The 57,671-nt window shown below is 46.3% G+C and carries 53 protein-coding genes (2 of these 53 only partly in view); 30 read left to right on the forward strand and 23 right to left on the reverse strand.

What is annotated here, in order from left to right; all coding sequences use genetic code 11:
- Nucleotides 1-181 carry the 3' portion of a YgaP family membrane protein gene (locus QMF28_RS03910; protein WP_216214490.1) on the forward strand. The gene continues 5 nt to the left of window position 1, outside the view, so the window shows 181 of its 186 coding nt (coding positions 6-186); its start codon lies beyond the left edge, outside the window; its stop codon occupies nt 179-181.
- Nucleotides 182-208: 27 nt separating this feature from the next.
- Here QMF28_RS03910 and tal read toward each other — a convergent pair whose 3' ends face one another.
- Complete coding sequence (gene tal, locus QMF28_RS03915) at nt 209-1,186, reverse strand: transaldolase (protein ID WP_281743355.1); 978 nt, start codon at nt 1,184-1,186, stop codon at nt 209-211.
- 93 nt (nt 1,187-1,279) lie between these two features.
- On the opposite strand from tal, the gene rpiA reads away from it, so the two are divergent.
- On the forward strand, nt 1,280-1,990 hold the full coding sequence (gene rpiA, locus QMF28_RS03920) for a ribose-5-phosphate isomerase RpiA (protein WP_281743356.1): 711 nt from the start codon (nt 1,280-1,282) through the stop codon (nt 1,988-1,990).
- Nucleotides 1,991-2,225: 235 nt separating this feature from the next.
- Here the strand turns inward: rpiA and QMF28_RS03925 are convergent, their stop codons facing one another.
- Nucleotides 2,226-2,498 carry an oxidative damage protection protein gene (locus QMF28_RS03925; protein WP_068321192.1) on the reverse strand — a complete coding sequence of 91 codons (273 nt, stop codon included), beginning with the start codon at nt 2,496-2,498 and terminating at the stop codon, nt 2,226-2,228.
- A 41-nt stretch (nt 2,499-2,539) separates the two neighbouring features.
- The gene (gene argA, locus QMF28_RS03930) at nt 2,540-3,904 is read right to left on the reverse strand and encodes an amino-acid N-acetyltransferase (RefSeq protein ID WP_281743357.1); all 1,365 of its coding nucleotides are present in this window, start codon (nt 3,902-3,904) and stop codon (nt 2,540-2,542) included.
- 65 nt (nt 3,905-3,969) lie between these two features.
- Here argA and hrpA point away from each other — a divergent pair, with 65 nt between their 5' ends.
- The 11 genes from hrpA to QMF28_RS03985 all read left to right on the forward strand — a co-directional run bounded on the left by hrpA (nt 3,970) and on the right by QMF28_RS03985 (nt 19,080).
- On the forward strand, nt 3,970-8,004 hold the full coding sequence (gene hrpA / locus QMF28_RS03935; RefSeq protein ID WP_345739974.1) for an ATP-dependent RNA helicase HrpA: 4,035 nt from the start codon (nt 3,970-3,972) through the stop codon (nt 8,002-8,004).
- A 59-nt stretch (nt 8,005-8,063) separates the two neighbouring features.
- Nucleotides 8,064-9,098, forward strand: coding sequence for a YVTN family beta-propeller repeat protein (locus tag QMF28_RS03940; protein ID WP_281743359.1), 1,035 nt, complete (start codon nt 8,064-8,066; stop codon nt 9,096-9,098).
- Nucleotides 9,099-9,115: 17 nt separating this feature from the next.
- Nucleotides 9,116-9,895: a polysaccharide deacetylase family protein gene (locus tag QMF28_RS03945; protein WP_281743360.1), complete on the forward strand. Its 780-nt coding sequence runs from the start codon at nt 9,116-9,118 to the stop codon at nt 9,893-9,895.
- A gap of 3 nt (nt 9,896-9,898) precedes the next feature.
- Nucleotides 9,899-10,870: a sterol desaturase family protein gene (locus QMF28_RS03950; protein WP_281743361.1), complete on the forward strand. Its 972-nt coding sequence runs from the start codon at nt 9,899-9,901 to the stop codon at nt 10,868-10,870.
- 29 nt (nt 10,871-10,899) lie between these two features.
- Nucleotides 10,900-11,769, forward strand: coding sequence for an EI24 domain-containing protein (locus tag QMF28_RS03955; protein WP_281743362.1), 870 nt, complete (start codon nt 10,900-10,902; stop codon nt 11,767-11,769).
- A 28-nt stretch (nt 11,770-11,797) separates the two neighbouring features.
- Nucleotides 11,798-12,652, forward strand: a complete 855-nt coding sequence (locus tag QMF28_RS03960; RefSeq protein WP_281743363.1) for a competence/damage-inducible protein A — start codon at nt 11,798-11,800, stop codon at nt 12,650-12,652.
- A 205-nt stretch (nt 12,653-12,857) separates the two neighbouring features.
- Entirely contained in the window at nt 12,858-14,273 is a 1,416-nt protein-coding gene (gene glnA, locus QMF28_RS03965; protein ID WP_068321215.1) for a type I glutamate--ammonia ligase, read from the forward strand.
- 26 nt (nt 14,274-14,299) lie between these two features.
- Entirely contained in the window at nt 14,300-15,421 is a 1,122-nt protein-coding gene (gene glnL, locus QMF28_RS03970; RefSeq protein ID WP_425594910.1) for a nitrogen regulation protein NR(II), read from the forward strand.
- Nucleotides 15,418-16,869, forward strand: coding sequence for a nitrogen regulation protein NR(I) (gene ntrC / locus QMF28_RS03975; protein WP_068321223.1), 1,452 nt, complete (start codon nt 15,418-15,420; stop codon nt 16,867-16,869). Before glnL ends, ntrC begins: the two co-directional genes overlap by 4 nt.
- Nucleotides 16,862-17,710: an exodeoxyribonuclease III gene (xth, locus tag QMF28_RS03980; protein ID WP_281743365.1), complete on the forward strand. Its 849-nt coding sequence runs from the start codon at nt 16,862-16,864 to the stop codon at nt 17,708-17,710. The genes ntrC and xth overlap by 8 nt, the downstream gene beginning before the upstream one ends.
- Nucleotides 17,711-17,775: 65 nt before the next feature.
- Complete coding sequence (locus QMF28_RS03985; protein ID WP_281743366.1) at nt 17,776-19,080, forward strand: lipase family protein; 1,305 nt, start codon at nt 17,776-17,778, stop codon at nt 19,078-19,080.
- A 113-nt stretch (nt 19,081-19,193) separates the two neighbouring features.
- On the opposite strand, the gene QMF28_RS03990 is transcribed toward QMF28_RS03985, so the two are convergent.
- Genes QMF28_RS03990 through QMF28_RS04005 form a run of 4 tightly spaced genes read right to left on the reverse strand, consistent with a single transcriptional unit; the run spans nt 19,194 to nt 25,452 of the window.
- Nucleotides 19,194-21,320: a M3 family metallopeptidase gene (locus QMF28_RS03990; RefSeq protein ID WP_281743367.1), complete on the reverse strand. Its 2,127-nt coding sequence runs from the start codon at nt 21,318-21,320 to the stop codon at nt 19,194-19,196.
- Between the two features lie 53 nt (nt 21,321-21,373).
- Complete coding sequence (gene folD / locus QMF28_RS03995; RefSeq protein WP_216214530.1) at nt 21,374-22,228, reverse strand: bifunctional methylenetetrahydrofolate dehydrogenase/methenyltetrahydrofolate cyclohydrolase FolD; 855 nt, start codon at nt 22,226-22,228, stop codon at nt 21,374-21,376.
- Between the two features lie 15 nt (nt 22,229-22,243).
- Nucleotides 22,244-22,891 carry a response regulator transcription factor gene (locus QMF28_RS04000; RefSeq protein ID WP_068321237.1) on the reverse strand — a complete coding sequence of 216 codons (648 nt, stop codon included), beginning with the start codon at nt 22,889-22,891 and terminating at the stop codon, nt 22,244-22,246.
- A gap of 35 nt (nt 22,892-22,926) precedes the next feature.
- Nucleotides 22,927-25,452 carry a PAS domain-containing sensor histidine kinase gene (locus QMF28_RS04005; RefSeq protein WP_281743369.1) on the reverse strand — a complete coding sequence of 842 codons (2,526 nt, stop codon included), beginning with the start codon at nt 25,450-25,452 and terminating at the stop codon, nt 22,927-22,929.
- A gap of 205 nt (nt 25,453-25,657) precedes the next feature.
- On the opposite strand from QMF28_RS04005, the gene aceE reads away from it, so the two are divergent.
- From aceE to lpdA, 3 genes are read left to right on the forward strand one after another with little or no spacing between them, the layout of a single operon-like run.
- The gene (aceE, locus tag QMF28_RS04010; protein WP_281743370.1) at nt 25,658-28,354 is read left to right on the forward strand and encodes a pyruvate dehydrogenase (acetyl-transferring), homodimeric type; all 2,697 of its coding nucleotides are present in this window, start codon (nt 25,658-25,660) and stop codon (nt 28,352-28,354) included.
- A gap of 15 nt (nt 28,355-28,369) precedes the next feature.
- Complete coding sequence (aceF, locus tag QMF28_RS04015; protein WP_281743372.1) at nt 28,370-29,977, forward strand: dihydrolipoyllysine-residue acetyltransferase; 1,608 nt, start codon at nt 28,370-28,372, stop codon at nt 29,975-29,977.
- Nucleotides 29,978-29,986: 9 nt separating this feature from the next.
- Complete coding sequence (gene lpdA / locus QMF28_RS04020) at nt 29,987-31,771, forward strand: dihydrolipoyl dehydrogenase (RefSeq protein ID WP_281743373.1); 1,785 nt, start codon at nt 29,987-29,989, stop codon at nt 31,769-31,771.
- 75 nt (nt 31,772-31,846) lie between these two features.
- On the opposite strand, the gene QMF28_RS04025 is transcribed toward lpdA, so the two are convergent.
- Nucleotides 31,847-32,401: a phasin family protein gene (locus tag QMF28_RS04025; protein WP_281743374.1), complete on the reverse strand. Its 555-nt coding sequence runs from the start codon at nt 32,399-32,401 to the stop codon at nt 31,847-31,849.
- 201 nt (nt 32,402-32,602) lie between these two features.
- Between QMF28_RS04025 and QMF28_RS04030 the strand changes: the two genes are divergently transcribed.
- Together QMF28_RS04030 and QMF28_RS04035 are read left to right on the forward strand one after the other, a co-directional pair.
- Entirely contained in the window at nt 32,603-33,490 is an 888-nt protein-coding gene (locus QMF28_RS04030; RefSeq protein ID WP_281743375.1) for a DMT family transporter, read from the forward strand.
- A 121-nt stretch (nt 33,491-33,611) separates the two neighbouring features.
- Nucleotides 33,612-34,628, forward strand: coding sequence for a serine hydrolase (locus tag QMF28_RS04035; RefSeq protein WP_068321295.1), 1,017 nt, complete (start codon nt 33,612-33,614; stop codon nt 34,626-34,628).
- Between the two features lie 2 nt (nt 34,629-34,630).
- Here QMF28_RS04035 and QMF28_RS04040 read toward each other — a convergent pair whose 3' ends face one another.
- The 13 genes from QMF28_RS04040 to QMF28_RS04100 all read right to left on the reverse strand — a co-directional run bounded on the left by QMF28_RS04040 (nt 34,631) and on the right by QMF28_RS04100 (nt 46,424).
- Nucleotides 34,631-35,455, reverse strand: coding sequence for an IclR family transcriptional regulator (locus QMF28_RS04040; protein WP_281743376.1), 825 nt, complete (start codon nt 35,453-35,455; stop codon nt 34,631-34,633).
- A gap of 104 nt (nt 35,456-35,559) precedes the next feature.
- Nucleotides 35,560-36,594: a quinone-dependent dihydroorotate dehydrogenase gene (locus QMF28_RS04045; protein ID WP_281743377.1), complete on the reverse strand. Its 1,035-nt coding sequence runs from the start codon at nt 36,592-36,594 to the stop codon at nt 35,560-35,562.
- 9 nt (nt 36,595-36,603) lie between these two features.
- Nucleotides 36,604-37,350: an arginyltransferase gene (locus QMF28_RS04050; RefSeq protein WP_281743378.1), complete on the reverse strand. Its 747-nt coding sequence runs from the start codon at nt 37,348-37,350 to the stop codon at nt 36,604-36,606.
- Nucleotides 37,347-38,084, reverse strand: a complete 738-nt coding sequence (aat, locus tag QMF28_RS04055) for a leucyl/phenylalanyl-tRNA--protein transferase (RefSeq protein ID WP_281743379.1) — start codon at nt 38,082-38,084, stop codon at nt 37,347-37,349. Before aat ends, QMF28_RS04050 begins: the two co-directional genes overlap by 4 nt.
- 8 nt (nt 38,085-38,092) lie before the next feature.
- Nucleotides 38,093-38,653 carry an NUDIX hydrolase gene (locus QMF28_RS04060; protein ID WP_281743380.1) on the reverse strand — a complete coding sequence of 187 codons (561 nt, stop codon included), beginning with the start codon at nt 38,651-38,653 and terminating at the stop codon, nt 38,093-38,095.
- A 9-nt stretch (nt 38,654-38,662) separates the two neighbouring features.
- Nucleotides 38,663-40,489 carry a chorismate-binding protein gene (locus QMF28_RS04065; RefSeq protein ID WP_281743381.1) on the reverse strand — a complete coding sequence of 609 codons (1,827 nt, stop codon included), beginning with the start codon at nt 40,487-40,489 and terminating at the stop codon, nt 38,663-38,665.
- 24 nt (nt 40,490-40,513) lie between these two features.
- Complete coding sequence (locus QMF28_RS04070; protein WP_281743382.1) at nt 40,514-41,089, reverse strand: peptidylprolyl isomerase; 576 nt, start codon at nt 41,087-41,089, stop codon at nt 40,514-40,516.
- Between the two features lie 82 nt (nt 41,090-41,171).
- Nucleotides 41,172-41,798 (reverse strand): 2-hydroxychromene-2-carboxylate isomerase, encoded by a 627-nt coding sequence (locus tag QMF28_RS04075; RefSeq protein ID WP_281743383.1) that lies wholly within the window; start codon nt 41,796-41,798, stop codon nt 41,172-41,174.
- Between the two features lie 6 nt (nt 41,799-41,804).
- A complete protein-coding gene (locus QMF28_RS04080) occupies nt 41,805-43,118 on the reverse strand; it encodes a replication-associated recombination protein A (RefSeq protein WP_281743384.1) in 1,314 nt (437 codons plus the stop codon).
- Between the two features lie 4 nt (nt 43,119-43,122).
- Nucleotides 43,123-43,602, reverse strand: coding sequence for a DUF3429 domain-containing protein (locus QMF28_RS04085; protein WP_082786372.1), 480 nt, complete (start codon nt 43,600-43,602; stop codon nt 43,123-43,125).
- 32 nt (nt 43,603-43,634) lie between these two features.
- Nucleotides 43,635-44,489 carry a 3-hydroxybutyryl-CoA dehydrogenase gene (locus tag QMF28_RS04090; protein ID WP_281743385.1) on the reverse strand — a complete coding sequence of 285 codons (855 nt, stop codon included), beginning with the start codon at nt 44,487-44,489 and terminating at the stop codon, nt 43,635-43,637.
- A 1-nt stretch (nt 44,490) separates the two neighbouring features.
- On the reverse strand, nt 44,491-45,219 hold the full coding sequence (locus QMF28_RS04095) for a glutathione binding-like protein (protein WP_281743386.1): 729 nt from the start codon (nt 45,217-45,219) through the stop codon (nt 44,491-44,493).
- Nucleotides 45,220-45,227: 8 nt separating this feature from the next.
- Nucleotides 45,228-46,424 carry a pyridoxal phosphate-dependent aminotransferase gene (locus tag QMF28_RS04100; protein WP_281743388.1) on the reverse strand — a complete coding sequence of 399 codons (1,197 nt, stop codon included), beginning with the start codon at nt 46,422-46,424 and terminating at the stop codon, nt 45,228-45,230.
- Between the two features lie 85 nt (nt 46,425-46,509).
- Here QMF28_RS04100 and yaaA point away from each other — a divergent pair, with 85 nt between their 5' ends.
- Together yaaA and QMF28_RS04110 are read left to right on the forward strand one after the other, a co-directional pair.
- Complete coding sequence (gene yaaA / locus QMF28_RS04105) at nt 46,510-47,286, forward strand: peroxide stress protein YaaA (RefSeq protein WP_068321334.1); 777 nt, start codon at nt 46,510-46,512, stop codon at nt 47,284-47,286.
- Nucleotides 47,286-48,497, forward strand: a complete 1,212-nt coding sequence (locus tag QMF28_RS04110; RefSeq protein WP_281743389.1) for a DUF2863 family protein — start codon at nt 47,286-47,288, stop codon at nt 48,495-48,497. Before yaaA ends, QMF28_RS04110 begins: the two co-directional genes overlap by 1 nt.
- A 96-nt stretch (nt 48,498-48,593) precedes the next feature.
- Here QMF28_RS04110 and QMF28_RS04115 read toward each other — a convergent pair whose 3' ends face one another.
- Nucleotides 48,594-48,968, reverse strand: a complete 375-nt coding sequence (locus QMF28_RS04115; RefSeq protein ID WP_281743390.1) for a hypothetical protein — start codon at nt 48,966-48,968, stop codon at nt 48,594-48,596.
- A 13-nt stretch (nt 48,969-48,981) separates the two neighbouring features.
- Complete coding sequence (locus QMF28_RS04120) at nt 48,982-49,971, reverse strand: malate dehydrogenase (RefSeq protein ID WP_215349315.1); 990 nt, start codon at nt 49,969-49,971, stop codon at nt 48,982-48,984.
- 167 nt (nt 49,972-50,138) lie between these two features.
- Between QMF28_RS04120 and QMF28_RS04125 the strand changes: the two genes are divergently transcribed.
- The 10 genes from QMF28_RS04125 to leuD form a co-directional block, all read left to right on the forward strand.
- Nucleotides 50,139-50,867 (forward strand): GntR family transcriptional regulator, encoded by a 729-nt coding sequence (locus QMF28_RS04125; protein ID WP_281743620.1) that lies wholly within the window; start codon nt 50,139-50,141, stop codon nt 50,865-50,867.
- Nucleotides 50,868-50,999: 132 nt separating this feature from the next.
- Nucleotides 51,000-51,419 (forward strand): succinate dehydrogenase, cytochrome b556 subunit, encoded by a 420-nt coding sequence (gene sdhC, locus QMF28_RS04130; protein WP_068321346.1) that lies wholly within the window; start codon nt 51,000-51,002, stop codon nt 51,417-51,419.
- Nucleotides 51,420-51,443: 24 nt separating this feature from the next.
- Nucleotides 51,444-51,809, forward strand: coding sequence for a succinate dehydrogenase, hydrophobic membrane anchor protein (gene sdhD, locus QMF28_RS04135; protein WP_068321349.1), 366 nt, complete (start codon nt 51,444-51,446; stop codon nt 51,807-51,809).
- A 4-nt stretch (nt 51,810-51,813) separates the two neighbouring features.
- On the forward strand, nt 51,814-53,592 hold the full coding sequence (gene sdhA / locus QMF28_RS04140) for a succinate dehydrogenase flavoprotein subunit (protein WP_068321352.1): 1,779 nt from the start codon (nt 51,814-51,816) through the stop codon (nt 53,590-53,592).
- A 17-nt stretch (nt 53,593-53,609) separates the two neighbouring features.
- Nucleotides 53,610-54,314, forward strand: a complete 705-nt coding sequence (locus tag QMF28_RS04145) for a succinate dehydrogenase iron-sulfur subunit (RefSeq protein WP_068321355.1) — start codon at nt 53,610-53,612, stop codon at nt 54,312-54,314.
- The gene (locus QMF28_RS04150; protein WP_281743394.1) at nt 54,311-54,580 is read left to right on the forward strand and encodes a succinate dehydrogenase assembly factor 2; all 270 of its coding nucleotides are present in this window, start codon (nt 54,311-54,313) and stop codon (nt 54,578-54,580) included. The genes QMF28_RS04145 and QMF28_RS04150 overlap by 4 nt, the downstream gene beginning before the upstream one ends.
- An 82-nt stretch (nt 54,581-54,662) precedes the next feature.
- Nucleotides 54,663-55,976 carry a citrate synthase gene (gene gltA / locus QMF28_RS04155; RefSeq protein ID WP_068321361.1) on the forward strand — a complete coding sequence of 438 codons (1,314 nt, stop codon included), beginning with the start codon at nt 54,663-54,665 and terminating at the stop codon, nt 55,974-55,976.
- 17 nt (nt 55,977-55,993) lie between these two features.
- Complete coding sequence (leuC, locus tag QMF28_RS04160) at nt 55,994-57,403, forward strand: 3-isopropylmalate dehydratase large subunit (RefSeq protein ID WP_068321364.1); 1,410 nt, start codon at nt 55,994-55,996, stop codon at nt 57,401-57,403.
- A gap of 12 nt (nt 57,404-57,415) precedes the next feature.
- Nucleotides 57,416-57,622 (forward strand): hypothetical protein, encoded by a 207-nt coding sequence (locus tag QMF28_RS04165; RefSeq protein ID WP_068321367.1) that lies wholly within the window; start codon nt 57,416-57,418, stop codon nt 57,620-57,622.
- A gap of 32 nt (nt 57,623-57,654) precedes the next feature.
- Nucleotides 57,655-57,671 carry the start of a 3-isopropylmalate dehydratase small subunit gene (gene leuD, locus QMF28_RS04170; protein WP_068321370.1) on the forward strand. Its footprint extends 631 nt past the window's final position, so the window shows 17 of its 648 coding nt (coding positions 1-17); the start codon lies at nt 57,655-57,657; its stop codon lies beyond the right edge, outside the window.

The following is a 57,671-nucleotide window of genomic DNA, read 5'->3' on the forward strand; positions in this document are numbered from 1 at the left end:
ATGCAATATGGGACATACAGATCGCGTTCTGCGAATGACTGTTGGCGTAACTCTGATGGGTTTAGCTGGTTTTGGTATTACCGGCCCCTGGGCCTGGATAGGGATCGTTCCATTGTTAACGGGAATGATTGGTAATTGCCCCGCTTACTCAATACTGGGTATTAATACCGGCAAGAAGTAAGCGGTATTAAAAATTACTACTGGTCAATCAACTAGCCAGTAGCGCCTCTAGCTTCTCAGTATCCACGCAGAAGTTCCGAATGCCTTCAGCTAATTTCTCGGTTGCCATGGCATCATTATTGAGTTGCAGGCGGAAATTGGACTCATCGAGCTTAAGGGGCTTAATGCCTTCAGCCTGTAATGCCGCTTGAGCATTAACGGGATTAAGTTTTTTCTCAACAGACGCATTACTACTTTTAAGTTCCGCCAATAGTTCAGGGCTAATGGTTAGTAGGTCGACGCCTGCCAACTCCAGTATCTGGCTAGTGTTTCTGAAACTTGCACCCATGATTTCGGTTGGGATGCCAAAGTGCTTGTAGTAATGAAAAATTCTCTTCACTGAAATCACGCCTGGATCATTTGCTCCGCCATTGGCGGTATCGCTCCAGTTGGCACCAAGCTTAGCTTTATTCCAATCAGTAATGCGACCCACAAATGGAGAGATCAATTTGGCATTGGCTGCGCCACAGGCTGCTGCTTGAACTAAAGAGAAGAGTAAGGTCATATTGCAATGAATGCCTTGGGCTTCTAATTCTTTTGCGGCAGCAATGCCCTCCCATGTGCCGGCTAATTTAATCAGAATGCGATTGCGATCAATTCCGTGAGATTCGTATAGGGCAATTAAATGCTTGGCTTTGGCAACAGTTCCTTTAGTATCAAAAGAAAGTCTGGCATCCACTTCGGTAGAAACACGACCAGGGACAATCTTCAAAATCTCCAAGCCAAATGCAACCAAGATGTAATCCACGAGGTCGGTTGGGTTCATGCCTGGATGGGCTGCTTTTACAGACTTCACTAAATCCTGGTAATTGCTTTGCTGAGCAGCTTTTAGAATCAGCGAGGGGTTGGTAGTCGCATCCTGCGGTTGGAAGGCCTGCATACGCTCAAAATCGCCTGTATCGGCTACAACCGTAGTGAGTTTCTTGAGTTGTTCTAACTGGCTTAATGCTGAGGCGGTGCTGTTCATGGGCTTGCTCAATGCTCTAAAGTGGTTTGCTTGTGAATATCATATGATAGATGGATTAATTAATCAGTTCCAGTAAAGGCGTTTGATAGCTATATGAATCAAGATCAACTCAAGCAAATGGTAGGTGAGGCGGCCAGAGATGAAGTTCTCAAGTTGCCCGCTGGACAGGTTTTGGGAGTGGGCACAGGCTCTACTGCCAATTGCTTTATTGATGCGCTAGCTCCGCATAAGGATCATTTTGCAGGCACGGTATCTAGCTCTAATGCGACTACGGAGCGCTTGCTAAAGCACGGTTTTAAAGTGCTTGATCCCAACGATGTCCAAGGCTTGCCTGCTTATGTAGATGGTGCAGATGAAATCGATCCAACTGGACATATGATTAAAGGTGGCGGTGGGGCACTTACTAGAGAAAAAATCATTGCCTCTATGGCAAAGCAATTCATTTGCATTTGTGACTCATCAAAGCAGGTGCCGGTTCTAGGTAACTTTGCGCTGCCAGTAGAAATCATTCCTCTTGCTCAGGGTGTCGTGAGTCGCGAATTGGAGAGGTTTGGCGGCAAGGTAACTCTCCGCTTGGCGAAAAATACTCGCGCTGATCTCAATCAAACACCAGCTGAGCCGTTTGTTACGGATAACGGTGGATGGATCTTGGACGTCGCAGGTTTAAAGATTGCCAACCCAGTTCAGATGGAAGCGCAAATCAATCAAATTGCTGGCGTAATCACCGTTGGCCTGTTTGCCAAAGAAAAAGCCAATATTTTGCTAGTGAGTAATGCTGCAGGCGTTGAGCGTATCGTTCTTTAGGAAATAAAAAACCCGACGGGGTATCCCCATCGGGTTGTTTTGCCATGGTTTGCATGGCGCAGGCGCTCGGAAGGTATTTAGTTCCTTAGCCTATAAGCACATAGATGTACTTATTGAGATTGGCTTTCGCCAATGTGGCAGGGCACTATAACTGCCTCACCACGACTTCATCCTACGCTTATCTTTGGCGGTGTCAACACCCCAAATCAATATTTAATTAAAAGGTAATGAATATTTATTCTGCTGGAGGGACGTAACCTTGCGCCATATCCGCACCACCCTCAAAGAAATACTTTTCTACCTGCTTTAAGAGGTATTGGCGCGCGCGTGGATCTGCCATATTGAGGCGATTTTCGTTAATTAACATGGTTTGCTGCTTTAACCAACCAGCCCAAGCTTCTTTCGAAACTTGATTCCAAATCTTTTTACCCAGCTCTCCAGGAAGAGGGGCGAAATCCATACCTTCAGCTTCTTTATTGAGTTTGATACATTGAACCATGCGTGCCATCTGTAATGCCTTTCTAGTGATTCTTAAGATGCTTAGATTTCTTATAAATCTTTAGTTAAAACCATGGACTTGCGGTCCCAGTTATAAATTTGTTTTCTTTCTTCAGGCAAGTCATCCACTGACGCCCGTTTAAAGCCGCGCTTTAAGAACCAGTGCTCAGTTCTTGTCGTAAGAACAAATAATTTTTTGATGCCTTCTTGTTTGGCGCGCATCTCAACACGCTTAAGCAGACGCTCACCGTCACCTGATCCTTGAACATCAGGATCAACAGCAAGGCATGCTAGCTCACCAACGCCATTTGGGAAAGGGAAGAGTGCTGCGCAACCAAAGAGAACGCGATCATGCTCAATCACGGAGAAGCGCTGAATATCGCGCTCAATCACATCTTGACCGCGTGCAGCTAAGATGCCCTCATCTTCTAGAGGCATAGTTAATTGCAAAATGCCGCCAACGTCATCTTGGTTGGCTTCACGTAAGTTCTCAATATCGGATGAAGCTAGCATCATGCCAATACCATCATGGGTAAAGAGTTCTTCCAGGAGGGCGCCATCTTGATTGCATGGGAGGAAGTGGACGCGGCTAACGCCCGCCCGAATTGCTCTACCAGCAGTATTCAACAGACCCTTCATACCAAAGTCCATATCTTTGTTCTGCGCGACATATTCTTGTAGTTGTGGCATTGACAGTTCAGTAATGAAGTCACCCTCAGCATCCTTAAGACCAGCATATGGACTTAAGAAAATCAGCTTATCTGCTTTGAGCGCTGCAGCAGTGGATGCCGCTACATCTTCATACGCCAAGTTGAATGCTTGGCCTGTTGGTGAAAAACCTAAAGGTGAAAGCAAAACAATTTTGTTGCTATCCAGAGACTGTCTAATCGAACCAGAGTCCACTTTACGAACCAGTCCTGTATGAATGTAGTCAGTACCCTCAACAACACCTACCGGCATAGCAGTAATAAAGTTGCCAGAGATCACTGAAATGCGTGAACCAGCCATTGGAGTATTTGGAAGACCACGACTAAATGCCGCCTCAATATCCAGACGTAATTCACCGGCAGCTTCTTTGACACACTCTAGTGCGGCAGCATCGGTAATCCGGTAGCTGTGCATTGCACTCTTACCGAACTTACTTTTAATGTTGCGGAGCATGAGCTGCTCTTCAATTTGCGGGCGAATGCCATGAACCAAAACAATACGCATGCCCATGGCGTGCAACATGGCGATATCTTCAATCAGGTTCTCAAGACCGATTTCTTGTACGAGCTCACCCGCAAAAGCAATCACAAAGGTCTTTTCGCGGAAGCTATGAATATAGGGCGCAACATCACGCAGCCACCCTACAAAAGGGAAGTTGGAGGTCGTTTCTTCGGCCAATGTGGCCTGATTTGGTGCATTTGTCGGCATAGTGAGAAAATTATAGGGTGCAAGAGCCTATAAACCAACAAAAACCCAAAGCATTCCCAAAGCCTGTGCCTGCTTCCAACACCTTGCGGAAGCTAGATATTCGCTTTCCGGAGGATTTGCCGGTCTCTGGTCAGCGTCAGCTGATCAAGGATGCCCTGCAGAGCCACCAGGTGGTCATTGTGTGCGGAGAGACGGGCTCAGGTAAGACCACGCAGCTACCAAAGATCTGTTTGGATCTAGGTCGAGGCACCATTAATGGTGGCAAGCTCATTGGCCACACCCAGCCGCGCAGGATCGCAGCGACTGCCACAGCCAAGCGCATTGCTCAAGAGTTAGGTTCACCCATTGGCCAGGATGTTGGCTACCAAGTGCGTTTTGCCGACAAGACTAGCAATACAGCCTCTATCAAACTGATGACAGATGGCATCCTGCTAGCCGAGACGCAGCGTGACTCACACTTACGCGCTTATGACACGCTCATCATCGATGAGGCGCATGAGCGCAGCCTCAATATTGATTTCTTATTGGGTTATTTGCGTCAGCTCCTACCGAAGCGACCCGATCTTAAGTTGATCATCACTTCAGCAACGATTGATGCCCAGCGATTTGCAGAGCACTTTGCAATGAATGGCAAGGTAGCACCAGTAATCGAGGTCAGTGGTCGACTGTTTCCGGTGGAGCAGCGCTACGCACCGCTAGAGCCAGATGCCAAGCCTGACGGCAAAAAGGAATCCAAGACATCCAAAGAAATTCCGGATGCCGTTACCGAAGAGATTGCTAGCTTATGGCGTGAAGGCGCCGCTGGCGCTGGAGACGTATTGGTCTTCTTACCGGGCGAGCGTGAGATCCGTGATTGCGCAGAGGCTTTACGTAAAGATCATGTCCTGCAGCAGCGCTTTCATCCGGAGGTTCTGAGTTTGTTTGCGCGTCAGTCCGTTGCCGAGCAAGAAAGAGTATTTAGTCCGGGTAATGGTCGCAGAATCATTCTGACAACCAACGTGGCAGAGACTTCATTAACGGTTCCCAATATTCGGTATGTGATCGATAGCGGCCTAGCGAGAGTAAAGCGCTACTCATATCGTAATAAGGTCGAGCAGCTCCAAATAGAGCCGATCTCGCAAGCAGCTGCCAATCAAAGGGCGGGGCGTTGCGGTCGTGTATCGGATGGCATCTGCGTGCGCTTGTATAGCGAGCAAGATTATCAAGGCCGCCCTAAATTTACTGACCCTGAAATATTGCGAAGTTCATTAGCGGCAGTGTTGTTGCGCATGAGCTCCTTACGCTTGCCAAAGATTCAGCACTTTCCATTTATTGATAAGCCACTAGGCAGAGCAATTGCAGATGGCGTACAACTTTTAGATGAGTTAGGCGCAATTGAATTTGATGAAGCAGAACCAGCTGATGGCAAGGACATCAACAACAGCTTCAAACTCACTGCTATTGGTAAGCAGTTGGCAGATTTGCCGTTAGATCCTCGTATTGGACGTATGTTGCTGGCTGCAAAAGAGCAGAATTCTTTAAAGGAAGTAACCATCATTGCTTCAGCGTTAGCTACCCAAGACCCAAGAGATCGGCCTATGGATCAGGCTGCCGCTGCAGATCAAGCGCATTTGCAATTTGCTGATGAGCGCTCTGAGTTTTTGAGTTTCGTAAAGCTCTGGAATTGGTATCAGGACGCTTTGCAACATAAGCACAGCAATCGTCAGCTAGAGAATCTCTGCAAGAGTAAGTTTCTGTCACCCCGTCGCTTACGCGAATGGCGCGATGTCCATGGTCAACTCCATACGATGCTCGGCGAGAAGGGCTGGAAGGAAAATAGTCTGGCCGCAACTTATGAACAAGTCCATCTTTCTTTATTGACTGGCTTGCTTGGGTATGTCGCCAAAAAAGAAGAGGATGAAAAATCTCAAGATCGCAATAGCAAGACCGGTGGTTACGTTGGTGCCCGAGGTATACGTCCATTTATCTGGCCTGGCTCTACCATTGGCAAAAAGGCGGGTGCCTGGATTTTGGCTGGTGAACTACAAGAAACCAATCGCATGTATGCCAGAACCATTGCAAAGATTGAGCCGCAATGGGTAGAGCGGGTTGCTGCTCATCGCCTGATTAAGTCTTTGAGTGATCCGTTCTGGGATAACCGTCAGGGCGAGGTCATGGCATTTGAGCGTGGCACTTTGTACGGCCTGCCTATCTACCATGGCCGCCGCGTTCGTTATGAACCTCATAACCCCAATGAAGCAAGAGAGCTATTTATTCGTCAGGCATTAGTCCAAGAAGAAATGTTTGGGCGCATGGATACGCCAGCGTTGCAACGCGAGACTGAAACTGATGCCAAGAAAAAATACCCAAATCTGTTTGGATTCTTTTGGCATAACCGTCGTCTCATAAAAGAGATTGAAGCCTTAGAGCATCGCTCACGTCGACCAGATGTTTTGGTGGATGATGAGTTGCTATTTGCGTTCTACGAGTCTCGTATTCCAAAAGGAGTGTGTAGTCGAGAAAGTCTTAAAGTGTGGTTAGCTAAAAAAAGCGGAGAAGATAAAAGCCAAGGAAGTGAGTTGGATGCTCAGCTTCGCCTAGAAAAAGCAGACCTGATGCGTCACGAGGCGGCAGGCATTACTGTGGATCGCTATCCTAAGTCGATGCTGGTGGGCGGGGCACAGCTAAGCCTGACTTATCACTTTGAACCTGGAAGCCCTAAAGATGGTGTGACACTTGTTGTTCCTTTGACGCAGTTAAACCAAGTAGATGGGCGTCGTTGTGAGTGGCTTGTGCCAGGCATGTGTGAGGAGAAAGTGCTTCTCCTACTCAAATCTTTACCTCAGAAACTTCGCCGTCATTGTGTGCCGCTACCGGATTACGCTAAATCTTTTCTGGAGCGCAAGCTTGAAGAGAAGCAATTTGGTGTTGGTGACTTCTTGGATAGTTTGATCGGAGATATTCGCAAAGAGCGCGGATTGGAAATTAAGCGCACGGATTTCAGGCCAGAGGCTTTGCCTTTGCACTCATCTATGAACTTCCGCTTGATTGACGAGCATGGGCGACAGTTGGAGGTGGAACGCAATTTAGCGCGCTTACGATCTGAGTATGGGCAGACTGCCCGAAACGCTTTCCAAGCAATTGCTCAGGAAACAGCCCAGGTCGAGTTAGGCGTAGAGCCTCCGGTAGGCGAAAAAAATAAAGCCAATTCAACTGGCGGTAAAAATACTGCAGATACGACTCGTAAGGTGGAGCAGGGCGGTTACCGTACTTGGGAGTTTGGGGAGCTGCCTGAAACATTAGAAATACAAAAAGGCAATAAAACCTTATTTGGTTATCCCGCATTAGTTGACCGCGGCGACTTCTGCGATCTTGAGGTATTTGATGATCTTGAGGAAGCTCGTAAACAACATGGTTTAGGGCTGCGACGTCTATTTGCTCTGAGTAATAAAGATACGCTCAAGGCTTTGCAAAAACAGTTGCCAGGTATTCGAGAATTAGGCTTGCTCTTTATTAATGTGGGCTCAGTAGAGGGATTAATTGATCAGATTTTGAATCTAGCTCTTGAACGTGCTTACATGACTGAGCCATTGCCAGTCAATGCTGAGCAATTTACCGAGCGTTTACAAGCAGGAAAGCCAAGATTGGCACTCATCGCCCAAGAGGTTTCTCGTCACGCATTAAATGCATTACAAGCCCATGCAGATTTACAGAAAAAGATCGCTAGTGCAAAAGCTGCATCACCGAGTGCTTATGCAGATATTCAGGCGCAGATGCAAGGCTTGATATTTCCCAAATTTGTGGCAGAGATACCATATGCCCAACTGGTACATGTGCCGCGATACTTAAAAGCTATTGCGATGCGGATTGATAAATTACGTTCCAACCCAAGTCGCGACGCTCAGTGTCAAAAAGATTGGGAATCGGTTGCGCGTCCATGGCAAAAACTGATACAGGGAAATAAGGGTGGCTCATCCTATGCAATGGCCGAAGACCAGGCCTTAATGGATTTTCGTTGGCAACTGGAAGAGCTGAGGGTGGCTTTATATGCCCAGGAGCTGAAAACACCAACTCCGATGTCCTTAAAGCGCCTCGAAAAGGTTTTAGCCAGCTTGCGCTAAGTCAAATCCATTGCAGCCTAGAGGTCATTTTGACCCTCCTAATTGCTTACAATGGGGGTATGTATACATTTATCAAGATTAGAGGTTTTCGCACAATTGCGACCTCCGCTTTATTGACCCTCCTTTTAGTCAATCAAAATGCATTTGCGCAAGCTAGTAATGCTGCAGCACCAATAGCTGCAAATCAGCCTAAGTTGGCGGTGATTCTCAATTCTGGCGAAGCTTCAGTCAGTTTGATTGATATGACTACTCGCCAGGTCATCAAAACAATTCCAGTAGGTAAAGAACCTCACCATCTGATGTTGACGCCAGATCAAAAGACTTTGCTGATCGCAAATGCGGCAGGCAATGATGTGGCTTTAATGAATCCAACAACTGGCGAATTGACTGGCAGAATTCCAAACATTATCGATCCATACCAAATTGGATACTCCCCAAATCACAAATGGTTCGTGGCAAACGGTAATCGCTTAGACCGTGTCGATATTTATGCTGCCGATGGCGCAAATCTGAAATTAGCGAAGACTGTGAAATTAGCAAAGACTCCAAGCCATATTGCATTTACAGCGGATAGCAAAATTGCATTCATTACTTTGCAAGACTCAAACGAGCTTGCTGCTATTGATCTTGAAACACAAAATGTATTGTGGGTTATGCCGACAGGTAAGGTTCCTGCGGGCTTATGGATGACGCCTGGTGATCAGTACTTATTGGTTGGCATTACTGGTGAAGATAATGTCCAGGTGATCGACTGGAAAAATCGCAAAGAAGTAAAACGCATCCCAACAGGGAAGGGCGCACATAACTTCCGCCCTCTAGGGGATAAGAAGCATGTATTTGTGAGCAACCGTATTGCCTCCACAATTAGCCTGATCAATATGCAAACCCTGGAAAAGGTTGGTGATATCACTGGGCTCCCAGCGGGACCGGATGACATGGAAATTACTCCTGACGGAAAAACGCTTTGGGTTACCTTGCGTTTCTCAAAAAAGGTTGGAGTCATCGATATCCCAACCATGAAGTTAGTTACTGTTATTCCAGTGGGTAAGTCGCCTCATGGAGTTTTCTTTACCCCAAGGGCTGGATGGGAATAAGTGTCAACATGAAATGCATGAGTTATAAGGTATTCATACGTATTGCAGCCGTGCTTTTGCTCGGCTGTTTTTCATTGGGAGTCTCTGCTCAGCCTGCAGAATGTAATAAAAAGGTTTACCTCACCTTTGACACTGGAAATATGGCGGTCGCTGAAAAGGTGGCGGAAATTCTGAAGCGACAAAATGTGAAAGCCACATTTTTCTTGGCGAATGAAAAAACTCTCCGCGGTGATTTTTCTTTAGATGATTCTTGGAAGACTTATTGGCAAGAACGCGTTAAAGAGGGGCATCACTTTGGTAGCCATACCTATGACCATACTTATTTTGTTAAAGATGGTCCTAAAGGTGAGGTATTTGAGAAGCCTCAGTTTGGTCCTAAAGCAGGTATGACAGTACTCTATAACGAGGCAGCTATGTGTAAAGAAATTCGCCGTGTAGATCAGCGTTTTCAAGAGCTCACCGATCATCCGATTCAAAAGATATGGCGTGCGCCTGGCGGCAAAACTTCTCCTGCCTTGATCCGCATGGGCAATATGTGTGGATATGAGCATATTGGCTGGGATCCCGCTGGATTTTTGGGTGATGAGCTGAACTCTGATAAACACCCCAATGGCACTCTTCTGGATAAGGCGAGCCGCAATCTTAAGGATGGCGATATCACCATGGCACATTTGGGGATTTGGTCCAGAAAAGACCCTTGGGCGCCCGCCGTATTGGAGCAGCTCATTGTTAATCTCAAGGCTCGTGGATTCTGCTTTGGACTGCTGCCCAAGAATCCCGTAAATCAGTCAAAATAAAGCATGGATCTCAATGCCATCACTTCTGCAATTTCAGCCGCGTACGCTAGCGTTCAGGAGTTTCTGTTTGCAAATATAGTGGCCCCAGTTTTATATCAATTCGATTTAATGGCTTGGGCTGAAGATGTATTTGATGGACTTGATTGGTTTTTGTTTGGCTGCATCCAAATTTTCTTAATCATTGTTGTCCTAAGAACTTGGGAGCGCCTCGCCCCAGCAGAAAAGCAAGAGCGTTTTGCGAAAGCAACTCGAGCTGATGTCTTGTACACCTTGTTTCATCGCTTGGGCATTTTTCATGGCCTAGTATTTATCGCTTTGTCTGGATTCTTCTTCGGGGTCGACTCCATCCTGCACGATTTCCGTTTCGATCGTTTAAACGTCGAGTCATGGTGGCCTGGTGTAACTTCTATTCCGGCTATTAGCTTCCTGATTTATTTGATATTGCTAGATTTCGTTGACTATCTCTACCACCGTGCGTCTCACGTATTTAACTGGTGGTGGCAGTTACATGCTTTGCATCACAGTCAAACAGTCATGACTGCTTGGTCTGACAATCGCAATCACATATTGGATGACATCATGCGGGCAGTGGTGATGTCTTTTGTTGCGTTGATGTTTGGAGTATCGCCAGGCCAATTCATTTTGCTGATTGCTTTAAGTGAATTTCTGCAAAGTTGGCAGCATGCCAATATCAAGACCCATTTAGGCCCCGCTAAATATCTATTGGTATCGCCTATGTTTCACCGCATGCACCATGCCGTTGGATATGGTCACGAAGCTAAAGGTAAGCCCGGTGTATTAGGAGGTTGTAACTTTGGTGTTTTATTCCCATGGTGGGATATGTTGTTTAGAACGGCCATCTTTCCTAAAGAGGTCTATCCTACAGGGGTAAGAAACCTAACGGTTTCGCAAAATATCCTTACACAACAGTGGCAAGGTCTTGTTCATGCCTTTAAAGAAATCATGCCTAAGTAGACTTCAAGTCTCAAGGCAATAGGAGTTGTATGGTCGGCTTGCAGCAGGTATTTAAATCATTTGGCATGGCTTTGGTTGGGACTATGCATCCACGGATGTTGTGGCTCAGCTTAAGACCATTTCTGATTGTTTCCGTGCTGTGGGGTTGTCTTATCTGGCTTACATGGACGCCTGCACTTGAAGCATTAAGTGTCTTTCTAACTACTTCTATATTTACCAGCTGGATTCAAGAAGGTCTTGTTTGGGCAGGATTTGATAACGCGCGAGCATGGATAGCGCCATTATTTTTTGTCATGCTGATCATTCCGCTGATCACAATCAGCTTGCTCGTATTCATTGCCTTTTCGACCGTCCCTGCAATTGTCAAAATTGCTTCAAGAAATTCCCAATTTCATGATCTCGAATGTAAACAAGGCGGCGGGTTCTTCGGCAGTTTGATTTACTCATTGTGGTCGGCCATGATTTGTCTGGCTCTCGTGATGTTGACTCTGCCGGTTTGGTGGGTGCCTCCACTTGTCGCTGTCTTGCCTCCCTTGCTCTGGGGATGGTTAACGATGCGACTCATGTCCTATGACGTATTAGCAAAACATGCCAGCTCGGAAGAGCGCGATCTCTTACTTGAAAAATATCGTTGGCCTTTGCTCTGCATGGGCATTGCATCCGGAATGCTAGGTGCGGTGCCTACATTCTTTTGGGCCACCTCTGCATTGGCTTTGGTGTTGTTCCCGATCGTAAGCTTCATAGCACTTTGGATTTATTCTTTGATCTTTATCTTTGCTGCTTTGTGGTTTAGTTACTTCCTATTGGATGCACTAAAGCAACTGAGAGAGGAAGAGTTGGATAAAGCGCTGACAGTGGAATCACGTGTAGTGGATATGGAACTTCCGTTTCACGGTTAATACGATGGCTAATAAGATAGTTGATGAAATGAAAAAAGTTGAAATAGACGAACCAAAAGATGTGGCAGCTGCAGCGCAACGTCGCTTCGGTTTAATCGTGATCGGTGATGAAATCTTGTCAGGTCGCCGTCAAGACAAACACATGAGCAAAATGATTGAGCTTCTCAACGAGCGTGGCCTCAGCCTTGCCTGGGCTAAATATGTTGCCGATGATCCTGCGCAAATTACTGCCACGCTAAAAGAGAGCTTTGCAAGCGGGGATGTCGTGTTTAGTACAGGCGGTATTGGCGCAACGCCAGATGACCATACTCGTCAATGCGCTGCTTTAGCCTTAGGTACAAAAATTGAATTGCACCCAACTGCAAAAGAATTGATTGCCGGCAGAATTCAGTCGATGGCAGAAGGGGATCCGATTAAGGCAGATCTCAGCACTACAGAAAATCAACATCGCTTCAAGATGGGTGAATTTCCCATTGGCAGCGAAATCATTCCTAACCCCTACAACCAAATTCCGGGCTTTCGAATTCAGGAGCATCACTTTGTGCCAGGCTTCCCGGTAATGGCAGCGCCGATGATGGCATGGTGCTTGGATACCCATTACAAGGATCTATTCCACCAAGAGAATTGGGCTGAGCAGAGTTTTATCGTCCCGAAGGGGATTGAGTCAACTTTGACTCCCTTAATGGAGCGTATAGAGGCCAACTTTCCTGGAGTAAAGGTCTTTAGCTTGCCATCAGTAGGCGATGCCACCAGGGGTGGCGTGTATGCCCAGCGCCACATTGAGTTGGGTATTAAAGGCAATGCCAACCTCCTAGAAAGCGCCTGGATTGCCCTCAGGGCAGGCACCCAAGAGCTGGGTTACGAAATCCACGATATCGTCTAAAACTATTTGCACTAAAAAGGTGCAAATAGGGGTATTTGAGCTTATCTGAGGGATATTTCAGCACTTAAACAGTGCAATAATGAGAGTTCCCATTTGTTTGCTTCAGTAAATTACATACATCCATAAGGCATGTTTGGTGCCTGGAATAAACAAGGGTGTATGCCTTAAGTTTTAATTCCGAATTTAGTTAATAGAGGAGATTTGCATGACGAAGACCGTCGCTGATGTGATGAAGTTAGTTAAAGAGAAAGAATGTACTTTCGTTGATTTCCGCTTTGTAGACACAAAGGGTAAAGAACAACACACGACAGTTCCTATCTCTGCTTTTGACGAAGACAAATTTGAGAGCGGTCATGCATTTGACGGTTCTTCTATTGCTGGTTGGAAGGGTATTGAAGCATCAGACATGTTGCTCAAACCAGATCCAACAGCTGCTTATATTGATCCATTCTATGAAGAGCCAACATTGGTTCTTACATGTGACGTAATCGAGCCAGCTGATGGCAAAGGTTATGACCGTGACCCACGTTCTATTGCTAAGCGCGCTGAAGCCTATTTGAAGAGCACTGGCTTGGGCGATACAGCTTACTTTGGTCCAGAGCCAGAATTCTTTATTTTTGACGGCGTTCGTTGGGGTGCTGACATGCAGGGTTGCTTCGTGAAGATTGATTCCGAAGAAGCTCCATGGTCTTCGGCTGCTGAAATCGAAGGCGGCAACACTGGTCACCGTCCAGGCAAAAAAGGCGGCTACTTCCCAGTTGCTCCTGTAGATACATTCCAAGACATGCGTTCTGAAATGTGTTTGATTCTCGAATCATTGGGTATTCCAGTTGAAGTTCATCACCATGAAGTTGCTGGCCAAGGTCAAAACGAATTGGGCACTAAGTTCAGCACATTGGTACAACGCGCTGACTGGACTATCTGGCAGAAGTATGTCATTCAAAACGTTGCTCATGCTTATGGCAAGACAGCAACTTTCATGCCTAAGCCAGTAGTTGGTGATAACGGTTCTGGTATGCACGTTCACCAATCTATTTGGAAGAACGGCGAGAACTTGTTTGCTGGTAACGGTTACGCAGGTTTGTCAGAATTCGCATTGTTCTACATCGGCGGCATCATCAAGCACGCTAAGGCATTGAATGCGATTACTAACCCAGGTACCAACTCATACAAGCGTTTGGTGCCAGGCTTTGAAGCGCCGGTGAAGTTAGCTTACTCAGCACGTAACCGTTCTGCTTCTATCCGTATTCCACACGTAGCAAATCCTAAGGGTCGTCGTATCGAAACTCGTTTCCCAGATCCATTGGCTAACCCATACCTCTGCTTCTCCGCATTGATGATGGCTGGTTTGGACGGCGTTCAAAACAAGATTCATCCAGGCGAAGCTGCTGACAAGAACTTGTATGACTTGCCACCAGAAGAAGATGCAAAGATCCCAACCGTTTGCGCGAGCTTGGAAGAGGCATTGGAAGCATTGAAGAAAGATCACGAGTTCTTGACTCGCGGTGGTGTATTCACTGAGTCCATGATTGATGCGTATATCAATTTGAAGATGGAAGATGTCACACGTTTCCGTATGACTACTCATCCTATCGAATTTGATATGTACTACTCCCTGTAAGCGAAGGAGAGAACTTGAGCGCAGGTCTGTTGCGCAATTCGTTCAAGGGAGCAGCTTCGGCTGCTCCTTTTTTTCCGACATTGCTTGATCAGATGCCCAATGCCATCGTGGTATTTGAGGCTGAGACCCAACAATTGGTGTACGTGAATCCGGCTGCTGAGTCAGCTTTGGACCTCTCGCGTAAATCACTTGAGGGTCAATCTGTGCACAACTTATTTGGTGACAATGAAGCATTAAGAGTCATGATTGGTGAAGTGAAGCAGGGGCATGTAATGGCGCAGCGCCAAGAAATGATCTTGCATTCCTTACCTAGCAGTATTCATCATGAGTCAATACCGGCACACGTTGTTGTGGCGGTCCTCGAGGATCCTAGTCTCATCATGATGGAGTGGTTTCCGATAGATCAGCAGTTGCGTAGTGAGCGCGATGAACGCGTAACGCAGCAGGTTGAGGCAAATAAACAGTTGATGCGCAATTTAGCGCATGAGATTAAAAATCCATTGGGTGGAATTCGTGGAGCGGCTCAGCTGCTCGAGTTCGAATTGCCAGATAAAGGTTTGCGGGAGTACACGCAAGTCATTATTAAAGAATCTGATCGCCTGCAGACTTTGGTAGACCGTCTCTTGGCGCCACATCGCAAGGCGCACGTGATGGAATCCTTCAACGTGCATGAAGCTTTGGAGCGTGTACGTAGTTTGGTTTTGGCTGAGTTTCCAAAGGGACTCAAAATTATTCGTAATTACGATACAAGTCTGCCAGATGTATTGGGAGACCGTGAGCAGTTGATTCAGGCAACACTTAATATTGTTCATAACGCAGCACAAGCTCTTTCTGAAGAGATTCAAAGTGGTGTTGCGCAAATTGAGCTGAAGACCCGAGTGGCACGTTCAGTGACGATTGCTAAGCATCGCTATAAGTTGGCGATGGATCTGCATGTGATTGATAACGGGCCAGGTATCCCAGAAGAAATTATTGAACGCATCTTCTTCCCGTTAGTTTCGGGTAGAGAGGGTGGTAGTGGCCTTGGTCTTACTTTGGCGCAAACCTTTGTTCAGCAACACCAGGGCTTTATTTCCTGTAATAGCCGTCCTGGTCGCACCGATTTTCATATTCAAATTCCATACCGTAGGCAGGAGAAAGCATCATGAAACCAATTTGGATCGTTGACGATGATCAATCCATTCGTTGGGTCTTAGAAAAAGCGTTATCGCGTGAGAATATTCCACATAAGAGTTTCTCTAATCCAAATGATGTTCTCAATGCCCTGGAGAAGGAATCTCCTCAGGTGTTGATTTCAGATATTCGCATGCCGCGCGGTAATGGTTTGGATCTATTGCAGCATGTAAAAGCTAGCCATCCGAATTTGCCTGTCATCATCATGACGGCATACTCCGATTTAGATTCAGCCGTCTCTTCTTTTCAAGGCGGTGCGTTTGAGTACCTCACCAAACCATTTGACGTCGAAAAAGCGGTGGAGTTGATTCATCGTGCAGTTGAGCAGGGTATTCGCAATGACTCTGGCTCTAAAGAATTAACCGCATGGCGCCAAGATGCTACTGAGATCATTGGTCAAGCGCCAGCCATGCAAGAAATCTTCCGTGCAATTGGTCGTTTAGCTCAGTCCAATGCAACAGTCCTCATTACTGGCGAGTCTGGTACTGGCAAAGAGATGGTGGCTCATGCATTGCACAAGCACAGCCCTTGCGCTAAAGGTCCATTTATCTCTTTGAGCACATCAGCTGTACCAAAAGATTTATTAGAGTCTGAGTTGTTTGGTCATGAGCGTGGCGCCTTTCCTGGTGCGCAAACTCTACGTCGCGGTCGCTTTGAGCAGGCCGATGGCGGCACCCTGTTTTTAGGTGAAGTAGGCGACCTTCCATTTGACCTGCAGACCCGTTTGCTGCGAGTTTTGTCTGATGGTCATTTCTATCGCATTGGCGGTCAAGATCCGATTAAGGCCAACGTACGCATCATCGCATCTACTCACCAGAACCTGGATGCAAGAGTGGCTGCAGGTCTCTTCCGTGAAGATTTATTACATCGCCTGAATGTCATTCGTTTGCGCATGCCTTCATTGCGTGAGCGTAGCGAAGACATTCCGATGTTAGCCCGTCATTTCATGCTCACTTGTGCAAAGTCATTGGGTGTTGAGCCTAAAAAGCTATCTGATGAAGTTTTAAAAGAAATCAGCGCAATGCCCTTTCCTGGTAACGTACGTCAATTAGAGAACTTATGTCATTGGTTAACGGTAATGACGCCTGCCAATGTGATTGGGGTAAGTGATCTGCCTGCCGATATCGTTGCAGAGGCTAGCGAGCAACCCGTGATTCTTCATGGTGAGTCCTCGCCAAGTAATCCTGCTGCGACTAAAGTTGCTTCAGGTGACTGGGAGAGTGGCTTAGGACGTCTTGCCGTGAAGATGCTGCAAGATGGCGATAAGGAAGTCTTTGATGCTCTTACTGCACGTTTCGAAAAGGCGGTGCTACAGGCTGCACTTGAAGTAACGCGCGGGAGAAGGGTGGAGGCTGCTCAACGTCTAGGTATTGGACGCAATACGATTACCCGTAAGTTGCAAGAGTTGGGAATCGATGACTGATTCAGTTCGCATAGCCGCATGGAATGTGAACTCATTAAAGGTTCGCCTTCCACAAGTCCTGAGTTGGTTGCATGATCAGGAAAAAAAGCAGCAGCCTATTGATGCATTATGTTTGCAGGAGCTCAAGCTCACGGATGATAAGTATCCGCATAAAGAGCTTGAGGATGCTGGCTACTTGAGTCTGGCTGCAGGCCAAAAGACCTATAACGGCGTAGCCATCATTGTGCGCAAGGCGGCGCTAGCGCCGATTGCATCTGACACGGTAACCAGCTTTCTAAAACCGATTAGAAACATTCCAAACTTCGAAGATGAGCAGCAAAGAATCTTGGCTGCCACGATTCCCTTTGCGGGAACCCAGCCAATAAGGTTGGTCTCTGCATATTTTCCAAACGGTCAATCGCCTGATAGCGATAAATTCATATATAAGCTTAGTTGGCTTAAAGCATTGCAAACTTGGTTAGGAGAAGAGCTCCAACAGAACTCGCGTTTAGCTTTGCTCGGCGACTTTAATATTGCCCCTGCAGATATAGATGTGCATGATCCCTCTAAATGGATCGGGCAGAACTTAGTTTCCCCGGATGAGCGTCAAGCTTTCCAACAATTGGTTGAATTGGGCTTAACAGACTCTTTCAGAATGTTTGAGCAGCCACCTAAAATCTTTAGCTGGTGGGATTATCGTATGATGGGTTTCAGAAGAAATGCCGGTCTGCGTATCGACCACATCCTTCTGAGTGAAGCGCTTAAAGACAAATGCACTGCGAGCATAGTCGATAAAGAGCCTAGAACCTGGGAGCAGCCTTCTGATCATGCCCCTGTAGTTGCAACGATTAAAAAAGTATAGCTAGCCTTAATTTCAGCTTTGCTTGGTGTTTAATAGAGCTTTTAGAACCCAATATTATTCTGATCATGAAAAAAATCACTCGTCTTTCAGTTTTAGCGCTCGGTACCGCTCTCGGTGTTTTGTCGCTTACTGTATTCGCTGATCCTCCGGTACAACCTTTTTATGCGTCCGTGATGAAGATGGCCCCCGAAGGTAAGCTAGGGCAAGTGATTAAGCAGGAAAAAATTGAAACTTCCGTCAAGGGTGCTCAAGCATGGAAGATTGCCTATATTTCTTCTGACATTGCTGGACGCAAAACCATCTCAACTGGCCTAGTAGTTGCTCCAGTTGGACAAGCTCCTGCAGGTGGTCGTCCAGTGATAACGTGGGCGCATGGTACAACGGGTTCAGCTCAGAACTGTGGCCCATCACAAGTATTAGATCCAGCAGTTCCTTTAAATGAGTATTTCTTGGTTGGCGGAAATTCTTGGACTGATTATGGAATTCCAGCAGTAGAAGAATTTATTAAAGAGGGTTATGTATTGGTTGCAACCGACTACCAAGGTTTGGGTGGTGGTGGCAGACATCAATATAGTGTTTCAGCAACCAATGGCATGGATACGCTTAATGCTGCTCGTGCTGCCGGCTCTATGAAGGAGACGGGTGCCAACAAGAAGACGATTGTTTATGGATGGTCGCAGGGTGGTGGAGCCACAATTGCCTTAGCTGGAATGCCTGACTATATAAAACAAACTGGCACCGCATTTGATGGTGTGGAGATTCTAGGATTTGTTGCTCTAGCGCCGCAAGATATTTCTATTCTCGCTCCAGTAGGAAAACTAGATCAAGCTGCTGCGGATAAATATTTGCAGGGCTCGCTAAAAATGTTTTCAGATAACATCTTTAACTTCACCCATGCAACTATGTTCTACTGGGGTACTCAGGCAGCCTTTCCTAATCTAAAGCTGTCCGATCTTTTTACCGATGAGGGCGTGAAAGTAGTTAACGAAATTTACAATAACAAATGTATGCATGCGGCTAGCGATACATTTAATTTTAACTATGCAACAACTTATACCAACTTATTGAAATCTACTCCAACTAACACTATGGCTTGGGCACAAGCAATGATTAAGGGCGGCGTACCCGTAGTAAGACCCGTTGCGCCAGTGCAAATCTATTTTGGCTCAAAAGATACTGCTGTTCCTCCAATGATGCATAAGCTTTATCAAGATCAAATTTGTAAATTAGGTGGTAATGTTGGAAGAATGCAATTACCCGGTGAGCAATCGCACTTTACGACCCCTGGATCATCTAAGCCATTCTACTTAGCTTGGGTTAAGGATCGAGTATCAGGCAAACCACTAGAGAATGCTTGCCCAAAAAACTAAATCAGAAACTAAGCTATTAAGTAAATCAGAAATGAAATCTTAAAATTCATCAGTCAAGAAATAGAAAAACCACCCTCGGGTGGTTTTTCTATTTGCGCAATTCATTAAATCAATTAAGCCAAGCCACCATGCCTGAGAAGGGCATCAATACTCGGCTCTCTGCCTCTGAAGGCCTTAAATGATTCGGCTGCTGGACGGCTACCACCCACTTCCAAGATCTCTTCGCGATAACGAGCACCCGTTTTTTCATCTAGGACGCTACCAGTAAGCTTGGCGGCCTCTTCAAAGGCAGAGTAGACATCTGCTGATAGAACTTCTGCCCATTTATAGCTGTAATAGCCTGCTGCATAGCCACCTGCAAAGATATGGCTGAAGGTATTAATCCAGCGAGAGATAGCGGGCTGTGGGATGACATTAAATTGATCGGCAATCGCTCTTGAGAGGTCGAGTACCGCTTGATCATTCGCATCTTTGGTATCCAAACTGGAGTGTAGGCGCCAGTCGGTTAATGACATCACAATTTGGCGCAGGGTTATATAGCCATTTTGGAAATTCTTGGCGGCTAAGATTTTTTCAAAGAGCTCACGCGGCAACGGTTTGCCAGTTTCAGCATGTGCAGTCATCTTTTCCAAGACCTCCCATTCCCAGCAGAAATTTTCCATAAACTGACTTGGTAGCTCAACCGCATCCCATTCAACCCCATTGATTCCAGAAACACCTAAAGCGCTAACTTGGGTCAAGAGGTGGTGCAGTCCGTGCCCACTCTCATGGAAGAGGGTGATCACATCATCATGGGTAATGGTAGGCTGGCGCAAGACGCCATCAACCTTCACTGGAGGTGCAAAGTTACAGACTAAATACGCTACAGGTATTTGGATCTCTCCATTGGGTAATACTCTGCGGCCGCGGGCATCATCCATCCAGGCGCCGCCACGCTTGCCAGGGCGAGCATAGGGATCGAGGTAAAAATATGCCACGATATTACCCTTGGCATTTTTGACTGAGAAGGATTGCACGTCAGCATGCCATGTAGGTAGGCTAGCTGCTTCAATCTTTACGCCAAACAAAGTTTGAATTACTTGGAAGAGTCCATCCAATACTTTGGGTAATGGGAAATACTGCTTCAATTCATTCTCTGAGAATGAGTAACGCTCTTGCTTCAATCGCTCAGAAGCAAATGCAACATCCCAAGGCTCCAAGCCATCTGTAATTGAAAGTTCTGTTTTGGCAAACTCGGAAAGTTCTTGCCAATCCTTGAGTGCAAAAGGTTTTGCCTTTTGGGCAAAATTGGTTAAAAAGGAATCCACTTCCTCAACGCTATTTGCCATCTTTGGCGCTAAGCTCAGCGCGGCATAGTTCTTGAATCCCAGCATCCGCGCTTCTTCATCGCGCAGTCTGAGTTGCTCAAGCATATTTTTCGTATTATCCCAATCCAGCTTGCCTTTGCCGTATTGTGGCGCCAGCTCTGAAGCGCGCGTGACATAGGCCTCGTACATCAAGCGGCGCAGGGCACGATTTTCTGAGTACTGCATGACTGGGTAATAAGAAGGGAAGTGCAGTGTGAATGCCCAGCCCTGCAGATTCTTTTGCTGAGCAGTATCTGCGGCTGCAGCAACTGTATCCTCAGGTAGTCCCACCAGATCTGCTTTATCCGTTACAAGGTGTACAAAGCCATCGGTTGCATCTAAGACATGATCAGAAAAGGCTTTGCCTAAGGTTGCTTGCTCATCCTGAATTTGGGCAAAACGCGGCTTGTCTGCATCGCTCAACTCTGCTCCGCCCAAGCGAAAATCACGTAAGGAGTTTTCGATCACTTTTTTCTGTGCTGAACTCAGTTTTGCAAAGTCAGGAGATTTGCTGAGTTCTTTAAATTTCTTGTAAAGATCTAAATTCTGTCCAAGACTTGAAAAGAAAGCGGTTACCTTTGGCAGCATCGCACCATAGGCGGCTCGTAATTCTGGTGTATCAGCAACACTATTGAGGTGAGAGATCACACCCCAAGACCTGCCTAAAGACTCTGTAGCATCTTCTAGTGGTTCAGCTAGCGTTTCCCAGGTTGGTGCTGTGTTTGGATTTACTGCAACATCCACTGCATCCTGCGCATACTTTAATAGGTATTCGATTGCTGGGGCAATGTGCTCAGGCTTTACTTCAGAGTAAGCAGCAATGCCACGTCCAAAAGTAACGAGAGGATTGTTTTGTAATTCAGCGGGGAGGGTATTAGCGAGGGATGTAGTCATCCCCCTAGCTTAATGGACTGGGAGCAATTTTGCCAAAAGTCCCAGTCAAATCCTTAGTGCTTTGATGCCTTTTCTGCCGCTTCTAAGGTGTTCATCAACAACATAGTGATGGTCATGGGGCCAACGCCACCAGGAACGGGGGTGATCCAGCCGGCGACATACTTGGCGGTATCAAAATCAACATCACCACAAAGCTTGCCATCTGGCAGGCGGTTAATACCAACGTCAATCACTACTGCACCATTTTTGACCATATCGCCAGAGATCATCTTCGGTTTGCCAGTAGCAACGACCAAGATATCGGCATCCTTTGTGTGGTGTGCCAGGTCACGCGTCTTGCTATTGCAGATGGTGACGGTTGCACCAGCCTGTAGCAGCAACATAGCCATTGGTTTACCCACAATATTGGATGCACCAACAATCACAGCACGTGCGCCGCGAATTGGATATTCAATACTCTCTAGAATCTTCATGCAGCCATAAGGCGTGCATGGCTTGAATTCTGGTTGGCCAACCATTAATGCGCCGGCATTCGCAACGTGAAAGCCATCTACGTCTTTCTCCGGAGCAATCGCTTCGAGTACGCGTTCAGAAGCAATGTGTTCTGGCAATGGGAGCTGTACCAAGATCCCATGAATTGCAGGATCTGCATTCAGGGTAGCAATGCGAGCCAGCAGTTCTTCTTCGCCAAGTTCGGCGGAGTAGCGCTCCAAAACGGAATGAAAGCCAACATCTTCACAAGCTTTGACCTTATTGCGTACATACACTGCGCTGGCAGGGTTGTCGCCAACTACAATGACAGCTAAGCCAGGGCGAGTGCCTTTGGCAGTAACGATTGCACCACGAGCTGCAATCTCTGTACGAAGCTTTTTAGAGAGTGCGTTTCCATCTAATAATTGCGCTGGCATCTCAAGACCCTGATATTAATTAGGTTGTGGATCAGATAAAGCCAGGCGGAGTAGGTCTGCCACAGTATTGACGTTGAGCTTTTCCATGATATTGGCACGGTGTGCTTCAACAGTCTTGATAGAAATGCCAAGGTCATCAGCAATTTGTTTATTTAAGCGACCAGCAACAATACGCTCGAGCACTTGACGTTCACGACCGGTCAGTTTGCTGAGTAAGCTTTGAGTAATTTTGCGTTGGCTTGCTTGTGAATAGTCAATGCGAGCTTTAGCAAGCATGCGATCTACCAAACCACAAAGATCATTTTCTTTAAATGGTTTCTCGATGAAGTCTACTGCGCCGCGCTTCATAGTAGATACCGCCATAGAAACATCGCCGTGACCTGTGATGAAGGCTACTGGCATTGGCAAATTTTCAGCAGTTAAGCGCTCTTGTAATTCAAGGCCTGACATGCCAGGCATGCGCACATCCAAAATGGCGCAAGAGATAGTGGACTTATCAGTGCTTTGCAAAGACTGTAAGAAACGTTCAGCGCTTGCATGGCAACGCACAACATAGCCGTTGCTTTCTAAAAGCCAAGTGAGGGAATCTCTAACTGCTTCATCATCATCAACAACATAGACAACTTCAGCTTGGTTTGGTTTTGCAGTAGCACTTAAGTTCATATCAGTTCTCGCGAGGTAAACCTATAAATTCAGTATTAAGTATTGGCCTTGGTTTCAGGGGATTCCAGGGGTAGAAGTATTGTAAAGGTGCAGCCGACTAGCTTGGTCTGTTCGGAGTCCTGGACATTGGTGGCCCAAAGCCTACCATGGTGGGATTCAATAATAGAGCGGCAGATATTGAGCCCCATGCCCATACCATCGGATTTGGTACTAAAAAACGGCTCAAACATGTGTTCTAGGACATTTTCAGGGATTCCACCCCCGCCATCGATAACCTGAATTCTGAGCATGGCTGGGAAAATGCTGGTGTCTAAATCGGCAGTAATCCTCACTGGGGGAGCTGACCAGCGTGAGGAGAGGGGGTAGGCCTCACGAACACTATCAAGCGCATTTTTCAGTAGATTAACTACCACCTGCAGGATAAGAACCGGATCCAGATTAACCACCGGAAGATTATCAGCAATCTCGGAAGTGATGGTGAGACGGTGACGATGTGCTTCAATTTCAACTAGACCAACTGCATCATTAATGATTTCAGAAACGTTTGCTGCTTTACGCTGAGGTTCGCTACGCTTAACGAAGCCTCGAATACGTTGAATGATCGTTCCGGCGCGGTGTGCCTGTTCGGAGGCTTTAGCCAGTGCTGGCAAGATCTCCTTAGTAATAGCAGGGTCGACATTGCCTTCTAAACGCTTTGCCACTCCGTTGCAGTAATTTGAAATAGCGGAGAGGGGTTGATTCAACTCGTGAGCCAATGAGGAGGCCATCTCACCCATGGTGGTGAGACGACTGGTGAACTGCATGCGCTCTTGCTGTTGGCGCGCCAAATCATCTGCCTCTTTACGCGCAGTGATATCGGTAGCAACCAATAATTGCGCAAGATGGCCATCAACCCATGGGATGAAGCGTCGTCTAACTTCAAACCACTTATTACTGCCATCAGTTAATTGCACTTCTTCTGACTCTGATTCCTGATAAAGAAAAGAAGTCGGAATGCCATCACGTATGTAGTCCTGAAGATCTTGCGCGATGTTATGCAAGGTGTCGATTTCTTTTTCTTGATGAGCTAATTGAAAGTGCCCCTTGGAATCATTGCCAAAATTTTCTCGGTAGAAGCGGTTTGCAAATAACAGTTCATCAGTTTCTAAAGAGACAACAGACACTGCAGCGTCTAGACTTTCTAGAACGGTGGTAAATCGTTCTTGTGATGCAGCTAATTCTTCACGAATCTTTTTTGGCTCCGAAATATCGATTAATGAGGTTACCCAGCCAGTCTGTTTACCTTTTTCATTAATCAAGGGCGCAATGAAGGTGCGGGTCTGGATCAAAGTTCCATCGCGCTTCATAATGGCACCCTCGATACCAATTTTCATACTGCCGCTGATCTCAGATTTCAGGGCGCGATTCATTTTGTCTATCAGCTCATCTCTTCGGCTATCTGGCCAAAATGGAAATGGTGGAGTAAGGCCCATTAACTCTTCGGAGGTCCAGCCTGTCATTTCGCAAAAGGCTCGATTGACGTAAGTGATTCTTTTCTCCATATCGTGAGCACGGATACCCACTGGAGTGGAGTTCTCCATCGCATTACGAAAACTAGTTTCTGTACGCAGACTTGCTTCGGCTTCTTGGCGCACTTGCATTTGCTTGAGGACGGACCACAAACTCCAAATCACGAAGATACTCAGCCCCAACACAACGCCAATCAACATCCTGAAGGTGAGGTTGGTAGGTGGAGGATAGGTATCAATCCGCAAGGTGATATTCGGACTTAATACTCCGATATCTAAGCTGGTCTGATTGCTGAAAGCCCTTTTAGGAGTCCCTTTATCGGAGGAGATTGCTAGAACTTTTTCGTTGTCGGTAATGAGGGTAAAGCGGTAGTAGGACTTGAGCTCTCCAGGAATGACATCCAAAATCCCTTGGGTAGTGTAGAGCGCCGCCAAGTAACCTACTATTTCTCCGCTGACTATATTGGGCACCACTTGCCAGAAAACAATTTTTCTCTCTGCATTGATTGGCTCATCGCCCGGAAGATTAAGCGAGATAAATGGACTATAGGCAGCTCTACCAGTTACTCTGCTGAGTTCAATGGTGGATGCAAGTCCAGCATTAACGGGTTGATCATTTTGAGTCTTAGTAATCCAATCTGATTTACCTGTTTCATTTGGTGCCGCCCATTCACGCTGAGCTTGGTTGTTTAGCCAAATGATTTTGACTATTTCATGGTTGTTGACAACTAGATCATCTGCCTGTTCTCTGGCGATTTGCTTGAATTTAATTTGGTCTTCACTAGCCGAAACTTCACGATTGATTGTGGTTAATGCATCGAGATTGCTGGCAAATCGAGATTGAATACGCTGCTTGGCAAAAGATAATTCTCTAAATAGCGCTGCTTCTTGTTGGTTCTTTTCTTGTAGGTGCAGGGTCCCCAAAATAATGCCCATGACTGCAGTAAAAATCACAATCGCAATCAGAGGGGTGTAAACAAGCCTAAATCCGCGTATTTTGCGCAGCCATTTCAATGGCCGAAGGAAAAGGTTGGTGGAGGCTGAAACTTTCATGAATACAAAGCATTTTGCCCTATTGCGACCCCTGAAACGGGATTTGTGGTCTATATAGCCATTCTTATTTGCACCGCAATAAATTACCACATTATGAGAAATATTATCATTATGTGGAAAATTGCTTGTTTACACCCATATACCTTCCTAGAATATTGCCTATAGAGTTAATGACAAATAAAGCACTATTTAATGGAGACTAAAGATGGCAGCGGTTCCAGACCAAGTATTAGGTAAACAGAATGTTCAGGATGCCGATCCGGGGGAGACTCAAGAGTGGTTGCAGGCGCTCGATGGCGTGATTCGTAATGAGGGACCAGAAAGAGCTGCCTATCTTATTGATCAACAAATTTCTCACGCTCGTGTAAACGGGGTAGTTCAGCCATTCCATGCCGAGACTCCTTACATCAATACGATTCCCGTGGAAAACCAAGCACGCTTGCCTGGCGATCAGAATGTAGAGCACCGTATTCGTTCTTACACTCGTTGGAATGCCATGGCGATGGTATTGCGCGCCAATAAAGATACCAACGTTGGCGGCCACATTTCTTCTTTCCAATCGGCGGCGACTTTATACGACGTAGGCTTTAATCACTTCTGGCATGCACCATCTCCGGAGCATGGTGGTGATTTGATATTTGTACAAGGCCACTCAGCTCCAGGTGTATATGCACGTGCTTATATGTTGGGTCGCCTCGAAGAGGGTCAGCTCAATAACTTCCGTCAAGAAGTAGGCGGCAAAGGCATCTCTAGTTATCCGCATCCTTGGTTGATGCCAGACTTCTGGCAGTTCCCAACCGTATCGATGGGCTTGGGTCCGATCATGGCGATTTACCAAGCGCGCTTTATGAAGTACTTAACTGATCGTGGCTTTATTCAAGAGCAGGGCCGTAAAGTTTGGGCCTTCTTGGGTGATGGTGAAACCGATGAACCAGAATCTCTGGGTGCGATTGGTATGGCCGGTCGTGAAAAACTCGACAATCTGATTTTTGTCATCAACTGTAACTTGCAGCGCTTAGATGGCCCAGTGCGCGGTAACGGAAAAATTATTCAAGAGCTCGAGAGTGAGTTCCGCGGTTCAGGCTGGAACGTCATTAAGGTAGTATGGGGCGGTCAATGGGATGCTTTATTTGCACGTGATAAAAAAGGCATCTTGATGCAGCGTTTGGGCGAGATCGTTGACGGTCAGTACCAGACGATGAAGTCTAAGAATGGTGCCTATGTTCGCGAGATTGTTTTCAATACCCCAGAATTAAAGGCTTTAGTTAGCGACTGGAGTGATGATGAGATCTGGCAACTGAATCGTGGTGGCCATGATCCTCATAAAGTATATGCAGCGTTTCATGCGGCGGTAAATCATAAAGAACAGCCAACAGTGATCTTGGCGCATACCATTAAGGGTTACGGTATGGGTGGTTCAGGCGAGGCGATGAATATTGCCCACCAGGCGAAGAAGATGAATGCAGATGACGTTCGTCGTTTCCGAGATCGCTTTGAAATTCCAGTTAAAGATGAGCAGTTAGATGACATGCCTTTGGTGAAGTTTGCTGAAGGCAGTCCAGAGCTTGAGTACATGAAGGCTCGCCGTCAAGAGTTGGGTGGTTATTTGCCACAGCGTCGCACCAAAGCGGAAAGCTTGCCAGTACCTTCATTAGAAACTTTCGCACCATTACTTGAAGCAACTACAGAAGGTCGCGAGATCTCAACAACGATGGCATTTGTGCGCTTGCTCAACACCGTCGTGCGCGATAAGGTACTTGGTAAGCGTGTTGTTCCGATTGTGCCAGACGAGTCACGTACTTTCGGTATGGAAGGCATGTTCCGCCAATTGGGCATTTGGAATCAGTTAGGTCAGCTCTACACCCCAGAAGATCACGATCAATTGATGTTCTATAAAGAGGATAAGACCGGTCAGATCTTGCAGGAGGGTATTAACGAAGCTGGTGGTATGTGCGATTGGATCGCTGCCGCTACTTCTTACTCCACGCATGGCGTACCGATGTTGCCTTTCTACATCTTCTATTCCATGTTTGGTTTCCAACGTATTGGTGACTTAGCTTGGGCTGCAGGCGATATGCGTAGCCGTGGTTTCTTGCTAGGCGGGACTGCTGGTAGAACTACTTTGAACGGCGAAGGCTTGCAACACGAAGATGGTCATAGCCATCTGTGGAGTGGTGCAGTTCCTAACTGTATTAGCTACGACCCTACATTCTCATTTGAATTGGCGGTAGTCATTCAGGATGGTATGCGTCGCATGTTGGAAGTTCAGGAAGACGTGTACTACTACGTTACCTTGATGAATGAGAACTACGCTCATCCAGCAATGCCTAAGGGTGCAGAAAAAGACATCATTAAGGGTATGTATAAGCTGAAGTCAGTTGGCGATGCCAACGCAAAGCTGCGCGTACAACTTTTAGGCTCTGGAACAATCTTCCGCGAAGTTATCGAAGCGGCAGAGATTTTGCATAAAGACTGGGGCATTGCTTCAGACTTGTGGGGTTGCCCAAGCTTTACTGAACTTGGCCGTGATTGGACTGCAGCACACCGCAGCAATCTTTTGAACCCAGCTGCTGCACCAACCCTATCTCATGTTGAGAAGTGCCTTAAAGACACGACTGGTCCAGTGATTGCAGCGACTGACTATGTGCGTTTATTTGCAGAGCAAATTCGTCCGGCGATTCAGCACATGGGTCGTCGCTACGAAGTGCTCGGTACTGACGGATTTGGTCGTTCAGATACCCGTGAAAAACTCCGTGATTTCTTTGAAGTAGATCGTCGTTGGGTGGTTCTGACTGCTTTGAGGTCTTTGGTTGACTCCGGTCAGCTTGATCGCTCTAAGTTGGCAGAAGCGATTAAGAAATACGACATCGACACTACTAAACCAAACCCAATGACGGTTTGATAAGAGATAAATACTATGAGTCAAATAATTGAAATCAAAGTCCCGGATATCGGTGACTACAAAGATGTACCGGTGATCGAAGTATTGGTTAAAGCGGGCGATAAGATTGAGAAGGAACAATCCATCGTCGTACTTGAATCTGATAAAGCCACCATGGACGTTCCTTCATCACACTCTGGCGTTGTCAAAGAAGTCAAAGTGAAGATTGGTGATAACCTTTCTGAGGGTTCTGTTGTCATTACCTTGGAAGAGGGTGCAGCGGCTGGAGCTCCAGCACCAGCTGTTAGCGCTCCTGCGGCAGCCCCAGTTGCGGCACCAGCAAGTGCTGGCGGATCTCCAATTGAAATCAAAGTCCCGGATATCGGTGATTACAAAGATGTACCTGTAATTGAGGTTTTAGTGAAGGTAGGCGACAAGATTGAGAAAGAACAATCCATCGTTGTACTTGAATCTGATAAAGCCACCATGGACGTTCCTTCATCACACTCTGGCGTTGTGAAGGAAGTCAAAGTTAAAGTTGGCGATAACCTTTCTGAAGGATCAGTGGTTGTGATTTTGGAAGGTGGGTCTTCAGGTTCTGCAGCAGCACCAGTAGCAGCCAGCGCAGCACCTGCGGCACCAGCAGCTAAAACTGTTGAGCCTCCGATCGCAAGAGCCCCAGCGCCACCTCCACTGAGCAATACTCCTCCGCCAGCAGAAGCAGCAGTAAGTCATGCAAGCCCATCTGTGCGTAAGTTTGCGCGCGAGCTAGGCGTCACGATTGATCAAGTTAAAGGATCAGGTCCAAAAGGACGTATTACTCAAGAGGACGTACAAGCCTTTGTAAAGGCAGCGATGAGCGGCGGAGCAGGAAGTCCTGCAGCAGCTTCTAGCGGCGGTAGTTTAGGTGGCTTGAATCTCATCCCTTGGCCAAAAGTGGATTTCACAAAGTTTGGTGAGATTGAACGTCAACCACTAAATCGTATTAAGAAACTCACAGCAGCCAATTTGGGCCGTAACTGGGTAATGATTCCAGCTGTGACGTATCACGAAGATGCTGACATTAGTGACTTAGAGGCATTCCGCGTTCTCACTAATAAAGAGAATGAGAAGAAGGGTGTCAAAATCACGATGCTTGCTTTCTTAATGAAGGCCGCAGTAGCAGCATTGAAAAAATATCCTGAGTTCAACAGCTCTTTGGATGGCGATGATCTGATCCTGAAGAAATACTTCAATATTGGCTTTGCTGCAGACACTCCTACTGGTTTGGTTGTGCCTGTCATTAAAGATGCGGATAAAAAAGGCATTTTTGAACTAGCCAAAGAAACTTCAGATCTAGCAGCGCTTGCTCGTGATGGCAAATTAAAGCCTGATCAAATGCAGGGCGCGAGCTTTACGATCTCATCACTAGGCGGCATTGGTGGTACATATTTCTCACCGATTATTAATGCGCCTGAAGTAGCCATCATGGGTGTTAGCAAGGCTGCAATGAAGCCGGTATGGGATGGTAAGCAGTTTGTACCTCGCCTGATTTGCCCATTGTCTTTGTCAGCAGATCATCGCGTGATTGACGGTGCTTTAGCTACTCGCTTCAATGTGTACATTGCTCAGCTCTTGGCCGACTTCCGTCGCGCTAGTCTGTAAGGGGATTTCATGGCTAAGCAAACAATTCTCGTTCCAGATATTGGTGACTATTCAGATGTACCTGTTATTGAAGTGCTAGTAAAAGTCGGCGACGTTATTGAAAAAGAACAACCGCTCTTGGTGCTCGAATCAGACAAAGCGACAATGGAAGTGCCGGCAGATGCTGCAGGCACTATCACTAGCATTGCAGTTAAGTTGGGCGATAAGGTTGGCAAAGGTTCTGTGATTGCAGAAATCGAAGCAAGTGGTGCGGCGCCTGCCGCTAAACCTGCTGCAGCTCCTGTGGCACCAGCTCCGGCTGCTCCAACAATGACAGCCGCACCTGCACCAGTAGCAGGGCAGTACAGCGGCAAGGTTGATCATGAATGTGAGGTGTTAGTACTTGGTGCTGGCCCTGGCGGTTACAGCGCAGCATTCCGAAGTGCTGACTTGGGTATGAATACCGTTTTAGTAGAGCGTTACCCAACTTTGGGTGGCGTTTGCTTGAATGTCGGTTGTATTCCATCTAAAGCATTGCTCCACACCACTTCAGTGATGGATGAAGTAAAGACCATGGCAAAGCATGGCATTACCTTTGGTGCGCCGAAGATCGAGATTGATCAATTACGTGGTTACAAAGAATCCGTCATTGCCAAATTAACTGGTGGTCTTGCTGGAATGGCAAAGGCTCGTAAAGTGAAGGTAGTGCGCGGCCTGGGTAAGTTCTTAGATGCGAACCATGTCGAGGTTGAGTTAACCGACGGTACTGGCCAAGACCTCACGGGTAAAAAAGAAGTGGTGCGCTTTCAGAAGGCCATCATTGCTGCCGGTAGTCAGCCAGTGAAGTTGCCTTTCTTACCAGAAGATCCACGTATTGTGGACAGTACGGGCGCATTATTGCTCAAGAGTATTCCAAAGCGTATGTTGGTAATCGGTGGCGGCATTATTGGTCTAGAGATGGCGACTGTTTACAGTACGCTGGGCTCACGTATTGATATTGCCGAGATGATGGACGGCCTCATGGCAGGTGCAGATCGTGATTTGGAAAAGGTCTGGGAGAAGTTCAATGCCGGACGTTTTGAAAAAATCATGCTCAAGACTCGCGCTGCTAGAGCAGAAGTGAAGCCTGATGGCATACAGGTTAGCTTCGAGGGCGAGAATGCGCCAGCGGAATCGCAAACCTACGACTTGGTATTAGTTGCGGTAGGCCGCACTCCAAATGGCAAGAAGATTGATGCTGGTAAAGCAGGCGTGCAGGTAGATGAGCGCGGCTTTATTCCAGTGGATAAGCAAATGCGCACTAATGTCTCCAATATTTTTGCAATTGGTGACTTGGTTGGTCAGCCGATGTTGGCTCATAAGGCGGTGCATGAAGGTCACGTTGCTGCTGAGGCTGCTGCTGGTGAAAAATCTTACTTTGATGCGAAGCAAATTCCATCGGTTGCTTATACCGATCCTGAAGTGGCTTGGGCTGGCTTGACTGAAGAGCAGTGCAAAGCACAAGGCATTGCCTATGAAAAAGGTTTATTCCCATGGGCAGCTAGCGGACGAGCAATTGCCAATGGACGTGATGAAGGTTTCACAAAACTCATTTTTGATGCAACTACTCATCGCATTATTGGTGGCGGTATTGTTGGTACACACGCTGGTGATTTGATTGGTGAAGTGTGTCTAGCCATTGAGATGGGCGCTGATGCGGTGGATATTGGTAAAACTATTCATCCACATCCAACCCTCGGTGAATCTGTAGGTCTTGCGGCTGAGGCGGCCCATGGCCATTGCACTGATTTACCACCCGTGAAAAAGAAATCCTAAAAGTAGTCGTAGAATCACAAAAGAAAAAGCCCCGATGACTCGGGGCTTTTGCATTGCAGATTACTCTGCAGTACTTTATTTCTTCTTCGTAGTTTTGGTGGCAGTATCGGTAGCCTTTAATACGGTTTCGGTAGCGCTATTAAGATTGGTTTGCGCAACTTCAACTGCATGCTTCACAGCTTTCTGGCTTGTCTCAAATACATTGTTAGCAGAAGCGATAGCTTGTTTCATGGCTTGTACGGCTGCATCAGATCCAACTGGTGCATTCTTAGTCCACTCTTCCACTAAAGAGTTGATTTTCTTTTGACCTGCTTGAAACTCTTTTTCAGCAGATTGGGTAAAGCTGTTTTGGGTCTCGTGAGCTAACTCATATAAGTGGCGGCTATAAGCCATAATTTTTTCTGCCATTGGCTGAACTGCTTCAGCTTGATGGGCGAGTAACTGTTGAATGTCTTTTACTTCTAACGCTTTTTTAGCGCTATTCATGCTATCGCTCAAACTTTGCTTAGCAATATGCATATTCAGCTCTACTAATTTTTCAATGCTTTGCAAAGCTTGATTGGTTAATCCACTCAAGGTCTCTAGGTTTGCTTTTTGTGCCGCTGCAATTTGTTCTGGAGTTAAGTTCATTTCGGTCTCTTTCCATTTGATAATTATTTTGATTCTGACTTTAGGCTTTTACCTAATGTACTCTCATTGATAAATTATATGGCAAGTATGTTGCATCGCAATATATTTTTCCCCAATCTTGGATATAAATAGGGCGGGTAGAGAAAAGCGCCTAAAATCGAAGATTCAGTAAAAAATCCCAATATTTATAGCAAGTTACTTATGAAGCTTACGCTAGACAACGCCATTGCCCCGATATTTGTGCTCATTTGGAGTACTGGTTTCGTGATCGCGCGTTTAGCAATGCCATATGTAGAGCCGGCAACCTTCTTGTTTTGGCGGTTTGCAGGGGTTTTGGCTGCGATGGCAGCGCTTAGTCTGGTGTGGAGAATCACTTGGCCTAGCTGGTCTCAAATCAAGCATATCGCCGTTGCTGGCATCTTGCTCCAGTTTGGATACTTGCTCGGTGTATGGTTTGCAGTCAGATTGGGAATGACGGCTGGGTTGGTTGCGATCATTGTGGGACTTCAGCCGATCGTGACTGCTTGGTTTGCTGCCTGGATATCAGAGAAGGTGTCGCCGCGCCAATGGATCGGTCTGGGATTTGGTTTTGCTGGTGTTGCCTTAGTGGTGGTTGAAAAGATTGGTTTTACGCATATTCCTTTGGCGAGTTACGTACTCGCATTTGGGGCGTTGCTCTCGATAACCTTTGGCACCCTTTATCAAAAGAAATTCTGTCCAGTATTTGACTTGCGTGCCGGCTCCTCTATTCAGTTTGGCGTTTCAGCTGGGCTGTGCTTTATATGCATGTATTTATTTGAATCAGGCGAGATGGTTTGGAACCCATCTGTTATTGGCGCATTGCTTTGGGCCATCTTCCCCTTATCGATTGGATCCATCAGTTTATTGTTCATGATGATTCGCAAGGGCGCCGCTACCAAAGTCACCAGCTTTCTCTATTTAGTGCCACCGACAACTGCCGCAATGGCTTGGATGTTATTTGATGAGCCATTCACCTTATTGATGGCTGTTGGTCTATGCCTAACGATGACGGGAGTAGTCCTGGTAAATGCGCGCCAGGCTAATACAGTCGCGACAATTGCAGAGTAGGGCGTATTAGCAAGGGTGTATTTTGGTGAGCGGAATACCTAGATTGGGGCGAATAAAACTGCCGTGCTCAAGGAAATTATTTATCATTCCGTATGTTGAAAGTTTTGGAAGGTATTTTGGGATGCGTTTGAATCGATTGTGGCTTTTTGCCTTGGCAGTAATTTTTGCGGTTGGCGCTATGGCGAATGCACCTGCAATTGCTGCTAATAAAGATAAACAGCAAACCAAAACTACTACTAAAACAGCCGCTAAGACAAACACCAAGACTTCCAAGAAACCAAAAACCGTTCGCGTAACAGTAACGCGCTCAACAGAGCCGGTCGTACCTGCAAGACCATCTCTTGCAACTGCATTGGGATTGCGCGGGCAACATGATGACCTGAATCTCAAATCTAGCGTAGCGATGGTTGTTAATCAAGATACCAAAGAAGTATATTTTGAAAAGAACCCCTCCGTAAGTTTGCCAATTGCTTCCATTACTAAGTTAATGACAGCGATGGTGGTGTTAGATGCCAAGATGCCATTAGATGAAACTTTGGTAATTAACTCTGAAGATGTAGCTAGTTATCGCTCATCACGTTTAGCCGGCGGTACCGTTTTAACTCGTGAAGAAGCCTTGTTGCTCGCTTTAATGTCCTCTGAGAACCGCGCTGCATATACCTTGGGAAGAAATTACCCGGGCGGTGTTTCAGCATTTGTGGGCGCTATGAACCGAAAAGCAAAAGAGCTTGGCATGGACCATTCTCATTTTGCGGATCCAACTGGTCTCATGAGTGAGAATGTTGCCACAGCAGAAGATCTGACGCGCATGCTCAGTGCCGCATATCAATATAAAACCATTCGTGAGTTTTCAACTTGGCCAGACCTGACCATGGTGATTGCGAAACGTCCGCAAAAGTTTTTGAATACCAATCGTCTTGTGCGCTCTGGTGATATGAATATCGGACTACAAAAAACGGGCTTCATTAATGCTGCTGGTAAATGTTTGGTGATGCAGGCTAGAGTAAACAACACACCTTTGTTGCTAGTGTTCTTAGATTCCGTTGGAACACAATCTCGTTTTGCTGATGCCGTGCGTGTACGTGATTGGTATGAACGTATGCCGTCTGGCGCGCAGCCAATTCGTCGCTTAATGTAAGACTAGTTTGTGCCGCCTGGTTCGGCAGATTTGGGTTTAAAGCCCATGCCTTTGGAGATCTGTAGGGCGGTTTCTTGTAGGGCGCGCAGCCAATCTGCCTGAATACGGTCGGTTGGGGCGCTTAAGGATAGGCCGGCAACTAATTTTCCGGTGTCATCCAAGATAGCTGCAGCTAAACAGCTCACACCCAACTCCAATTCTTCATCATCGCGAGCATTGCCCACTTTGCGTACTTGATTAAGTTCAGTCTCGAGTTTGCCTAAATCGGTGATGCTATTGCGAGTATGTCCAGATAAGCCGGTACGCGTGACATAGGCTCGAACCTGACTAGGATCATCGCTAGCTAAAAAGAGTTTGCCAACTGAGGTGAGGTGCAAAGGCGCGCGACCACCAATAGCACGGACAACTTGCATTCCTGAGCGCTCGCTATAGGCGCGATCAACGTAAACGATTTCATCACCTTGGCGAACAGATAGGTTTACTGTTTCACCGGTGAGCTTGTGTAGGGTACGCATTGGTAACTGCGCTGCTTCGCGAACTGATAATCTTGCTTTCACTAAATTGCCAAGCTCTAGTAGCTTTAAACCAAGACGGTAAGTGCCGCCATCACCACGTTCAACTAGTCTGCAAGCAACCATGTCATTCAAAATACGGTGAGCAGTAGAGGGGTGGAGGCCAGTTAGTTCAGCAAGGTTTTTGAGGCTGCTTGAGTCCTCTTGATCAGCTAGTGCATCTAGTAAATTCATCATGCGCTCCACTACCTGGATGGCTGTTTTGCCAACCTCACCGGTAGATTTGGGGGTTTTGATGGTTTTACTAGTGCTCATAGGACTTATTGTAGCGATTTCAGACGAAATTGCATATTGTGAAATGCCATTTTATAGGGCAACCAATGAGAAAAGCCCCTCAATTGGGGCGATTTAAAGGTGTTTTAGGATTGCCTGAGAGCAGTGGCGCACTCGTTGATCAAGTCTGGACCGCGATAGATTAAGCCGCTATAGAGTTGGACTAGGCTGGCGCCAGCCATGATTTTTTCTCTGGCATCAGCACCAGATATGATGCCGCCAACGCCAATGATCGGCAGCTGATTGCCAAGTCTGGCTTTCAAAGCTTTGATGACAATATTGGAGGCATTACGAACAGGTGCGCCAGATAGGCCGCCAGCTTCTTCGCCAAATTCCATTCCTTTGACTGCATCGCGGGAGATGGTTGTGTTGGTAGCAATGACTGCATCGATACCAAACTCGAGCAGTAGATCGGCAATGAGATTGATGTCGCCATGATCTAAGTCTGGCGCAATCTTCAGGAAGAGTGGTTTACGTACGCCATGGCGATCACATAAACGCTTTCGAGCTTCATCAAGGCTGCCGAGTAATTCACGGAGCATTTCTTCGCCTTGTAGAGCGCGGAGATTTTGAGTATTCGGGGAGGAGATATTGACGGTAATGTAAGTGGCGATTTCGTAGACAGCTTCCATGGCCAATACGTAATCACGGGAAGCTTCTTCGATTGGTGTGCTGGCATTTTTGCCAATGTTCATACCAAGAACACCGCCGCTTTGCCAAAATTTAGAACGGCGTACTCTGGTGACGCAGGCATCAACACCGTCGTTATTAAAGCCCATGCGATTGATGATGGCCTGTGCTTCAGGAAGGCGAAACATGCGAGGTTTTGGATTGCCAGGCTGCGGGCGTGGTGTCACGGTGCCGATTTCTAAAAATCCAAATCCCAATGCAGCCAGTGCATCAATGTGTTTGCCATCTTTATCTAATCCAGCGGCAAGACCAACTGGGTTTGGAAACTCAATACCGCAAAGCATTTGTGGATCGTTAATCGGCTTATTTACTAAACGCTCTAATAATCCCCAACGCTGCGCGCGATCCATATTGCTCAGAGTGAGGTTATGGGCTTTTTCAGGATCTATACAAAAAAGCCAGGGGCGTAGAAGGGAGTAGCGATCGATCATGGGTAGATATTATGACTCAGACAGCGGCTGCCAATGATCGTCGATCAGCCCCTCCATGGGCTGATAGTTAATCTTGTATGACATCTTGTTGCTTTCTTTGATGTAGTAGCCAAGATAGAGGTAAGGCAAGCCCAAGATCTTTGCCTGCTCTATCTGCCACAAGATACTGTAGCTGCCATAGCTAGCAGCATGGCTTGAGGTGTCATAAAAGGTATAAACCGAGGAGATGCCTTGTTCCAGGATATCGATCATGCTGACCATGCGTAATCGACCTGGATGCGGGTCATGAGGACCATCCCGAAATTCCACAATGCGCGAGTTCACTCGACTTTGCAATAAAAATTGCATGTACTGGTCTTGATCGTCGCTATCCATATCTCCACCTTCATGGCGCTCATGTTGATAGCGTTGATAGAGTTGGTAATGCTCTTCTTGGTAGCCAAGATTTAATACTGAAGCTTCAAGACCAGCATGTTTTTTCTGGGCGCGGCGCTGGCTTCGTGAGGGTATAAATTGATTTACCAAGATACGTGTCGCAATACAGGCTTTGCATTCATCACAATATGGTCGATAGGTATACAAACCACTACGTCTAAATCCAGCATTTAACAAATCACTGTAGACATCCGCATGTATCAAATGGGATGGCGTAGCAACTTGAGAGCGAGCAGTCTTATTTGGAAGATAGCTACAGGCATATGGAGCAGTTGCATAAAACTGCAGAGTGGTTAGAGGAAGTTCTTTGAGCTGGGTCATAGCCAGTGATGCAAGATCGTTTTATCAAATGTCCAAGATTTATCAATCTTAGTTTGATTTAAAGAAACTTGCAGTTGCTCTAAAAAGTCTTTACGCGGGATGGGTGCAGCGCCCAAAGAATGCAGATGAGCCGTCTCTTGCTGGCAGTCAATCATGTACACCTCATTGGCTAGGCACCAGGCGCTGAGGGCTGCTAAGGCAATTTTGGACGTATTGGTCTTGCGGCTGAACATGGACTCCCCAAAAACCATGCCTCCAAAAGAAACGCAATAAAGTCCGCCCATCAGCTGGCCATCCTCAATTACAGCAATGCTGTGAGCATTGCCTTGCTCATGTAATGCTGTGTAGGCATCCATAATTTCATGGGTGATCCAAGTGCCGTCTTGATCTTTGCGTGTACTAGTTGCGCAAGAGCGGATGACAGCACCAAAATCACGATCTACCTCTACTTGAGATTGGGAATTTTGACAAAAGAGGCGAATAATTTTTCGCAAGGAATCACTGCATTTGAAGTTGCTTGGTTTTAAAACCATTCTAGGGTCTGGTGACCACCAGAGTACTGGCTGGTTATCCGAGTACCAGGGAAAGATGCCTTGTTGATAGGCGCGCGCGAGTTGTCCTGGATAAATTTGTTCGCTCACTGCAATCAATCCAGGAACGCTAGGATCTGGATCGGCCTCTAGCAGAGGATTAGGGAAAGGGTCATGTGGCCCTAGCCAGGCAATCTGACCCATAGGACTCTTTAAATTCTTTCGGATGGCAAGATATCGCGACTGCGCACATGAAACTCTTTACCAGTCTCAAAGTTACCTGCAGCACGATCTGCAAAAAACCATTCTAAGGTCTGCTTAACTGTGGGGAAGGCTAATTCATTCCAAGGAATATCGGCCTCATTAAAGAGTGCAACTTCAAGGCTTTCTTCACCAGCGGAAAACTCTGGCGTATTCATCGTCGCTAAATAAAATAGGTGTACTTGCTCGGCATGTGGCACGTTGAGAAGAGAGTAGAGCGGTCCAATTTTCACTTCAGCACCAGCCTCCTCGAGAGTCTCGCGAGCAGCACCATGACTCGTACTTTCTCCTAATTCCATAAAGCCTGCAGGAAGAGTCCAATAACCATGACGAGGCTCAATCGCTCTGCGACATAAGAGCACTTGCTGGCCGTATACAGGAATGCTACCCACTACATTGCGAGGATTCTGATAATGAATGCTGCCACAAGCTTCGCATACATGGCGTTCACGAGAATCATCGGCTGGAATTTTGATCGTCAATACAGCGGCGCAGTTGGGGCAATACTTCATGCTGACTTTCTAAAAATGGGCTTTGATAGCGCCACGAAGGGCATTGCTAAGGATAATCTCATCTGCCATTGAAACATCATTAATAGTCAGGTTGGCTTCACGGGCATTCATTTTGGGATCGGCAAGCAAGGCGGCACGCATGACACCAGGCAGGAGACCTGCCGAGACGGGTGGCGTGAGCCAATCAGAGCTTCCCTTAGGTTTAACAAAAATGCTAGTTCTTCCGCCTTCTGTCACAAAGCCTTTCTCATTACAAAAGAGGGCATCAAAACCACCTAACTTAGTAGCTTCTTGCCATGCTTGATCATAGAGACTTCGTTCACTAACTTTGTGTCTCAGTAGTACATCTCCTGAATACATCGTTACATCACCAAGCAGGATATCTTTAGCCCAGAATATTTTGACAGGTTCATTTGTCTGATGAATAACGGCGTTTGAAACAGAAAGCGCTCCATTGGCTGCAAGATCTAGTCTTAATCGATGCGACAAGTTTTTATCAAATGATGCACAAGCGTCCAGAACCAACTTTTGTGCGGTAACAGATTCAAAGGGAATTCGCAAAGCCAAAGCAGAAGCGTGCATGCGCTCTAGGTGTGATCTCAATCTCTGTGGCTCACCGTGTAGCACTGCAATCGTTTCAAACAAGCCTGTAGCGCTTGGAAGATCCATCAGAAAGGCAGATTTAATATGACATTCTTGCCACTCTTGTTTGACATCGGAGTCATTGGTAATACCGGCTCCGACACCTAAAGTGAAAGTGGAAGTGTGGGATTGACTATTTGTCGCAATTTCAACCGTACGAATAGGTACGCTAAAGGCAAAGTTGCCGTTAGGATCGAGCCAGCCCAAAGCGCCACAGTAGTAACCTCGATCTTCAGATTCAAGCTCTTGAATAATCTCCATGCTGCGTTTCTTTGGGGCGCCAGTAACAGAGCCACATGGAAAAACAGCCTTGAAAATATCAAAGAGACTGACATCAGGTTTAATTTGGCCTTGCACGGTAGAGGTCATTTGCAAAACATCACCATGTCTTGCTACTTCAAAAAGATTAGGTACCGTTACCGTACCCGGTAATGAGATGCGGCTGAGATCGTTGCGCAGTAAGTCAACAATCATGACGTTCTCTGCTTGATTCTTGGGATCATCAGATAAAGCGCTGGCAACGGCAGATAAAGCACTGGCAGTGCCTTTCATGGGCATAGCTTTTAAAGTATCTCCATCGCGTGCAATGAAGAGTTCCGGAGACTGAGATAGCAGAAAGTTGCCATCATATTCTATGTAAGCCCCAAATCTACCGGGTTGCCTATTCCGCAGGCGACTGTACAAAGCTAAAGGGGCTCCATAGGTCTCACCCTTGATGCGATAGGTGTGATTAATTTGGTAACTATCACCGCTACGAATGTATTCCTGAATGGCGTTGATATCTGCCGTAAAGCGATCTTCGGATATTGATTCTTGAACATCCATTACACCTGCACAACGTTGAGAACTCTCAAGCAAGGAAAGCTTTTCTGAGAGGCAGCTATCAACATCTTGTTTAGAGAGTTTTTTAAAGCTTGAGAAAGCCCAAGCCTCTATTAATGGATGTGGCTCATCAGATAAAGATGGCCTCTGAGGAATCTTATGTATTTGCCTACCTAATTCATAGGCAAATGCAGCCACAACATATTCACCTTTAGCGAGGGATTCAGAGATTTCAGAAAGACAATTCTGGGTAGCGGATAAATCTAAAGCGTTATCACCACTAGGAAGTACGCGCCAGTAGTGGAGCGCATTTTCATAAAGGCGGCTAGTAGGCGAGGCCGCAGTGCTTTGCGCGTCATCGAGCAAAATCATTGAGGCTTGCCTGGTAAGTTCAGATTACTTCAGAATCGTGGCAGATTCGATGGTGACAGTCTGAGTTGGGACGTCAGCCATTCTACCCATGCGCGGCGCTGGTGCAACCATGGTTGGGATCTTGCGAATGGCATCAATCGTTTGTGTACCAGAGATCACTTTGCCAAACACGGTATAGCCATTACCCATTGCATTTGGATAATCTAAACCTGCATTGTCTTTAACGTTAATAAAAAACTGTGCAGTTGCAGAATCAGGATCGGAAGTGCGGGCCATGGCAATCGTATAGGTATTGTTTTTTAAACCGTTTTGCGCTTCGGAAACGACTGGAGCATTGGTTGGCTTTTGATTTAGATCTGCAGTAAAGCCACCACCTTGAATCATGAAGCCATCAATCACGCGATGGAAGATTGTGCCGTTGTAGAAACCGCTCTTCACGTAATTTAAGAAATTAGCAGTGGTTTTAGGAGCTTTAACGTCATCCAACTCCACTACGAAGTTCCCCATATTTGTCTTAAATTCTACCTTTGGTCCAGCAAATGCAGCTTGGGTGGCAAAACAAGAAAGGGTAACAACGAGGGCGGCCAATAGCTTGCGCATAAGAACTCCTTAAACAATATGAAAGTGACTTAAATTGATTGTATTGCTCATTACTGCATGATGGGTGAATGAAGTTGTATCGTCAGCTTAGGCCATTAGGCACATTGCCAGCATAGGCGTAAGAAGCCTCTTCAAACATGCCAGGCCTGGCAAGGTAATCCAAGACCCAGTCGATCGTATCGATTCCCCAAAAGCACTGTTGATTGACTATCAGAGCTGGCACTCCAAATGCGCCATCAGCTTTGGCCTGATTGGTATTGGCAATCAGCTTTGCTTTTACCTCTGGATTTTCAGGTTTAGGGGTGTCAGCAGTTAAACCTAAGTATGTGCAAAATTCTGGCCAAGATAGATTGGGGTCTCTACCTTCTACCCACACATAATCAAAGGCGCGTTCAACCATTGTCCATTCAGCATTCTGCTCAACTAAAAGACGTTGTGCTGCAACCGTCATAAATGGATGATGTTCTGGAAAGCGAAAAGGGATGCCTAGCTTCTCAGCTTGCCAAACGCAGAACTGATAAGTATGTGGACGTTTAGCTGCAACCTCACCAGGACCCTTATTTTCAGCAGCACGGAGTAGGCCGCCTAGCAGAATTGGAACTGGCTTGATGTCTAGCTTGCTCTCTAGGCGATGTCTTTGCTTGACATAAAGATACGCAAATGGCGAAACAATGTCGTAATAAAAAGTGGCCGAAGTTTTTGTGCTCATATCGCTTTACTTCTTCTGATGCTCTTCATCGAGCTTTTTTAAGAATGCTAACTTCTCTTTAATCTGAGACTCAAGTCCACGTTCAACTGGCTCATACCAGTGCGGCTCTTTCATACCCTCAGGTAAGTAGGATTCGCCAGCGGCATAGCCATGAGGTTCATCGTGGGCGTAGCGATACTCTTTGCCATGACCAAGCTCTTTCATTAACTTAGTTGGGGCATTACGCAAATGATTTGGCACGCCTCTAGATTGGTCTTGAGCAACAAATGCTCTTGCCGCATTAAAGGCGTTGTAGCTGGCATTGCTCTTGGAGGCAACGGCAAGATAAACAACTGCTTGGCCAAGCGCAAGTTCACCTTCAGGTGAACCGAGTCTTTCAAAGGTTTGCGCAGCATCATTAGCTAATTGCATAGCCCTTGGATCTGCTAAGCCAATATCCTCCCAAGCCATGCGGATAATACGACGCGCTAGATAGCGGGGATCTGCTCCACCATCGAGCATTCGGCAAAACCAATACAAGGCGGCATCAGGATTGGATCCTCGCACAGATTTATGTAAGGCAGAGATTTGATCGTAGAAGTGATCACCACCTTTATCAAAACGTCGCGCTTGAGCACTCAAAGCGTTTTCAATAAATTGTTGATCGACATTCTTGAGTTCAGCATTCGGTGTGAGTGCTGCATTGCGTACTTGTTCAATCAGATTCAGTAGGCGCCTAGCATCGCCATCAGCATTCGAGATCAGCGTATCAATAGCAGCGGACTCAAATTGCACATCAGGCATTGCATGTTGGCGCGCACGATCAAAGAGTAATTTCAACTCCTCTGGTGTAAGTGACTTCAATACGTATACCTGAGCTCGCGATAAGAGGGCGGAGTTCACTTCAAAAGAAGGGTTCTCGGTAGTGGCGCCAATAAAGGTAAACAAGCCTGATTCCACATGGGGTAGCAGGGCATCTTGTTGGCTTTTATTAAAGCGGTGGATCTCATCCACAAACAAGATTGTTTGCTTGCCGTACTGGGCCATGTTCTGTTGGGCTTGCTCAATAGCCTCGCGGATTTCTTTTACACCAGCTAATACTGCAGAGATGGCTATGAACTCACGATCAAACGCCTTTGCAGAAAGACGTGCCAGCGTTGTCTTGCCAACACCTGGTGGACCCCACAAAATCATCGAGTGAGGTTTGCCTGATGCAAAAGCTAAGTTGAGGGGTTTACCGCCGGCTAATAAGTGGGTTTGCCCAATGACTTCTTCAATCGTTTTTGGACGCAGAGCTTCCGCTAAGGGTGGTGGTGGAGTGCTATCAAAAAGACCGCTCATTACATCATGCTTGAATAAAAAGAATGACCAAAGATGCCCATGTTAGGCATGCAGCGGCAACATAGGTCAAACGATTACGCATCGTCATAAATGCAGAACGAGTAGCTTCATCAGAAAAATAATATTGATAGGTGTTCTGATCAATATTGCGCTGAATAATCAGGGTGGAAGCAAGGATGAGTAGACCCACAGGTATATAGATATGCAGTGCAACCCAAGCAACTAGCGCTGGAATAACACCCCAGATCCAGGCATTACGGTCTTCCCAGCGATCTCCAGCAGGTGCTTTGCCCAAAAGGTGCAAGTTAGCGCCCCAATGTAAGGCCCCCATAAATGAAGTGATGACAGCCCCATAACCAGCCAATGATTCAGCACTTAAGTAGTTCATTGGTGTGGGTGCTAATTGCACCATTAAAGCTAGCCCAATAAATGGAATAAGACCGGCATAACCAAGTTTGCGTACTAGAGGTGGAATGGGGTTCACGATGAGATGGCTTCGTTGTTTAAAGTAAAAAATTATTTATCGTAGGTGTAAACGCCGCGACCTGTTTTGCGACCGAGATACCCAGCGGCAACCATTTCGCGAAGAAGTGGGCAAGGGCGATATTTAGAGTCACTGAAGTTTTCAAAATAAACTTCCATCACTGCTAAGCAGGTATCTAATCCAATAAGGTCAGCTAATGCCAGAGGGCCAATCGGTTGATTGCAGCCTAACTTCATGCCGGCATCAATATCTTCTGGGCTGGCAAGTCCTTCGGATAAAACAAAGAAAGCCTCGTTAATCATCGGCAACAAAATACGATTGACTACAAAGCCCGGAGAGTTTTTAACAGTGATTGGCTCTTTGCCAACGCGCTTAGCCATTTCAATAATGGCGGCATGGGTCGCATCACTGGTCTGCAAGCCACGAATCACCTCCACCAGAGCCATCAGGGGTGGCGGGTTAAAGAAGTGCATGCCAATAAAGCGCGCAGGATTGGAATCAAGTGCTGCAAATTTGGTGATGGAAAGAGAGGAGGTATTGGTAGCGATGATGGTGTCTTTACTCACAATCTCATCTACTTGCTTGAGAATTTTCTCTTTGACTGCTTGGTTTTCAGTAGCAGCTTCAATGACTAAACCCAGGCCTTTGAAGTCGTTATAAGAAGTGCTGCCTTTAACACGCTTGAGTGCCGCATCTTTTGCTTCAACAGTTAAGGTTTCTTTCTTAACGAGGCGATCAAGGCTCTTGCTAATTTGTTCGAGACCGCGTTGAACCGCTGCCTCATTGATATCAACCATGACGACATCTAAGCCGGAAACTGCACACACTTGCGCAATACCATTTCCCATAGTGCCTGCACCGATTACACCGACTGATTGAATACTCATCTTATTTCCTCTTTTGATACTGGGTTGAACCAAATAACTGCTCTCTAGCCTTGGCATCGTGCAAAGGTTTACGTAATGCTGTTAATACTTCGCAACCACGCTTTACTGCTGGTCGCGCACCAATTTTTTCAAACCATCGTTTGAAATGCGGGTACTCATTGATATCAATGCCTTGATTTTTCCAATTACGCGTCCATGGATAAATCGCAATATCGGCAATCGAATACGTTTTACCTGCTACATAGGGATTATCTTTCAGTTGACTATCCAATACTCCATAGATTCGCTTGGCTTCATTGGTATAGCGATTGATCGCGTATTCAATTTTCTCAGGTGCATACAGGCGGAAGTGGTGGTTTTGCCCAAGCATAGGGCCAAGACCGCCCATTTGGAACATCAGCCATTGCAGCACTTCATACTTTCCACGGGTATCTTGAGGCAAGAATTTGCCAGTCTTGCCGGCCAAGTAGAGAAGAATCGCACCTGACTCAAAAAGGCTAATGGGTTTGCCGTCCGGACCATTGGGATCAACGATCGCTGGAATCTTATTGTTGGGGCTAATCTTTAAAAAATCAGGGTCAAATTGATCTCCTGCACCAATATCGATGGGGTGAGCGATCCAATCTTTTCCTAATCGAAAACCGCATTCTTCCAGCATGATGTGCACTTTGTGGCCATTGGGTGTCGGCCAGCTATAAACATCAATTACGGTTGATTTCTTATTTGCCATGATGTCCCTTAGATTTTTTCTAAACGTTGTAAGGCGCTTGTGAGTGTTTGATCTTGTTTCGCGAAACAAAAACGAATTACGCCAGATTCAGTCGCTTGCTCATAAAAAGCAGAGACTGGTATGGCGGCTACCCCAATTTCAGTTGTAAGCCATTTGCAGAAGTCAGCCTCATTGAATTTTGCCTGAGGGATATCTAATGCCGAGTAGTCAACACATTGAAAATAAGTGCCTGGAGTAGGTAGTAATTTAAATTTAGTCTTACCCAAGCCCACCCTAAAAAAATCACGCTTAGCTTGATAAAAGGCGGGGAGAGTTAAATAATGCTTAGCATCTGCAAGATATGTTGCTAGGCCATATTGCATCGGTGTATTCACAGTAAATACATTGAACTGATGAACCTTGCGAAACTCTTTTGTTAGTGTCGGCGGTGCAGCTACATAGCCTACTTTCCAGCCGGTGACGTGATAGGTCTTACCAAAACTTGAGACCAGAAAGCTTCTAGCAGCAAGCTCGGGATGGGATGCAACACTGTGGTGCTGCGCTCCATCGTAGACCATATGCTCGTAGACTTCATCGCTCAAAATCAATGCGGAAGTATTGCGAACTAAGTTCGCGAGACTATCTAGGTCAGCCTTGCTCCAAACCATCCCAGTAGGGTTATGCGGAGTATTAATAATGATTAAACGGGTTTTGGAGTTGATTGCCTTGGCTAATGCGTCCCATGGAATTTCATAGGAGGCGACTTGCCCATGCTCTTCACGAATCACTTGTAAAGAAATGGCAATCGTTTTGCCGCCTGCTAATTCGATAGATGGGCGATAGCTGTCATACGCCGGTTCAATGATGATGACTTCATCGCCCGGACTGACGCAAGCGAGTATCGCTGTCAGGATGCCTTGCGTGCCACCCGCAGTGATAGTGATTTCAGTATCGGGATCGTAGTGATGACCGTATAAGTTTTGAATCTTCTGACTTATACCGTTACGCAGCTCTGCAATGCCAATCATTGGCGGATATTGATTGCGATTAGCCAACATGGCTTCATTGACTTCGGCAATCAGTTTTCTATCGCAAGGAAAGTCTGGGAAACCTTGACCCAAATTGATGGCTTTGTGCTCAGCAGCTAAAGCTGACATCACCGTAAAGATCGTGGTCCCCACCGTCGGTAGGCGACTTGGAAAAGAGGGGGTCTCTAGTGGGTTCATGGAGGCGCAGGGTGGTGGTAGGTCGTTTAGAGCGGATATAGCCGGTAGTCGCTAGAATGGTAAAAATACATTAACAAATTGTGCCATGCTGATCGTTCTTTCACCTGCTAAATCCCTGGATTACAAGACCCCAGTCAAGGTCAAGGCGCCAACTTTGCCTGAGTTTGTCTCTGAATCAGCCAAGCTGATTGCCGACTTGAAGAAATTGGCGCCCCAAGATGTTGCCAAGCTTATGGGCTTATCCGATCAATTAGCCACATTGAATGTTGGACGCTATCGGGATTGGTCTAAGAAATTCACCGAAGAGAACAGCAAGCCAGCGATCTATGCTTTTGATGGTGATGTTTATGACGGTTTTGACGTCAAAAGCCTGGATGCTAAGTCCGTTCAGTTTGCTCAAGATCATATTCGGATTTTGTCGGGTCTTTATGGCGCACTAAAGCCCTTGGATTTGATGCAGCCATATCGACTAGAGATGGGCACATCATTTAAGAACGCCCGGGGCAAGGATCTTTATGCCTTTTGGGGTAGTAGAGTGACCGATTCCATCAAAAAGGTTTTAGAAAAACAAAAGAAGCCAGTGCTACTCAATTTGGCTTCTGAAGAGTATTTCAAGGTACTTCAACCCAAAGAATTGGATTGCCCAGTGATTGCTCCTGTATTTCAGGATGCTAAGGACGGTAAGTACAAGATCATTTCTTTTTATGCCAAGCGGGCTCGCGGCCTAATGGCGCGCTACGTGGTTGAGAATCGAATTACCGATCCAGCGGATTTAAAAGGCTTTAACTTAGACGGGTATAAATACTATGCCGCAGAATCTAAAGTAGATAAGCCTGTATTTAGAAGGGCAGAAAGAAAATAATGGCCGTTCATCGCACCAAAGCATCACAACGCAATTCTCCTGAGGTGGAGAAGTTGGTTGCTGACGCTATTTCTTTAGCGGCTTCTGGGAGTCAGGTTGAAGACCGTTTCTGGGAAGAGCGTCTGAATGTGCGATTGATGCGTTTGCTTAAAAGCCAGAACCAAAACGTGATCGATGCTGCTCTGGATCAAACCTTCCGAATTAATACAGTAGCTTTTGAGGTGCTCGCCGATATTGCTGAAACCTTGGCCGAATCCTTAAGGATCGAGCATGAAGGTCAGGAGTGGGATGTGTTGTTATTAGCGCTGCCTATCGTTGCTCACACGCGTTACCAGATCCCTTCAGGCCCATTGCCAGTGAACATCATTGAGTCTACGGCTCAGGCTTTGCATAGTGCGATTGCCTCAACGGACACACGCTTGGCGATTGTTCCTTGGTTGTATAGTATTGATCAAATGCCTCATTCGCATTGTCAAACTCGTATCCTCACAGAGTCATTGGCAAGTGCGGCCATCTCTGGAAAAGAGGTCAAGCTTGAGTTGCGCGATATGTCGGAAACCATCGCTGTGTTAGCTGATCCTCGTTTCATTATTGCGGCCTTGAGTGCACCCGCTGGCTCGCCAATCTTCCGTTGGCAGGCTGAGCCGCCAGTACGCCAAGAGCGCGGAGTGAGTTTGATTGGTTGGCAAAACGCCATGCAAGAGCCGATTGCCTCTTTATTGCCAGGATGTGAGTTCGAGCTGCTCTTGCCCGAGGCTTATTTCACGAACTGCCGCTTGGCAGATAAACATGTTCGCCCTTTAAGTATTCGTGCAGCCGTGAATTTCCTCGAGAGCACTCTTGGCATTCTCCCCGCAGGCTTGTCTTGCGTTGTGGGTGCATTTGGTGAAGAGCAGGCTGATGAGTACCGAATTTCATTTAGCGCAAAAGGCTCTTCGGAGGTCATGTATGGCGTGATCTGGCCGCTCTATGATCGTGAGAGCGTAGCAAGTGATGCTTTAAATGATTTATCGGATGATGAGAGTCCGATCAAGAAAATTTGTGATGCTTTGTATGATGCTGGCGTGGAGGATGTCTTCCGCCATGCCATGCTATTTGACCCAGAGCTCTGTGACGACTGCGGCGCGCCTTTATTTCCGGATCGTTCTGGTGAAGCAGTACATGCTGAAATGCCAGATGATGCACCGTCACAGCAACCTCTGTTTCACTAAAGAAATAGGAAGTTAAGTAAAGAAACTGCGCAAAGAAACTAAGTAATAAAAAAGCCGAGGAATCCTCGGCTTTTTTAATTAATGCAACGTGAGAAATTAATTCTGCACAAATGGTTCCGCACCTGCAAACAAATGTGGCAACTTACCAGATTTCATATCTGCTGTTTGGCAGAAATCGGCAAGACGAACACCTGCTTTGATGTTAAACAACATTGCTTTATTACCTAGCACTACAAGATCGTAACCAGAGTTTGTGTTCTTGTAACGTAAGCTGCCTGGCAATGAGGTTTGGCGCTCCAAATCATAAGATTTAGATTCCCAAGTTAAGCGAACTTTTTCAGTATTGCCAGTAGTTTTGAACTGCTTGCTCTCCTGACAAGTCCACGTAATTACTTCTTCACTAGCGCTAGCATTTACGGCACCTAAAAGGCTTGCAAGAACTGCGCTAATGGCGAGAAAATTTTTTTTCATGTGCAAATTTTCCTTATGAGAGCAGGTGCTTAACGCCAGCTTGCTCTTCGAGTAATTCATTCAAGGTGTGTGTCATGCGCTCACGGGAGAACTCGTCGATCTCTAAACCTTCGATCATTTTGTATTCGCCGTTTTCGCAAACTACTGGGAAGCCATAAATCACTTCAGCAGGAATGCCGTATTCGCCTTTAGAAGGAATACCCATAGTTACCCACTTACCGTTTGTACCGAGTACCCAGTCATGAATATGATCAATCGCTGCGTTCGCTGCAGAGGCTGCAGAAGAAAGGCCGCGAGCTTCAATGATGGCTGCACCACGTTTACCAACAGTAGGAATAAATACATCTTTGTTCCATGCTGCATCGTTGATAGAGTCTTTAACTGACTTGCCATCGATGGTTGCAAAGCGATAGTCTGGATACATTGTTGGGCTGTGGTTGCCCCAAACAACTAATTTCTCAATATCGGCAACAGGCTTGTTCAACTTGTTAGCCAATTGTGAGAGAGCACGGTTGTGGTCGAGACGTAACATCGCTGTAAAGTTTTTCGCAGGAATGTCTGGAGCAGATTTCATGGCAATGTAAGCGTTAGTGTTTGCTGGGTTGCCAACAACCAATACTTTTACAGTCTTCTTAGCAACAGCATTCAATGCTTTACCTTGTGCTGTGAAAATTTGTGCGTTAGCGGAGAGTAGATCTTTACGCTCCATGCCAGGACCACGTGGACGTGCGCCGACTAAAAGAGCAACGTCGATATCTTTAAACGCTGTCATTGGATCTGAGTGAGCTGTCATGCCAGCCAAGAGTGGGAATGCGCAGTCTTCCAACTCCATCATCACGCCAGTTAATGCTTTTTGTGCTTTTTCATCAGGAATCTCTAGCAATTGCAAGATTACGGGCTGATCTTTGCCCAAAAGGTCGCCATTGGCGATACGGAATAAAAGGGAATATCCGATTTGACCGGCTGCACCGGTTACGGCGACACGCATTGGGGCTTTTGCCATTACTAATAACTCCAGAAGAAGGTTAAGAGGGTTAATTTACGAAAACTTTTCTATTATCCATTCAAGTGTAGGGACTTTAGCTTTACACTGTCAATGATGTCTTATATAAGACTAGAATTACCTAGAATTTTATCCAATTGACGCGGTCTGGAGTTAATTTGTCTGATGTGACTTTGCCTGTTGCCTCATTTAGCCCTCTGTACGAGCAGATTAAGGCAATGATTTTGGCTAGTTTGCAAGCCTCCGAATGGCTTCCGGGAGAGGCTATTCCCAGTGAAATGGAGTTGGCAGCCCGTTATGCCGTTAGTCAGGGCACGGTTCGCAAGGCAATTGATGAGCTTGCCGCCCAAAACCTCCTAGTTCGTCGCCAAGGCAAGGGTACTTTTGTTGCCACCCATCAAGAGGATGACTGGCAGTACCGGTTTTTACGCTTAGCCCCAGACTCCGGTGAGAAATTTCACCTTACCAATCAGTTTTTATCCTGCGAAAACACCAAAGCAAGCCCTTATGTGGCCAATTTGCTTAAATTAAAGGCAGGCGACCCCATCATTCATATCGACCGGGTGCAGAGCTTCGCGGGAAAACCCATTGTTTTTGAAGAGATTTTTCTTCCTGGGGCGCGCTTTAAGGGCTTGGATCTAGAAGTCCTCAATGCTTGGCATGGCCCGGTATATGCCTTTTATGAGGGTCAGTACGCAACTCACATGGTGCGCGCAGAAGAAAAGATCAAGGCTGTGGCTGCTGATGAGACTTTAGCGAAGCACCTGCATTTACCGCAGGGTGCACCACTCCTTTCTGTGGAGCGGGTGGCATTTACCTACGGGAATAAACCAGTAGAAATTCGTCACGCTAGATACGACACTTCAGAGCAGCATTACGAGAACAAATTGAACTGAGCAAATCAGTAAAAACCAGTAATTAACCCCTTTAAACGCCAAAAAATCCCCACCACCCCTAAGGTTTCCAATAGAATATGTTGCGATACAACAAAACCACACTGAACCTCCACCTAAAGATAGAGATTACCCATGGTTGATTCACAGCAAGCAGTAAAAAAAGATAGACCTGTTTATAAAAATATCGGTCTTGCTCAATTGATTAAATACCGCCTTCCTTGGGCCGGTAAAGTATCAATTCTTCATCGCATTAGCGGGGCAGCATTGTTCCTCTTATTGCCATTTATCTTGTATCTCTTCGATCAGAGTATTGCTTCTGAGTTGAGCTATCAAAAATTCCAGGCTTTTACCGGCAATATATTGGTAAAAATTATTTGCCTCGGTTTGATCTGGTGTTTTTTACATCACTTCTGTGCTGGTATCCGCTACCTCTTGCTCGATTTAGAAATTGGCGTAGAGAAGTCTGAAGCTAATCGTTCGGCCATTATTGTTCTTGTTATTGGTCTGGCTTTGACTGCAGTAGTTGGTCTCAAAATGTTCGGCTTGTACTAAGCGCTACTCATTTAAGGAAATCTCATGCCTATTTATCAAATCGGACCAAAGCGCTTAGTTGTCGGTGCGCATTACGGCCTTAAAGAATGGATCATCCAGCGCGTTACTGCGATTGTGATGGTGGTATTTACGATTGTTTTGTTAGTTGACTACTGCATCACTGGTAGCGCCTCATACGAGGGCTGGTCTGGCTTGTTCAGCGGTCAAGTAATGAAGCTGTTAACACTCTTGGCTTTCATCAGTTTGTTCTATCACGCTTGGATTGGCGTGCGTGACATCTGGATGGATTACATCAAGCCCGTCAGCATTCGTTTGACACTTCAAGTGTTAACCGTTTTGTATCTCGTAGCCTGTGCGGCCTATGCCGTTCAAATTTTGTGGAAAGTGTAATTCGATGACTGCAATTAAAAAATCATTGCCACGCCGCCGTTTTGATGCGGTGATTATTGGAGCAGGTGGTTCAGGTATGCGCGCTTCATTGCAGTTGGCTGAAGCCGGCTTGAATGTTGCTGTTCTGACAAAGGTTTTCCCAACACGTTCACACACAGTTGCTGCACAAGGTGGTATCGGTGCTTCATTGGGCAACATGAGTGAAGACAATTGGCACTATCACTTTTACGACACCATCAAAGGTTCCGACTGGTTAGGCGACCAGGACGTGATCGAGTTTATGTGTCGTGAAGCTCCAAAAGTTGTTTATGAGTTAGAGCACTTTGGTATGCCGTTTGACCGTAACCCAGATGGCACGATTTATCAGCGTCCATTCGGTGGTCACACAGCAAACTATGGCGAGAAGCCAGTGCAGCGCGCATGTGCTGCAGCTGACCGTACTGGTCATGCAATGTTACACACTTTGTATCAGCGTAACGTCCGCGCAAAAACCAACTTCTTCGTTGAATGGTTGGCACTCGATTTGATTCGTGATGACGACGGTGATGTTGTTGGTGTAACTGCTCTCGAAATGGAAACTGGCCAGGTTTATATTCTGGAAGCCAAGGTTGTGATGTTGGCTACTGGTGGTGCGGGTCGTATCTGGGACGCATCAACTAACGCATTTATTAATACCGGTGACGGTATGGGCTTGGCTGCTCGCGCAGGCATTCCTTTGGAAGACATGGAGTTCTGGCAATTCCACCCAACTGGCGTAGCTGGTGCGGGCGTATTGCTGACAGAAGGCTGCCGCGGTGAAGGCGGTATCTTGCGTAACAAAGATGGTGAGCGTTTCATGGAGCGTTATGCGCCAACTTTGAAAGATTTGGCTCCACGCGATTTCGTATCACGCTCAATGGACCAAGAAATTAAAGAAGGGCGCGGTTGCGGTCCTAATGGTGATTATGTTGTGCTCGATTTGACGCACATTGGTGCCGATACGATCATGAAGCGTTTGCCTTCTGTTTATGAAATTGGTATCAACTTTGCTAACGTTGACGTTACTAAAGAGCCAATTCCAGTTGTGCCAACAATTCACTATCAGATGGGCGGTATTCCTACCAACATCAATGGTCAAGTAGTTGTGCCTGCAAATGGTATTCACAATGAAATCGTGAACGGCTTGTATGCGATTGGTGAGTGTTCATGCGTTTCTGTGCACGGTGCGAACCGCTTGGGTACAAACTCATTGCTCGACCTCTTAGTATTCGGTCGTGCTGCTGGTAACCACATTGTTGGCCTTGATCTCAAGAATCGCGAATTCAAGCCATTGCCTGCAAATGCTGGTCAGCAAACATTGGAGCGTATTGCGAAGTTGGATAATTCAACTTCAGGCGAGTACGCACAAGACGTTGCAAACGATATTCGCAAGTGCATGCAGAAATATGCTGGTGTATTCCGCAATCAAGAGTTGATGGACGAAGGTGTTCGTCAAATGGCTAAATTGACTGAGCGTGCCAAGCACTTATGGGTTAAAGACAAATCCGAAATTTTCAATACAGCACGTATTGAAGCTTTGGAAGTGGCTAACTTGGTTGAAACTGCAAACGCAACCATGATTTCTGCGGCAGCTCGTAAAGAGAGTCGTGGCGCTCATTCACATGATGATCATCCGCATCGTGATGATGAGAACTGGATGAAGCATACCCTTTGGTACAGCGAGGGCAATAAGCTTACTTACAAACCAGTTATTTTGAAGCCTTTAACTGTTGAATCATTCCCTCCAAAAGAACGTACTTTCTAAGCGAAGAGAAATAGAAAATGAGTGATATCCGTATATTCGAAATTTACCGCTACGATCCAGATGTCGATGCAGCTCCGCGCATGGAACGCTATGAGCTAGAACTCACTGGCGAGCGTATGTTGTTGGATGCTTTGATTTCCTTGAAGAAGCAAGACGAAACCATTTCTTATCGTCGTTCATGCCGTGAAGGCGTGTGCGGTTCAGATGCAATGAACATTAACGGTAAAAACGGTTTGGCTTGTTTGACCAATATGTTGACTTTGCCTAAGGTCATCACATTGCGCCCATTGCCTGGCTTGCCAGTTGTGCGTGATTTGATCGTCGACATGACTTTGTTCTTCAAACAATATTTGTCTATCAAGCCTTACTTGGTAAATGACAATCCACCTCCTGAAAAAGAGCGTCTCCAGAGTCCTGAAGAGCGTGAAGAGTTGAACGGTTTGTATGAGTGCATCTTGTGCGCATCATGCTCGACTTCATGCCCATCATTCTGGTGGAATCCTGATAAGTTCGTTGGTCCAGCAGGCTTGTTGCAGGCGTATCGCTTTATTGCTGATAGCCGTGACCAAGAAACTGCGCAGCGTTTAGATAACTTAGAGGATCCATACCGCTTGTTCCGTTGCCATACCATCATGAATTGCGTGGACGTATGTCCTAAGCACTTGAACCCAACGAAGGCAATTGGCAAGATCAAGGAGTTGATGGTTCGTAGGGCAGTATGACCCTCGGAAATGAAGAGTTATATCGTTTAAAAAGTGACGCTCGCAGGGGCTTGCTAGAGAACGATCTAATTCTGCAGCGTTTCTTTGAGCGCTATGGCACTCAGTTAAGCGTTGAAGATGGAAAAGTATTAACCCAGCTATTGGCTCTAGACGACAACGACTTAATGGATTTATTAATTGGCCGTAAAGATTCTGTAGCAAGCTTGGAGAAAGAGATGCAAGCGGACTCTTTCAAACTGGTTTTACAAAGGCTAAGAGAGAAGTAATTCAGCCTTTTGGTGCAGTAAGCGTATAGATGCATGAATGAATAGTGTATTAATCATAATTTTGAATGACTAAGGATTAGAAATGATTGAATCGGACATCAAGGCAAAACTCTCGTTTTCGGATGGAACACCAGATATTGATCTGCCAATTTACAAAGGGACAGTAGGTCCTGACGTAATTGACATTCGTAAACTCTATGGTCAGACCGGTAAATTCACTTACGATTCAGGCTTTCTGTCTACTGCATCATGCAATAGCAAAATTACTTACATCGATGGCGACAAGGGCGAGTTGCTCTATCGCGGTTACCCAATTGAAGACTTAGCAAATAACTGTGACTTCTTAGAAGTTTGCTACCTCTTGATCAATGGCGAATTGCCAAACGCAACTGAGAAAAAAGCCTTTGATGAAATGGTTATGCACCACACCATGGTTCATGAGCAAATGCAATTCTTCTTGCGTGGCTTCCGCCGTGATGCGCATCCAATGTCTGTGTTGACTGGCTTAGTTGGTGCAATGGCTGCTTTCTATCATGATGAGATTGATTACAGCGATCCGCATGCTCGTGAAGTTGCCCAAATTCGCTTGATCGCAAAGATGCCTACATTGGTGGCTATGGCATACAAGTATTCCGTAGGACAGCCATTTATCTATCCAGATAACTCTTTGTCATACACAGCAAACTTTATGCGCATGATGTTCGCAACACCATGTGAAGAGTACAAAGTGAACCCAGTATTGGTACGCGCTTTGGATCGCATCTTCACATTGCATGCTGACCACGAGCAAAACGCTTCTACTTCTACAGTGCGTTTGTGCGGTTCTTCAGGCACCAATCCATTTGCAGCGATTTCTGCTGGTATTGCTTGCCTCTGGGGTCCAGCGCACGGTGGCGCAAACGAAGCTTGCCTGCAGATGTTGAATGAAATTCAAGCTCAAGGTGGCGTAGACAAGATTCATGAATTCATCGCTCAAGTAAAAGACAAGAACTCTAGCGTTCGCTTGATGGGCTTCGGTCACCGCGTTTACAAAAACTTTGACCCACGCGCTAAATTGATGCGTGAGACTTGCTATGAAGTATTGAACGAATTGGGCTTGCAAGATGACCCATTGTTCAAGTTGGCAATGACTCTCGAGAAGATTGCTTTGGAAGATGACTACTTTGTAAGTCGTAAGCTCTATCCAAACGTAGACTTCTACTCAGGAATCGTTCAACGCGCTTTGGGTATCCCAACAGAAATGTTTACTTGTATTTTTGCTTTGGCAAGAACAGTAGGTTGGATTGCTCAGTGGGAAGAGATGATTACTGATCCTGAGTACAAGATCGGTCGTCCACGTCAGTTGTATGTTGGCGAAACAGCACGTAAGGTTCCAAACATTACAGTTCGTAAATAAGGTTTTTAAGGTCACTCATGTCTCGTACGCTTTATGACAAATTGTGGGATGACCACGTTGTTTACTCTGAAGAGGATGGCACAGCCACGATTTATATTGATCGTCAGTTGCTTCATGAGGTAACCAGTCCTCAGGCATTTGAAGGTTTAAATTTAGCTGGCCGTCCTGTTTGGCGCATCTCCGCCAATCTAGCGGTGTCTGATCACAACGTTCCAACAACGGATCGTTCTGAGGGCATTACTGATCCAATTTCTAAGTTGCAAGTAGATACCTTGGATCAAAACTGCGATGCCTTTGGTATTACCCAATACAAAATGAACGATACCCGTCAAGGGATTGTTCACGTGATTGGACCAGAGCAGGGCGCTACTTTGCCTGGTATGACAGTTGTGTGCGGAGATTCTCATACAAGTACCCATGGCGCCTTTGGTGCTTTGGCATTTGGTATCGGCACCTCTGAAGTCGAGCACGTATTAGCAACTCAAACCTTGCTCATGAAAAAAAGCAAGAACATGTTGGTAAAAGTGGATGGCCGTTTACAGCCAGGTTCTACTGCTAAAGATATTGTTCTTGCCGTGATCGGCAAGATTGGTACAGCTGGTGGCACTGGTTACACCATTGAATTTGCTGGCGAAGCAATTCGCAACCTTTCGATGGAAGGGCGCATGACTATATGCAATATGGCAATTGAAGCTGGCGCACGTGCTGGCTTAGTTGCTGTAGATGAAACAACTATTGAATACATTCAAGGCCGTCCGTATGCGCCTAAGGGTCCTGCAATGTTGCAAGCCTTGCAATACTGGAGAACTTTGCACTCTGACCCGGATGCGAAATTTGATGCTGTAGTTGAATTGCGTGCTGAAGAAATTGCGCCACAAGTTACTTGGGGAACATCTCCAGAAATGGTTCTTGCAATTAGCGATCGCGTTCCTGATCCAGAAAAAGAGCGTGATCCCAATAAGCGCGCCGCTATGGAGCGTGCATTGGAGTATATGAATCTTGTTCCTAATACACCCTTGAATGCTATTTCAATCGACAAAGTATTTATTGGTTCATGTACTAACAGTCGTATTGAAGACATTCGTGCCGCTGCAAAAGTAGTTGATCGAATTGGCAAGAAGGTCGCACCCAATGTGAAGTTAGCCTTGGTAGTTCCAGGTTCAGGTTTGGTTAAGGCCCAAGCTGAACGTGAAGGTTTGGATCGCATTTTTAAAGCCGCCGGCTTTGAGTGGCGTGAGCCAGGTTGTTCTATGTGTTTAGCAATGAATGCTGATCGCTTGGAGCCAGGCGAGCGTTGCGCTTCAACTTCTAACCGTAACTTCGAAGGTCGCCAGGGTAATGGTGGTCGTACTCATTTAGTAAGTCCTGCTATGGCAGCCGCTGCTGCAATCGAAGGTCACTTTGTTGACGTTCGCAAGATTTCATAAGGAAACTGATCGATGAAATTTTCTTCACTCTCTTTAATTTCCAGATTAGCTATTGTTGGCATTGCAGGTTTAGTGATTTCAGCTTGCAGCAGCACAATGGAAGGTGTCGGTAAAGATTTGCAAAACATGGGAACTTCCATGGGTGGATCAAGCAACACACAGCAAGGCAATCAATCGCAAACAAAGGGTAAGGACGTTGTCGTTACTCCTGTGAAGTAAACAATTAAAGCAAATAGAGTAAAAGTCGAATCATGGAAAAATTTACGGT

Origin of the sequence: Polynucleobacter yangtzensis, from assembly GCF_027924165.1 — a bacterium.
Taxonomy (GTDB): Bacteria; Pseudomonadota; Gammaproteobacteria; order Burkholderiales; family Burkholderiaceae; genus Polynucleobacter; species Polynucleobacter yangtzensis.

Excerpts from the sequence above, each read along its gene's own strand:
- QMF28_RS03960 (WP_281743363.1), top strand. The coding sequence starts at position 11,798 with ATGAAAAAAGTTGAAATAGACGAACCAAAAGATGTGGCAGCTGCAGCG.
- QMF28_RS04075 (WP_281743383.1), bottom strand. The coding sequence starts at position 41,798 with ATGAGCACAAAAACTTCGGCCACTTTTTATTACGACATTGTTTCGCCA.
- QMF28_RS03955 (WP_281743362.1), top strand. The coding sequence starts at position 10,900 with ATGGTCGGCTTGCAGCAGGTATTTAAATCATTTGGCATGGCTTTGGTT.
- QMF28_RS04110 (WP_281743389.1), top strand. The coding sequence starts at position 47,286 with ATGGCCGTTCATCGCACCAAAGCATCACAACGCAATTCTCCTGAGGTG.
- QMF28_RS04045 (WP_281743377.1), bottom strand. The coding sequence starts at position 36,594 with ATGATCGATCGCTACTCCCTTCTACGCCCCTGGCTTTTTTGTATAGAT.
- QMF28_RS03985 (WP_281743366.1), top strand. The coding sequence starts at position 17,776 with ATGAAAAAAATCACTCGTCTTTCAGTTTTAGCGCTCGGTACCGCTCTC.
- QMF28_RS03940 (WP_281743359.1), top strand. The coding sequence starts at position 8,064 with ATGTATACATTTATCAAGATTAGAGGTTTTCGCACAATTGCGACCTCC.
- QMF28_RS04080 (WP_281743384.1), bottom strand. The coding sequence starts at position 43,118 with ATGAGCGGTCTTTTTGATAGCACTCCACCACCACCCTTAGCGGAAGCT.
- QMF28_RS04030 (WP_281743375.1), top strand. The coding sequence starts at position 32,603 with ATGAAGCTTACGCTAGACAACGCCATTGCCCCGATATTTGTGCTCATT.
- QMF28_RS03990 (WP_281743367.1), bottom strand. The coding sequence starts at position 21,320 with ATGACTACATCCCTCGCTAATACCCTCCCCGCTGAATTACAAAACAAT.
- QMF28_RS04090 (WP_281743385.1), bottom strand. The coding sequence starts at position 44,489 with ATGAGTATTCAATCAGTCGGTGTAATCGGTGCAGGCACTATGGGAAAT.
- QMF28_RS04050 (WP_281743378.1), bottom strand. The coding sequence starts at position 37,350 with ATGACCCAGCTCAAAGAACTTCCTCTAACCACTCTGCAGTTTTATGCA.
- lpdA (WP_281743373.1), top strand. The coding sequence starts at position 29,987 with ATGGCTAAGCAAACAATTCTCGTTCCAGATATTGGTGACTATTCAGAT.
- QMF28_RS04000 (WP_068321237.1), bottom strand. The coding sequence starts at position 22,891 with ATGAACTTAAGTGCTACTGCAAAACCAAACCAAGCTGAAGTTGTCTAT.
- QMF28_RS04095 (WP_281743386.1), bottom strand. The coding sequence starts at position 45,219 with ATGGCAAATAAGAAATCAACCGTAATTGATGTTTATAGCTGGCCGACA.
- QMF28_RS04100 (WP_281743388.1), bottom strand. The coding sequence starts at position 46,424 with ATGAACCCACTAGAGACCCCCTCTTTTCCAAGTCGCCTACCGACGGTG.
- folD (WP_216214530.1), bottom strand. The coding sequence starts at position 22,228 with ATGCCAGCGCAATTATTAGATGGAAACGCACTCTCTAAAAAGCTTCGT.
- sdhC (WP_068321346.1), top strand. The coding sequence starts at position 51,000 with ATGGTTGATTCACAGCAAGCAGTAAAAAAAGATAGACCTGTTTATAAA.
- QMF28_RS04025 (WP_281743374.1), bottom strand. The coding sequence starts at position 32,401 with ATGAACTTAACTCCAGAACAAATTGCAGCGGCACAAAAAGCAAACCTA.
- QMF28_RS04150 (WP_281743394.1), top strand. The coding sequence starts at position 54,311 with ATGACCCTCGGAAATGAAGAGTTATATCGTTTAAAAAGTGACGCTCGC.
- QMF28_RS04145 (WP_068321355.1), top strand. The coding sequence starts at position 53,610 with ATGAGTGATATCCGTATATTCGAAATTTACCGCTACGATCCAGATGTC.
- QMF28_RS04040 (WP_281743376.1), bottom strand. The coding sequence starts at position 35,455 with ATGAGCACTAGTAAAACCATCAAAACCCCCAAATCTACCGGTGAGGTT.
- ntrC (WP_068321223.1), top strand. The coding sequence starts at position 15,418 with ATGAAACCAATTTGGATCGTTGACGATGATCAATCCATTCGTTGGGTC.
- QMF28_RS04070 (WP_281743382.1), bottom strand. The coding sequence starts at position 41,089 with ATGCGCAAGCTATTGGCCGCCCTCGTTGTTACCCTTTCTTGTTTTGCC.
- leuC (WP_068321364.1), top strand. The coding sequence starts at position 55,994 with ATGTCTCGTACGCTTTATGACAAATTGTGGGATGACCACGTTGTTTAC.
- glnA (WP_068321215.1), top strand. The coding sequence starts at position 12,858 with ATGACGAAGACCGTCGCTGATGTGATGAAGTTAGTTAAAGAGAAAGAA.
- QMF28_RS04120 (WP_215349315.1), bottom strand. The coding sequence starts at position 49,971 with ATGGCAAAAGCCCCAATGCGTGTCGCCGTAACCGGTGCAGCCGGTCAA.
- sdhA (WP_068321352.1), top strand. The coding sequence starts at position 51,814 with ATGACTGCAATTAAAAAATCATTGCCACGCCGCCGTTTTGATGCGGTG.
- yaaA (WP_068321334.1), top strand. The coding sequence starts at position 46,510 with ATGCTGATCGTTCTTTCACCTGCTAAATCCCTGGATTACAAGACCCCA.
- sdhD (WP_068321349.1), top strand. The coding sequence starts at position 51,444 with ATGCCTATTTATCAAATCGGACCAAAGCGCTTAGTTGTCGGTGCGCAT.
- QMF28_RS04005 (WP_281743369.1), bottom strand. The coding sequence starts at position 25,452 with ATGAAAGTTTCAGCCTCCACCAACCTTTTCCTTCGGCCATTGAAATGG.
- QMF28_RS04035 (WP_068321295.1), top strand. The coding sequence starts at position 33,612 with ATGCGTTTGAATCGATTGTGGCTTTTTGCCTTGGCAGTAATTTTTGCG.
- xth (WP_281743365.1), top strand. The coding sequence starts at position 16,862 with ATGACTGATTCAGTTCGCATAGCCGCATGGAATGTGAACTCATTAAAG.
- QMF28_RS04065 (WP_281743381.1), bottom strand. The coding sequence starts at position 40,489 with ATGATTTTGCTCGATGACGCGCAAAGCACTGCGGCCTCGCCTACTAGC.
- QMF28_RS04115 (WP_281743390.1), bottom strand. The coding sequence starts at position 48,968 with ATGAAAAAAAATTTTCTCGCCATTAGCGCAGTTCTTGCAAGCCTTTTA.
- QMF28_RS03925 (WP_068321192.1), bottom strand. The coding sequence starts at position 2,498 with ATGGCACGCATGGTTCAATGTATCAAACTCAATAAAGAAGCTGAAGGT.
- QMF28_RS03950 (WP_281743361.1), top strand. The coding sequence starts at position 9,899 with ATGGATCTCAATGCCATCACTTCTGCAATTTCAGCCGCGTACGCTAGC.
- QMF28_RS03945 (WP_281743360.1), top strand. The coding sequence starts at position 9,116 with ATGAGTTATAAGGTATTCATACGTATTGCAGCCGTGCTTTTGCTCGGC.
- QMF28_RS04060 (WP_281743380.1), bottom strand. The coding sequence starts at position 38,653 with ATGAAGTATTGCCCCAACTGCGCCGCTGTATTGACGATCAAAATTCCA.
- QMF28_RS04165 (WP_068321367.1), top strand. The coding sequence starts at position 57,416 with ATGAAATTTTCTTCACTCTCTTTAATTTCCAGATTAGCTATTGTTGGC.
- aat (WP_281743379.1), bottom strand. The coding sequence starts at position 38,084 with ATGGGTCAGATTGCCTGGCTAGGGCCACATGACCCTTTCCCTAATCCT.
- argA (WP_281743357.1), bottom strand. The coding sequence starts at position 3,904 with ATGCCGACAAATGCACCAAATCAGGCCACATTGGCCGAAGAAACGACC.
- aceE (WP_281743370.1), top strand. The coding sequence starts at position 25,658 with ATGGCAGCGGTTCCAGACCAAGTATTAGGTAAACAGAATGTTCAGGAT.
- tal (WP_281743355.1), bottom strand. The coding sequence starts at position 1,186 with ATGAACAGCACCGCCTCAGCATTAAGCCAGTTAGAACAACTCAAGAAA.
- aceF (WP_281743372.1), top strand. The coding sequence starts at position 28,370 with ATGAGTCAAATAATTGAAATCAAAGTCCCGGATATCGGTGACTACAAA.
- rpiA (WP_281743356.1), top strand. The coding sequence starts at position 1,280 with ATGAATCAAGATCAACTCAAGCAAATGGTAGGTGAGGCGGCCAGAGAT.
- gltA (WP_068321361.1), top strand. The coding sequence starts at position 54,663 with ATGATTGAATCGGACATCAAGGCAAAACTCTCGTTTTCGGATGGAACA.